This window comes from Oerskovia enterophila (genome assembly GCF_001692445.1).
Classification (GTDB): Bacteria; Actinomycetota; Actinomycetes; order Actinomycetales; family Cellulomonadaceae; genus Oerskovia; species Oerskovia enterophila.
This window is the reverse complement of the sequence record NZ_MAQA01000034.1, coordinates 1-55,275: the sequence shown is the minus strand read 5'-3', so window position 1 is coordinate 55,275 and position 55,275 is coordinate 1. Positions and strand designations below refer to the sequence as shown.

The 55,275-nt window shown below is 72.7% G+C and carries 48 protein-coding genes; 20 read left to right on the top strand and 28 right to left on the bottom strand.

Features of this window, described 5'->3' with window-relative positions; genetic code table 11:
* A partial coding sequence (locus OERS_RS13855) for a lysylphosphatidylglycerol synthase transmembrane domain-containing protein (protein WP_139107849.1) occupies nt 1–1,023 on the top strand: 1,023 nt, incomplete at its 5' end.
* A 74-nt stretch (nt 1,024–1,097) separates the two neighbouring features.
* Here the strand turns inward: OERS_RS13855 and OERS_RS13850 are convergent.
* Nucleotides 1,098–3,221, bottom strand: coding sequence for an MMPL family transporter (locus tag OERS_RS13850; RefSeq protein ID WP_068626294.1), 2,124 nt, complete (start codon nt 3,219–3,221; stop codon nt 1,098–1,100).
* Between the two features lie 77 nt (nt 3,222–3,298).
* Complete coding sequence (locus tag OERS_RS13845) at nt 3,299–4,783, bottom strand: amino acid permease (protein ID WP_083201467.1); 1,485 nt, start codon at nt 4,781–4,783, stop codon at nt 3,299–3,301.
* Nucleotides 4,784–4,960: 177 nt separating this feature from the next.
* Here OERS_RS13845 and OERS_RS13840 point away from each other — a divergent pair, with 177 nt between their 5' ends.
* The 5 genes from OERS_RS13840 (at nt 4,961) to OERS_RS13820 (ending at nt 9,985) form a co-directional block, all read left to right on the top strand.
* A complete protein-coding gene (locus OERS_RS13840; protein ID WP_056652969.1) occupies nt 4,961–5,383 on the top strand; it encodes an organic hydroperoxide resistance protein in 423 nt (140 codons plus the stop codon).
* An 83-nt stretch (nt 5,384–5,466) separates the two neighbouring features.
* Nucleotides 5,467–6,105, top strand: coding sequence for an SDR family oxidoreductase (locus tag OERS_RS13835; RefSeq protein ID WP_068626292.1), 639 nt, complete (start codon nt 5,467–5,469; stop codon nt 6,103–6,105).
* Between the two features lie 127 nt (nt 6,106–6,232).
* Nucleotides 6,233–8,284, top strand: a complete 2,052-nt coding sequence (locus OERS_RS13830; RefSeq protein ID WP_139107848.1) for a hypothetical protein — start codon at nt 6,233–6,235, stop codon at nt 8,282–8,284.
* Nucleotides 8,285–8,798: 514 nt separating this feature from the next.
* A complete protein-coding gene (locus OERS_RS13825) occupies nt 8,799–9,374 on the top strand; it encodes a class I SAM-dependent methyltransferase (protein WP_068626301.1) in 576 nt (191 codons plus the stop codon).
* 191 nt (nt 9,375–9,565) lie between these two features.
* Entirely contained in the window at nt 9,566–9,985 is a 420-nt protein-coding gene (locus tag OERS_RS13820) for an Hsp20/alpha crystallin family protein (RefSeq protein WP_068626290.1), read from the top strand.
* Nucleotides 9,986–10,239: 254 nt separating this feature from the next.
* On the opposite strand, the gene OERS_RS13815 is transcribed toward OERS_RS13820, so the two are convergent.
* Together OERS_RS13815 and OERS_RS13810 are read right to left on the bottom strand one after the other, a co-directional pair.
* On the bottom strand, nt 10,240–11,085 hold the full coding sequence (locus OERS_RS13815) for an SDR family NAD(P)-dependent oxidoreductase (protein WP_068626288.1): 846 nt from the start codon (nt 11,083–11,085) through the stop codon (nt 10,240–10,242).
* A 205-nt stretch (nt 11,086–11,290) separates the two neighbouring features.
* The gene (locus OERS_RS13810; RefSeq protein WP_068626286.1) at nt 11,291–12,223 is read right to left on the bottom strand and encodes a hypothetical protein; all 933 of its coding nucleotides are present in this window, start codon (nt 12,221–12,223) and stop codon (nt 11,291–11,293) included.
* 191 nt (nt 12,224–12,414) lie between these two features.
* Between OERS_RS13810 and OERS_RS13805 the strand changes: the two genes are divergently transcribed.
* The 4 genes from OERS_RS13805 (at nt 12,415) to OERS_RS13790 (ending at nt 17,567) form a co-directional block, all read left to right on the top strand.
* The gene (locus OERS_RS13805; protein ID WP_068626283.1) at nt 12,415–13,401 is read left to right on the top strand and encodes a hypothetical protein; all 987 of its coding nucleotides are present in this window, start codon (nt 12,415–12,417) and stop codon (nt 13,399–13,401) included.
* An 89-nt stretch (nt 13,402–13,490) separates the two neighbouring features.
* On the top strand, nt 13,491–14,630 hold the full coding sequence (locus tag OERS_RS13800) for a Fic family protein (RefSeq protein WP_068626281.1): 1,140 nt from the start codon (nt 13,491–13,493) through the stop codon (nt 14,628–14,630).
* A gap of 198 nt (nt 14,631–14,828) precedes the next feature.
* A complete protein-coding gene (locus tag OERS_RS13795) occupies nt 14,829–16,637 on the top strand; it encodes an amidase family protein (protein ID WP_068626279.1) in 1,809 nt (602 codons plus the stop codon).
* Nucleotides 16,638–16,685: 48 nt separating this feature from the next.
* Nucleotides 16,686–17,567: a cohesin domain-containing protein gene (locus OERS_RS13790; protein ID WP_083201466.1), complete on the top strand. Its 882-nt coding sequence runs from the start codon at nt 16,686–16,688 to the stop codon at nt 17,565–17,567.
* 127 nt (nt 17,568–17,694) lie between these two features.
* On the opposite strand, the gene OERS_RS13785 is transcribed toward OERS_RS13790, so the two are convergent.
* Nucleotides 17,695–17,985: a hypothetical protein gene (locus tag OERS_RS13785; RefSeq protein WP_056652996.1), complete on the bottom strand. Its 291-nt coding sequence runs from the start codon at nt 17,983–17,985 to the stop codon at nt 17,695–17,697.
* 136 nt (nt 17,986–18,121) lie between these two features.
* Between OERS_RS13785 and OERS_RS13780 the strand changes: the two genes are divergently transcribed.
* On the top strand, nt 18,122–19,498 hold the full coding sequence (locus OERS_RS13780) for an exonuclease domain-containing protein (RefSeq protein WP_068626276.1): 1,377 nt from the start codon (nt 18,122–18,124) through the stop codon (nt 19,496–19,498).
* Here the strand turns inward: OERS_RS13780 and OERS_RS13775 are convergent.
* The 4 genes from OERS_RS13775 to OERS_RS22270 form a co-directional block, all read right to left on the bottom strand.
* A complete protein-coding gene (locus tag OERS_RS13775) occupies nt 19,482–20,153 on the bottom strand; it encodes a hypothetical protein (protein WP_068626274.1) in 672 nt (223 codons plus the stop codon). The two genes, OERS_RS13780 and OERS_RS13775, sit on opposite strands and share 17 nt — an antisense overlap.
* Nucleotides 20,154–20,269: 116 nt before the next feature.
* A complete protein-coding gene (locus tag OERS_RS13770) occupies nt 20,270–20,680 on the bottom strand; it encodes a type II toxin-antitoxin system VapC family toxin (protein WP_068626272.1) in 411 nt (136 codons plus the stop codon).
* On the bottom strand, nt 20,677–20,907 hold the full coding sequence (locus tag OERS_RS13765; protein ID WP_068626270.1) for a FitA-like ribbon-helix-helix domain-containing protein: 231 nt from the start codon (nt 20,905–20,907) through the stop codon (nt 20,677–20,679). Before OERS_RS13765 ends, OERS_RS13770 begins: the two co-directional genes overlap by 4 nt.
* 80 nt (nt 20,908–20,987) lie before the next feature.
* Nucleotides 20,988–22,310, bottom strand: a complete 1,323-nt coding sequence (locus OERS_RS22270) for a carbohydrate-binding protein (protein WP_068626268.1) — start codon at nt 22,308–22,310, stop codon at nt 20,988–20,990.
* A 222-nt stretch (nt 22,311–22,532) separates the two neighbouring features.
* On the opposite strand from OERS_RS22270, the gene OERS_RS13755 reads away from it, so the two are divergent.
* The 5 genes from OERS_RS13755 to OERS_RS13735 all read left to right on the top strand — a co-directional run bounded on the left by OERS_RS13755 (nt 22,533) and on the right by OERS_RS13735 (nt 30,340).
* A complete protein-coding gene (locus OERS_RS13755) occupies nt 22,533–23,429 on the top strand; it encodes an HNH endonuclease (protein WP_068626266.1) in 897 nt (298 codons plus the stop codon).
* A gap of 62 nt (nt 23,430–23,491) precedes the next feature.
* Nucleotides 23,492–23,785, top strand: coding sequence for a hypothetical protein (locus tag OERS_RS13750; RefSeq protein WP_068626264.1), 294 nt, complete (start codon nt 23,492–23,494; stop codon nt 23,783–23,785).
* A gap of 99 nt (nt 23,786–23,884) precedes the next feature.
* Entirely contained in the window at nt 23,885–25,225 is a 1,341-nt protein-coding gene (locus OERS_RS13745; RefSeq protein WP_139107846.1) for a DUF6361 family protein, read from the top strand.
* Nucleotides 25,225–27,105, top strand: coding sequence for a phospholipase D family protein (locus tag OERS_RS13740; protein ID WP_068626260.1), 1,881 nt, complete (start codon nt 25,225–25,227; stop codon nt 27,103–27,105). Before OERS_RS13745 ends, OERS_RS13740 begins: the two co-directional genes overlap by 1 nt.
* Nucleotides 27,095–30,340, top strand: a complete 3,246-nt coding sequence (locus OERS_RS13735; RefSeq protein ID WP_068626258.1) for a helicase-related protein — start codon at nt 27,095–27,097, stop codon at nt 30,338–30,340. Before OERS_RS13740 ends, OERS_RS13735 begins: the two co-directional genes overlap by 11 nt.
* 52 nt (nt 30,341–30,392) lie before the next feature.
* On the opposite strand, the gene OERS_RS13730 is transcribed toward OERS_RS13735, so the two are convergent.
* From OERS_RS13730 to OERS_RS13720, 3 genes are all read right to left on the bottom strand, one after another.
* Nucleotides 30,393–31,232: a VOC family protein gene (locus OERS_RS13730; protein ID WP_068626256.1), complete on the bottom strand. Its 840-nt coding sequence runs from the start codon at nt 31,230–31,232 to the stop codon at nt 30,393–30,395.
* A gap of 91 nt (nt 31,233–31,323) precedes the next feature.
* On the bottom strand, nt 31,324–31,596 hold the full coding sequence (locus OERS_RS13725) for a hypothetical protein (protein WP_139107844.1): 273 nt from the start codon (nt 31,594–31,596) through the stop codon (nt 31,324–31,326).
* Nucleotides 31,597–31,605: 9 nt separating this feature from the next.
* Nucleotides 31,606–32,688, bottom strand: coding sequence for a C2 family cysteine protease (locus OERS_RS13720; RefSeq protein ID WP_068626254.1), 1,083 nt, complete (start codon nt 32,686–32,688; stop codon nt 31,606–31,608).
* Nucleotides 32,689–32,873: 185 nt separating this feature from the next.
* Between OERS_RS13720 and OERS_RS13715 the strand changes: the two genes are divergently transcribed.
* On the top strand, nt 32,874–33,419 hold the full coding sequence (locus tag OERS_RS13715) for a hypothetical protein (RefSeq protein ID WP_139107843.1): 546 nt from the start codon (nt 32,874–32,876) through the stop codon (nt 33,417–33,419).
* 40 nt (nt 33,420–33,459) lie between these two features.
* On the opposite strand, the gene OERS_RS13710 is transcribed toward OERS_RS13715, so the two are convergent.
* From OERS_RS13710 to OERS_RS13700, 3 genes are read right to left on the bottom strand one after another with little or no spacing between them, the layout of a single operon-like run.
* Complete coding sequence (locus OERS_RS13710; protein WP_068626250.1) at nt 33,460–33,855, bottom strand: hypothetical protein; 396 nt, start codon at nt 33,853–33,855, stop codon at nt 33,460–33,462.
* Nucleotides 33,852–34,919, bottom strand: coding sequence for a VWA domain-containing protein (locus OERS_RS21780; protein ID WP_068626248.1), 1,068 nt, complete (start codon nt 34,917–34,919; stop codon nt 33,852–33,854). The genes OERS_RS13710 and OERS_RS21780 overlap by 4 nt, the downstream gene beginning before the upstream one ends.
* Nucleotides 34,920–34,975: 56 nt before the next feature.
* On the bottom strand, nt 34,976–35,374 hold the full coding sequence (locus tag OERS_RS13700) for a hypothetical protein (protein WP_068626246.1): 399 nt from the start codon (nt 35,372–35,374) through the stop codon (nt 34,976–34,978).
* A gap of 384 nt (nt 35,375–35,758) precedes the next feature.
* Between OERS_RS13700 and OERS_RS13695 the strand changes: the two genes are divergently transcribed.
* Nucleotides 35,759–36,733 (top strand): glycoside hydrolase family 19 protein, encoded by a 975-nt coding sequence (locus OERS_RS13695; protein WP_068626245.1) that lies wholly within the window; start codon nt 35,759–35,761, stop codon nt 36,731–36,733.
* 83 nt (nt 36,734–36,816) lie between these two features.
* On the opposite strand, the gene OERS_RS13690 is transcribed toward OERS_RS13695, so the two are convergent.
* The 12 genes from OERS_RS13690 to OERS_RS13635 form a co-directional block, all read right to left on the bottom strand.
* Nucleotides 36,817–39,336, bottom strand: coding sequence for an alpha/beta hydrolase-fold protein (locus OERS_RS13690; RefSeq protein ID WP_068626243.1), 2,520 nt, complete (start codon nt 39,334–39,336; stop codon nt 36,817–36,819).
* An 87-nt stretch (nt 39,337–39,423) separates the two neighbouring features.
* On the bottom strand, nt 39,424–40,260 hold the full coding sequence (locus OERS_RS13685; RefSeq protein ID WP_068626241.1) for an HpcH/HpaI aldolase/citrate lyase family protein: 837 nt from the start codon (nt 40,258–40,260) through the stop codon (nt 39,424–39,426).
* Entirely contained in the window at nt 40,257–41,465 is a 1,209-nt protein-coding gene (locus OERS_RS13680) for a CaiB/BaiF CoA transferase family protein (protein ID WP_068626239.1), read from the bottom strand. The genes OERS_RS13685 and OERS_RS13680 overlap by 4 nt, the downstream gene beginning before the upstream one ends.
* A complete protein-coding gene (locus OERS_RS13675) occupies nt 41,462–43,558 on the bottom strand; it encodes an SUMF1/EgtB/PvdO family nonheme iron enzyme (protein WP_068626237.1) in 2,097 nt (698 codons plus the stop codon). The genes OERS_RS13680 and OERS_RS13675 overlap by 4 nt, the downstream gene beginning before the upstream one ends.
* Complete coding sequence (locus OERS_RS13670; protein WP_068626235.1) at nt 43,555–44,514, bottom strand: ribokinase; 960 nt, start codon at nt 44,512–44,514, stop codon at nt 43,555–43,557. Before OERS_RS13670 ends, OERS_RS13675 begins: the two co-directional genes overlap by 4 nt.
* Entirely contained in the window at nt 44,511–45,896 is a 1,386-nt protein-coding gene (locus OERS_RS13665; RefSeq protein WP_068626233.1) for an ADP-ribosylglycohydrolase family protein, read from the bottom strand. Before OERS_RS13665 ends, OERS_RS13670 begins: the two co-directional genes overlap by 4 nt.
* On the bottom strand, nt 45,893–47,071 hold the full coding sequence (locus OERS_RS13660) for an ADP-ribosylglycohydrolase family protein (RefSeq protein ID WP_056653595.1): 1,179 nt from the start codon (nt 47,069–47,071) through the stop codon (nt 45,893–45,895). The genes OERS_RS13665 and OERS_RS13660 overlap by 4 nt, the downstream gene beginning before the upstream one ends.
* 106 nt (nt 47,072–47,177) lie before the next feature.
* Entirely contained in the window at nt 47,178–48,464 is a 1,287-nt protein-coding gene (locus OERS_RS13655; RefSeq protein ID WP_068626231.1) for an ABC transporter substrate-binding protein, read from the bottom strand.
* Nucleotides 48,465–48,553: 89 nt separating this feature from the next.
* A complete protein-coding gene (locus OERS_RS13650) occupies nt 48,554–49,381 on the bottom strand; it encodes a carbohydrate ABC transporter permease (RefSeq protein ID WP_056653063.1) in 828 nt (275 codons plus the stop codon).
* Nucleotides 49,382–49,385: 4 nt separating this feature from the next.
* Complete coding sequence (locus OERS_RS13645; protein WP_231907857.1) at nt 49,386–50,273, bottom strand: carbohydrate ABC transporter permease; 888 nt, start codon at nt 50,271–50,273, stop codon at nt 49,386–49,388.
* Between the two features lie 80 nt (nt 50,274–50,353).
* Complete coding sequence (locus OERS_RS13640) at nt 50,354–51,394, bottom strand: LacI family DNA-binding transcriptional regulator (RefSeq protein WP_056653069.1); 1,041 nt, start codon at nt 51,392–51,394, stop codon at nt 50,354–50,356.
* A 289-nt stretch (nt 51,395–51,683) separates the two neighbouring features.
* Nucleotides 51,684–52,145 (bottom strand): hypothetical protein, encoded by a 462-nt coding sequence (locus tag OERS_RS13635; RefSeq protein WP_068626299.1) that lies wholly within the window; start codon nt 52,143–52,145, stop codon nt 51,684–51,686.
* A 141-nt stretch (nt 52,146–52,286) separates the two neighbouring features.
* Between OERS_RS13635 and OERS_RS13630 the strand changes: the two genes are divergently transcribed.
* Together OERS_RS13630 and OERS_RS13625 are read left to right on the top strand one after the other, a co-directional pair.
* Nucleotides 52,287–53,402 (top strand): hypothetical protein, encoded by a 1,116-nt coding sequence (locus OERS_RS13630; protein WP_139107842.1) that lies wholly within the window; start codon nt 52,287–52,289, stop codon nt 53,400–53,402.
* A 90-nt stretch (nt 53,403–53,492) separates the two neighbouring features.
* Nucleotides 53,493–54,146 carry a chitinase gene (locus OERS_RS13625; protein WP_056653080.1) on the top strand — a complete coding sequence of 218 codons (654 nt, stop codon included), beginning with the start codon at nt 53,493–53,495 and terminating at the stop codon, nt 54,144–54,146.
* A gap of 169 nt (nt 54,147–54,315) precedes the next feature.
* Here the strand turns inward: OERS_RS13625 and OERS_RS13620 are convergent, their stop codons facing one another.
* Complete coding sequence (locus tag OERS_RS13620; protein WP_068626227.1) at nt 54,316–54,735, bottom strand: nucleotidyltransferase domain-containing protein; 420 nt, start codon at nt 54,733–54,735, stop codon at nt 54,316–54,318.
* Nucleotides 54,736–55,275 lie beyond the last annotated feature (540 nt).

Here is a 55,275-nt window from a genome sequence, read left to right as displayed (position 1 = left end):
TCGCAGGACCCCGCCCCCGAGCCCCAGGCCGCGGCGCCCACGTCGCCGCAGGCGCCCGGGGACAGTGCCCCGAAGGTGGTCCGGTCGCCCCGGAGCCACGCCCTGCGCGTGCTCGTGTGGTTCGTGCTCATCGGTGGGCTCACCTACGTGGTCATCCCGGAGATCAGCGAGATCCCCCGCATGGGCAAGGCGCTGCGCGACGCGCAGCCCGCCTGGGCGATCCTGGCCGTGCTCTTCGCCGCGACGGGTTTCTTCGCGGCCGCGGCCTCGCTCGCCGCGTGCTCCCCGATGCACCTGCCGTTCCTGCGGACCACCCGGGTCCAGCTCGCGAACGCGTTCGCGGGCACCGCGACCCCGGCGAGCGTCGGGTCGCTCGCGCTCAACGTCCGCTACCTGTCGAAGTCGGGCATGAGCACCGCGCTCGCGACCGGCACGGTCGCGCTCCAGAGCATCGTGCAGGTCCTCACGCACCTGGTGCTCCTGAGCATCCTGGCGCTCGTCGCGGGGCGCAGCATCGACCACCACATGCCGAGCTGGGCCAGGTGGGCGCTGCTCGCGGCGGTCGTCGCGGTCGTCGTCACGGTCGTCACGGTGCTCGTGGTGCCGCGGTTCCGGCACGCGGTCCGCACGTACGCCCGCGACGACGTGCTGCCCGCGTTCCGTCAGCTCGGCGGGCTCGCGAAGGACCCGCGGCGGCTCGGCCTCTCGATCCTGGGTGCGATGGGCACCACGCTGTCCTCGGCCGCGACCCTGTGGGCCTGCCTCCTCGCGCTCGGCGGCGGCAACGACCCGATCGCCGCGGCCTTCTCGACCATGGTCGGGCAGACGCTCGCGTCGGCGGCCCCGACGCCGGGCGGCGTGGGCGTGGTCGAGGCCGCGCTCACGGGCGGGCTCGTGAGCTTCGGGATCGCGTCCGCGATCGCCCTGCCGGCGGTCCTGCTCTACCGTCTGATCTCGTGCTGGATCCCGGTCCTGATCGGCTGGATCACGCTGCGCCTGCTGCAGCGGGAGGACGTGGTCTGACGCGACCTGCCCGACGGCGCCGCGCCCCCGGGAGGTGCGCTCCGCCGTCGGGCGTGGGTCTTCCGGGCGGGCCGCTACTCGCGGACCGGCGCGCCCGACGGGAGCGCGGGCGCTTCCTCGACCGGCACGTCCTCCTTGCGGCCCAGGGCGCTCGGCCACCACATGTGCCGCCCCACGTCGAGGTTCAGCGCCGTGACGAGCACCGAGCGGACCACGAGCGTGTCGAGCAGGACGCCGAACGCGACCGCGAACCCGATCTCCGCGAACGCGACCACGGGCAGCGTGCCCAGCACCGCGAACGTCCCCGCGAGCACCAGCCCGGCCGACGTGATGACCGCGCCCGTCGCGGCCAGCCCGATCAGCGCGCCGCGCCGCGTCCCGACGCGCAGCGACTCCTCGCGCACCCGGGTCATGAGGAAGATGTTGTAGTCGATCCCGAGCGCGACGAGGAACACGAACACGAACAGCGGGAGCGAGGTGTCGGCGCCCTCGAACCCGAACACGTACGTGAACACGAGCGCGCTCACGCCCAGGGCCGCGGTGAACGACAGCACGACCGTCGCGACGAGGATGAGCGGCGCCGTGATCGCGCGCAGGAGCAGCGCGAGGATCACCAGGACCGTCAGCAGGATGATCGGGATGATGAGCTGGTTGTCCGCGGCCGAGGCGCGCTGGACGTCGAGCGTGATCGCGCTCGCCCCGCCCACCAGGGCGTCGGCGTCCGGGACCGCATGGACCGCGTCCCGGACCCGGTCGACCGTGTCGTAGGCCGCCTGCGAGTCCGGCTCGGACGTGAGCGTGCCCTCCATGTACGCGTAGCCGCCCGCGGACACGGGCTCGGTCACGGTCGACGCGTCGATCCCCTCGGTGCTCGCGAACGCGTCGTGCACCGCGGCCACCGCGTCGGGCGACGAGTCGTCCGCGACGACGACCACGGGCGAGCCCGAGCCGGCCGGGAAGTGCTCGGAGAGGACCTGCTCGCCCACGATCGAGGGCTGCTCGCCCCGGAACGACTCGGCGCTCGACAGCCCGTTGGCATCGAGCTGCGTGATGCCCAGTCCCAGCACGGCCAGGACGATCGACGTCACGACCCACACGCGCCGGGGCCGGTGGGAGATGCGTGTCCCGAGCCGCGCCCAGACGCCGTGCTCGGTGGGCTCGTCGTCACCCAGGTGCGGCACGCGCGGCCAGAACACCCACCGGCCCGTCGCGACCAGCAGCGCAGGCAGCAGCGTCAGCATGACCAGCAGCGCGACCACGATCCCGACCGCCGCGACGGGCCCCAGCCCGGCCGTCGAGCTCATCTGCGCGAACAGCAGGCACAGCATGCCGATCGCGACCGTCGCACCGCTCGCGACGATCGCCGGGCCCGCGCGGTGCAGCGCGAGCGCCATGGCCTCGTGCCGGTCCTCGTGGCGACGGAGCTCTTCCCGGTAGCGCGCGACGAGCAGCAGGGCGTAGTCCGTCCCCGCCCCGAAGACCAGGACCGTGAGGATGCCCGCGCTCTGGGCGTTCACGGTCAGGCCCGTCGTGTCCGCCAGCACGTAGATCACGGCCTGCGACACTGTCAGCGCGACGCCTGCGGAGACCACGGGCAGGAGCCACAGCGTGGGGCTGCGGTAGGTCAGCAGCAGGATCACGATCACGACCCCGGCGGCCGCGTAGAGCAGCGTCGAGTCGATGCCCTCGAACGCCACGGACGAGTCCGCGGCCGCGCCCGCCGGACCGGTCACGTAGACGTCCATGCCGTTCGCGCCGTCCTCGGCGGTCGCGCGCAGGTCCGCGACCGCGTCGGCCGCGAGGTTCCAGCCCTCGCTGCCCAGGTCGAGGGGGACGACCACCTGGGCGGCCTGCCCGTCCTCGGACGGGATCGGCCCGACGACGTCCCCGTCCAACGTGTCGAGCTCACCGAAGGTCGCGACGTCCTGGGAGACCGCCGCGAGGTCCTCGGGGGTCAGGCCCGACTCGCGCACGTAGACCAGGACGGCCGGGATCGTGTTGGGCGAGGTGAAGCTGCTCGCGACGTCGAGCACCTGGGTCGACTCGGCGTCGGCCGGGAGCCAGGACTTGGCGTCGTTGTCCTGCGCGCCCGTGAGCTTGCCGGCCAGCGGCGCGGTCAGGGCCAGGACGACCGCCCAGAAGGCGATGACGACCCACTTGGCGTAGCGGTGCGTGATCCAGCCGGCGATGCGAGACATGGGTTCTCCCCGAGACTCCCGGTGCTCCCTGGCGCGAGATTCCAGCGCACACCCACGAGGGGGTGGGTGTCAACGGGTCAGGACCCGACGGAGGCCCGCTCGGTCCGCTTCCGGAGCCACGACCGCACCCCGTACACCGCGACGATCACGCCCACGAGCACCACGGTCGACACGAGCTGGACACGCGCGGCGTCGTCGAACAGCATGAGCACGATCAGCCCCGCGAGCCCGGCCAGGGTCGCCCACGTGAGCCACGGGTACGCCCACATGCGCAGCGTCATCCTGTCCGCGCCGCCCGCAGCGGCCTCGAGGCGACGTCGCAGCCGGAGCTGGGACACCGCGATGAAGACCCAGACGACGAGCAGCGCCGAGCCCACCGCGTTGAGCAGGATGCCCAGGACCTCGCCCGGCAGCAGCCAGTTGAGCCCCACGGACACGAGCCCGAAGAACACCGAGAGCAGCACCGCGACCCACGGGACGCCGGTCGGCGAGACCTTGGTCAGCGCCGGGTGGCCGTCTCCGCGGCCCGCGAGCGAGAACGCCATGCGCGACGTGCCGTAGACGTTGGCGTTGAACGCCGACAGCAGGGCCACGACGACCACGGCCTCCATGAGCCGCGCCGCGCTCGGCAGCCCCGCGAGGTCGAGCACCGCGACGAACGGGCCGCTCAGCAGCTCGGGCGCGTCCCACGGCAGCACGAGCGCCATGATCGCGACCGCGCCGACGTAGAAGAACAGGATGCGCCACACGATCGAGCGGGTCGCGGTCACGATCGCCTTCTGCGGGTCGCGCGCCTCGGCCGCCGCGATCGTCACGATCTCGATCCCGCCGAACGCGAACACCACGACCAGCAGCCCGGCCGCGATGCCCGGCAGCCCGTGGGGTGCGAAGCCCGCGAGCGAGGCGGGGTCGCCGAAGATGTTGGTCGTGCCCACCGGGTCGGTGCCCGGCAGCCAGCCCAGCACGAGCAGGACGCCGATCACCAGGAACGCGACGATCGCCGCGATCTTGATGAACGCGAACCAGAACTCGAACTCGCCGAAGTGCTTGACGCCCCACAGGTTCACGACCGCGAACACCGCGACGAACACGAGCGCGACGACCCACTGCGGCACGCCCGGGACCCACCCCGAGACGATCTGCGAGGCCCCCGTGATCTCCGCGCCGAGCACCATGATGAGCGTGAACCAGTACAGCCAGCCGAGCGTGAAGCCCGCCCAGCGGCCCAGCGCGGTCTCGGCGTAGACGGAGAACGACCCGCTCGACGGCACGGCCGCGGCCATCTCCGCGAGCATCCGCATCACGAGGATCACGAGCAGGCCCGCGACCGCGTACGAGACGAGGACGGCCGGTCCGGCCGTCGCGATCCCGACGCCGCTGCCGAGGAACAGCCCTGCTCCGATCGCCGAACCGAGGCCCATCATCGTCAGGTGCCGGGTGCGCAGGCCGTGCGCCAGCCGCTCGCCCTCGGGGGCGAGGGACGCGGGAGGGGGCGTGGCGCCGTCGGGCAGGGAGGAGGACGAGCCGTCAGGGGTGCCCGACGGCGAAGGTGCGTTGGTCATGGGGGTGCGGTCGTTCCGTGGTCGAGGAAGGACGCCGAGACGGCGACGTTCCACGGTACCTGGGGACGGGCCTCCGGTCGGACGTCGCTGCGCCCTGGGCGAACCGACCACGCACAGTTGCCCGGAGCGACATACGTTCGAGGGGTTCGTCCGTCAGCCGACCCTGGAGGTAGCACGATGAAGGTTCTCTACACCGCCGAAGCACTCGCCACCGGAGAGGGCCGCAACGGCCACGTCCGCTCGACCGACGGGCGGGTCGACCTCGACGTCGCCGTGCCCAAGGAGATGGGTGGCAGCGGCGACGGGTCCAACCCCGAGCAGCTCTTCGCCGCGGGCTACGCGGCCTGCTTCCACTCGGCCCTGCTGGGCGTCGCGCGCCAGCGCAAGGTCTCGGTCGCGGACTCGGCGATCGGTGCGAGCGTCTCGATCGGGCCGCTCGACGCCGGCGGCTACACGCTCGCGGTGCACCTCGAGGCGAGCCTGCCCGGCGTCGAGCGCGCCGTCGCCCAGGAGCTCGTCGAGGCAGCGCACCAGGTCTGCCCGTACTCGAACGCGACGCGAGGCAACATCGACGTGACCGTGGCGGTCGTCGAGGAGTAGCCCGCCCGATCCCCCAGCAGGCGGCCCGCGCCTCCTCGGTGCACCGTGGAGGGAGCACCGCACCCGATGAACCGAGGAGAACCATGAACGTCGCCCTGATCGGAGCCCACGGCAAGGTGGGCCGCCTGCTCGTCCCGATCCTCACGGATCACGACAACGCCGTGAGCGGGATCGTGCGCCTCGAGTCGCAGCTCCCGCTCGTCGAGGAGCTCGGCGGCACGCCGGTCCTGCTCGACATCGAGCAGGCCTCGACCGAGGAGATGACCGAGGCCCTGCGCGGGCACGACGCGGTCGTGTGGTCCGCGGGCGCCGGCGGCGGGGAGCCCGAACGGACCTACGCGATCGATCGGGACGCCGCGATCCGTTCGATGGACGCGGCCGCCGCCGCAGGGGTCTCGCGCTACGTCATGGTGTCGTGGATCGGCTCGGTGCCGGACCACGGCATCGCGAAGGACAACAGCTTCTTCCCGTACGCCGACGCCAAGCTCGCGGCCGACGACCACCTGCGCGGCACCGACCTCGACTGGACGATCCTGGGCCCCGGCACCCTGACGAACCACGCGGCGACCGGCACGATCGACGTCGACGCCGAGAACGGCGAGACGTCGCGCGGCAACGTCGCGCTGGTGGCCGCGCAGGTCCTGCGGTCCCCCTCGACCGTGGGTCAGTTCATCCGGTTCGTCGACGGCGCCACACCCGTCCTGGAGGTGTTCGGCCGCTAGCAGTCGCCCTGCCGATCCCTCCCTGCGCGCCTCGTCCGCTCCCGTCGCCCCCACACCCCAGCACCTGCGCCCCGACGTGGGCGCCAGCCGTTACGGTGTGCCCCACGGCATACGAGGAGGTGAGCACGTGGTCAGACGCAACAGGACGAAGGAACGGGCCAGGGCGGGCTCTTCCCCGGCGCCCGGGAGCGCTCCGGACGGCCCCGCGGGCGACGCTCCGGCCCCACGCCGCGGGGCTCCCCGCAGGCCGCCGTCCGGCGCGCGCTGGGTCACCGACGTCGAGGGCGCACGGGTCCTCGCCGCGCACCTCCTGACCCCGGGCCGTCCCTGGCCCGTGGTCGCGATCTCGGTCGCCGCAGGGCACGACGCCCCCTACGTGGACCTCGACGGCCTGCTCGAGGAGGTCTCGGGGCTGGCCGAGGTCGTCGTCCTGCCCACGGGCGACGCCTCGTGGGCGTTCTCGGCCGTGATGCCCCCCTCGACCCAGGTCTACGGCGGGGCCGCGCGCGTCTACCCGGTCGACCACGAGTGGGTCGGCCTGCCGCGGCGCAGCAAGCTGCGCTTCGCCTACTCGGACGCCGACGCACGGCGCCTGCACGACCACCTCACGCACGACACCCTGACCGCGGCCCTCAGCGCGGGACTGCTCGGGACGTCGCACGACCCCGACGCGCCCCGCGTCGAGGGCACGGTCCGGTCCATCCTCGGGCCGCGGGCGTTCGTGACCCTCGACGACGACTCGCTCGCGAGCATCGCCGAGGAGCTCACCGTCCCGGGGGTCTCGCTCGCGCGGCTGCTGGTCGTCGGGCAGCGGGTCGCGGGGACGCTGGACCGGGAGAGCCGCCGGCTGGACGTGCGCGGTGCGCTCCTCGTGCCCGACGGCGCCACGCCCCCGGGCGAGGACACGCACCTGGGCGGGTACGCCGTCGGGCAGGTGGTGCTCGCCGACGTGACCGCGGTCGCCCCCGCGACCGTGCACCTGCGGCTCGTCCCCGGGCTCGAGGTCGTCGTGCCGCGCGACGACGTGACCGGGAACCCCGCCGACGAGCTGACCGACCTCTTCACCGTGGGTGAGGTCGTGCTCGCGCGCGTCGTGTCGACCGCGCCGTGGCGGCTGCGGTTGGACGACGTCGACGACGACTCCGACAGCGACGACGCCCCGGTGCTCGCCCCGAGCCTGCTCGACGGCGGCCCGCCGTGGCTCGTGCTCCCCGACCTCAGCCGCCCGGCCCCGCCTCGGTCGCTGCCCGTGCTGCCGCCGCTGCGCCTGCCCGAGCTGCCCCCCGAGGCGGGATCGGTCGAGGGGCCGCCCACGGAGATGCTCACGGAGGCGCCCGCCGAGGTGCTCACCGATGCCGAGCCGGGCACCGCCGAGCCGGGGCCGAGCGCCGAGGGCGGGCTGCGCCGTCGGACCCCGCTGGACCTGATCGCCAACGCGCCGCGACGCGACGCCCCCGCTGCGCCCTCCCGGGGAGCGCTGCGCGACATGAGCCTCGCGCTCGAGGCGAGCCGCACCCGCGCCCGCACGCTCGAGGCGGACCTCGCCGCGGCGACCGCCGAGGTCGGGCTGCTGCGCGCGGCCGCGCAGGCGACCGCGGTCGAGCTCGGCGGGCTGCGGTTGCGTGCGGCCGAGCTCGACCGGGACCTGGCCGAGGCCCTGACCCGGGCCGAGAACTTCCGCACCCGGTACCGCAAGGCCGACCTCAGCCGCCAGCAGCTCAAGAAGGCCGAGAAGGCCGCGAGCCACGGCGGCCCGGCCCCCGACGACGGCGCGGTCTTCCTCGACCCTGTCGAGCAGTTCCGGTTCGAGGTCCAGCTCGCATGGGTCCGGCGCGTCCCGGCCGCCGAGAAGGCGAGCAAGCCGCTCGCGCCGTACGCGCTCGGGGACAGGTTCCTGCCGTCGCTCGCGACGATCGAAGGCGTCTCGCGGGCCAAGGTCGTCGACGTCGTGGTCGAGGTCCTGACCGGGGACGCCGAGCACATCGCAGGCCGCGAGCTGCACCCGCTGCGCGTCAACGAGGGCGGCAGCAGCCCCGCGGTCGTGCGCGAGGACGGCGCGACGTGCTGGCGGGCCTCGCTCCAGAGCAAGCGTGCGTCGGCCCGTCGGCTGCACTACTGGAAGCGCGGGGACCGGATCGAGCTGTCGCGCGTGGTGCTGCACGACGACGTGGAGCCGTAGGGGTTCCTTTCCTGGTCGGTGCGGGGGCTCGGTGGTGCCGGGTGGTGCGTGCCGAGAACGAGGTTGCGGTCGCTATGGAGCGGATTCCGCTCTCAACCTCGTGCTCGACCGCACGGAACCTCGTGGTCGGCGGGTCGTCGGTCCAGAGAGGCGGCAGCGGGGCCGGGCGGCGTGGGCAGCGGGTCGTTCCTGTCCGGCCGGCGCCGTCGGTCCCGGCCGCTGAGACCCCGTCGCCCCGGACCTGGACCGCTGCCGACAGCGGTCGCCGCAGAGGTACGGTCGAGGCTCGCGCCAGGTCAACCGGGCGCCTGGTCAGCCGGGCGCCAGGTCGGCCGGTCAGCTGATCCATCGGCCCTTGCCACAGCCCCCGGGACGCCCCGCCGACCCGACCGAACCCGCCAGACCCGCCCGACCTCTCCACCCGCACGGCCCGTCCGACCCATCACACCCCGTCCGACCCCGAGGAGCACCGGTGAGCAAGGCCAACCCCACGCGCTGGGAGCAGAAGACCGCCATGAATCCCGCGCACTCGACCTGGTACGTCGAGCGTTTCCGCGCGATGGCTGCGCAGGGCGCGGACCTCGCGGGCGAGGCGCGGCTCGTCGACGCCATGCTCCCGCGCGGGGCCCGGATCCTCGACGCCGGCTGCGGGCCGGGTCGCGTGGGCGCCGAGCTCGCGGCGCGCGGGCACACGGTCGTGGGGGTCGACGTCGATCCCGTCCTCATCGAGGCCGCCGAGACCGACCATCCCGGCTCGACGTGGCTCGTCGCGGACATCGCCGAGCTCGACCTGCCCACGATGGGGGTCGACGAACCGTTCGACCTGATCGTGTGCGCCGGGAACGTCGTGACGTTCCTCGCGCCGGGGACCGAGGTCGAGGTGCTGCGCCGTTTCCGGGCCCACCTGGCACCGGGCGGGCGGGCCGTCGTCGGGTTCGGCGCGGGGCGTGGCTACGCGTTCGACGCGTTCTTCGCCGACGCCGCCGAGGCCGGGCTCGAGGTCCAGCTCACGCTGTCGACGTGGGACCTGCGGCCGTTCACCGAGGGCGGCGACTTCCTGGTCGCGGTCCTCGGAGCGCCCCAGGCCTGAGCCGGCAAGGACCAGGGTTCGAGCCGAAGGTCGGCCGGGCGGCCGCTGGCAGTTGCCGGCTGCTGCCCGGCCGGCGTCCGGTTCGGCAGTCCGACACTGTCGTTCGTCCAGGGCGAACGCGGTTCTGGAATTGAGCGTGGGTGACTCAAGTTGTACCCGTCAGAGGTTCCATCACGACTGAAGGAGTCACCATGACGACCACCCTGACCACCCCCGCCCCCGCCTTCGACCGCGCCCTGCGCGACCTGCTCACCGCCCGTCCCGTGGCGGGCGTCCCGGCACACGCCGACGTCTTCCAGGACGGCGACGACCTCGTCGCCCGCTTCGACCTGCCGGGTATCGACCCCGCGCAGGACGTCACGGTCGAGGTCGAGGGCCGCAAGCTCGTCGTGCGCGGCGAGCGCAAGGACGAGCGGGCCGAGGAGACCGAGGGCCGCCGTGTCCGCGAGGTCCGCTACGGCGCGTTCCACCGCGTCGTGACGCTCCCCCAGGCCACCAGCGCGGACGCGATCAGCGCCCGGTACGAAGCAGGCGTCCTGACCGTCACCGTCGCCGGCGTCTACGCCGGCACGATGCCGCAGCGCATCGAGGTCACGACCTCGGCGTCCTGACGGTCCTCCCAGCCTCCCCGTCGCAGGTCACCCCCCTTCGGCCTGCGGCGCGGTGAGATCGACGGGCCCGGTTGCGAGAGCACCGGGCCCGTCGTGCTGTCCGGGGACGCGCGGCGCTCACGAGCATGCGGTCGGCGCCACTCGAGCATGCGGTGGGCGTTCATTACGCGGACGAAACCGACGACAACCGCATGGTCGGCACCAAAGGGGCGAGGCCCGATCCGCCGAGGTCCAGAGCCCAGAGGCCGCCTCCGTCAGGCCGCCGTCCCCGGCTCGTCGGCCCCGGCCACCATCGCCACGCTCCGGTCCCAGAGCTCGGCCGCGAGCCGCGCGTCGCCCACGAGCGGGTGGGTCGCCGCGATCTTGCGCTTGACGTAGTAGTTCCCCGGCTCCCAGTCGACGCCCGGGGTCGTCGTCGCGAGCCAGACCAGGGTGTCGGCCCCCTTGGCAGACGACGTGAGGAAGCGGCTCAGCACGGTCTGGTACATGACCCGCATGCCGCTCGTCGACGTGGCCGCGAAGTTCGTCGCGACCACGCCCGGGTGGAAGGCCGCGGCCGAGATCCCCGACGCGCGGTACCGGCGGTCGAGCTCGCGCGTGAACAGGTTGACCGCGAGCTTGGCGTTCCCGTACGCGGCGTTGGGTGCGTACGACCGCTCGGCCTCGAGGTCGTCGAGGTGGAAGTCGCTGAACAGGCGGTGCGCGGCACTGCTCGTGCTGATGACGCTCGCGTGGCTCTCCTCCAAGCGGTCGAGCAGCAGCGTGGTGAGGAGGAACGGCGCCAGGTAGTTCACCTGGAACGTCAGCTCGTGGCCGTCCTCGGAGACCTGGCGGTCGGCCATGATGCCGCCCGCGTTGTTCGCGAGGACGTCGATCCTCTCGTAGCGCTCGCGCAGGTCGGCGGCGAGCGCCCGCACCTCGGCCAGGCGTGCGAAGTCGGCCACGAAGAAGTCGGCCCCGACCTCCCCGGCCACCGCGGCGGTCTTCTCGGGCGAGCGCCCGACGACCACGACCCGGTGCCCGTCCGCCGCGAGCTGCCGGGCTGCGGCCGCGCCGATCCCGTCGCTCGCCCCGGTGATGACGATGGTCCTGCGTGCCATGTGCTGCCTCGCCTCGTGTCGTGCCGCCGGCGCTCGTCCTGGCGCGCCCTCGCCGTGCGGCCGGCCCTCGCCCACCACGCGGTCCCCTCGGAGCGTAGACCGCGCGGGGGAACCGGGCCGCGTGACGGCACGGACCGCCGCGTCGCCCCGTCGCCCCGTCGCCCCGGCGCCCCGTCGCCCCGTCGACGATCGCCGCCCGGGCGACCTACGCCGTCGGGCCCTCTGCGCGGGCGAAGCGTTCCCGCAGCCCCAGCGCGGCCGACCGCCACGACGCGGCCCGCTTGATCGTCGCGCCCATCTCGCCCTCGTCGACCGGGACGTGCATGACCCGTACCCCCCGCTCGGCCGCGAGCGCCAGCATGGCGTCGGTCGACTCGGGGAACGCGAGCTGCAGCAGGACCGACGTCGTGCACGCCTGCCGCTCGCCCTCGCCGAAGCGGCGCTTGTAGACGATCTCCGTCACGGTCCGCCGGGTGAACAGGTCGCGTTCCGCGACCTCCTCGGGCCCCTCCTCGGTGTCGTCGTCCGAGGTGTCGCCGACCTCGAGGAGGCGAGCGACGTCGTCGGGCAGGGGCACGACCGCCAGGTACAGCGACACGAGCAGCTCCGAGACCTTGCCCAGGACCCAGCCGCGCCCCGGCAGGCGCGGGATCACGCTCAGGTACTGCGCGAAGTTCGCCTCGAGCGCGTCGGCCGACAGGCTCGACCAGGCGGGGTGCGTGCGCAGCTCGATCACACGGTCCCAGTCGACCGCGTCGCCGTCGAACCCGACCTCCCGCGGGCCGACGTGCACGGCCCCGAACCGGTCGAGCAGCTCGAGGGGCTTGGTCGCGAAGCGCGGAACGTACGGGACCTGGCGCACGAGGCCCGCTGCCGAGGCGTCCCAGTGCGCGGTGAGCGGCAGGCCGGGGCGCGGATAGACGTCCAGGGCGCGGCCCACCCAGCCCGCGACCAGGTCGTCGAGCCCGGGCTTCGCGGGGGTGTCCTCGATGCCCGACGGCGAAGCACCGGTCGGGTGGTCGGGTGCGGCGTCGGCGGCGGCTGGGTCTGGCGAGGCGTCGGTGTCGGTGGGGGCCGGGTCGGCTGCGACGTCCGGTGCCGAGGCCGCGGTCGAGCCGAGCGATAGGTCCTTGTCCACGGGCTCCCCTGGGTCGGCGGCGATCCGCGCTCCCGGGCCGTGTGCCCGGTGCGCTCGACTCCGGAGACTATCGGAGGTGCCGAGCATGCGGTTGTCGTTCCACGAGCATGCGGTTGTCGTCCGATCCGGCCCGATCCTGGACGACAACCGCATGCTCGGCACGGCCTGAGGAACGGTGCGACGCTGGACCGATGAGCGAGGACCCCGCGGCGAGCGGCGAGCAGGCGGTCGACCACCTGTTCGCGCTGCCTCTCGACGAGTTCGTCGCGGCCCGGAACGTCGCTGCCAAGCAGGCCACCGCGGCGGGCGACTCCGTGGGCGCGGCCCGGCTGCGCGGGCTGGCCAAGCCGACCGTCGCGGCGTGGGTCGTCAACCAGGTCGCCCGCGCGCACGGGCAGGCGATCGACGACCTCGTGGCGCTCGGCGACGAGCTGCGCGCTGCGACCGAGGCCCGTGACCGCGCGCGGCTCACCGAGCTCGACCGCGAGCGCCGACGCCAGGTCGACGCCCTGGTCGCCGAGGTGTCGTCGGCGGGCGTGGGCGGCAGGTCGGTGTCGGGCGAGGCGGCGCGCCGGCTCGGCGAGACCCTCACCGCAGCGGTCATGGACCGCGACGCCGGGGCGCTCGTCCGAGCCGGGCGGCTCACGCAGGCGCTCCAGTACGTCGGGTTCGGGATCGTCGACGAGAGCGGTGAGACGGCCGACGTCGTGTCGTTGAGCGCCGAGCGCGAGGCACGGAGGGGGTCCGGTGCGCGGCGTCCTGCGGCTGCGGAGCCGCCGGGACGCGCCGGGGAGCCTCGGGTCGAGGCGCCCGCCGACGAGCCGTCCGACGGCGAGCACCCGGGATCGGACACCGCCCTCGAGTCAGCCGAGCGCGAGGTGGCGGAGGCTGCCGCGGACATCGACCGGCTCGAAGGTCGCCGCGACCAGGCCGCCGACGCCGTGCGTGAGGCGAGCGACGCCGTCGGGCCCCTGGATGCGCGCCTGGCCGCACTGGACGAGCAGATCGCCCGGCTGACCGCCGAGCGCGACGACGCGCACCTCGCGCTCGACGAGGCCCGCGCGGCGCTCGCCGCGGCCGAGGAAGAGCTGGCCGGCGTGGACGCCGACCTCGAGGCCGCGGAGGGTCGCGCCGAGGAGGCGAGGCGACGCCGTCGGGCGGCGCGCGCGCAGGGCTGAGCTGGTTGCCCCCCTGTCCTGATGTCTCAATTCTTGCGACACAGCACGTTGCGTGAGACTGTGTGTCTCTAGATTAAGGACATTGGGCCATGCTCTACACCCTCCCCGTGCTGACTGCCGACGACGAGCGCGTCCTCGGCGAGCTCTCGACGATGCGTAGTGCACTCGCCGATCAGATCCGCACGCCCCGACGGTGGGTAGGGAGGCTTCGTAAGACGGCCGTCGCGCGGGCGATCCAAGGGTCGAACAGCATCGAGGGGTACAACGTCGCCCTCGACGACGCCGACGCCGCGATCGAGGGCGACGAACCGATCAGCGCTGACGTCCAGACGTTCCGCGAGATCGCGGGCTATCGCCAGGCGCTCGGGTTCATCCTGGCGACCGCCGGCGACGAGAACTTCACGCTCGACGCATCGATCCTCCGTTCCATGCACTACATGCTCTTGTCCCACGCTCTCGACAAGAGCCCCGGTCAGTACCGCCGCGGGGAGATCTTTGTCTCGGACGAGGCGACCGGCCGTCACCTCTACGCCGGGCCTGACGCCGACCTCGTTGCAGAACTCGTCGACGAGCTCATGAGATGGACCGCCGACCATCCGGACCTCGATCCGTTCGTCAGCGGTGCGATGGCGCATCTCAACCTGGTCATGATCCATCCCTTCCGCGACGGCAACGGCCGCATGGCTCGCGCTCTGCAGACGCTGGTACTGACCCGAGCAGGCCTGAGTACTCCCGAGCTGTCGAGCATCGAGGAATGGCTCGGGGCGAACACCGAGGACTACTACCGTGTCCTGGCGCGATCCAGTGACGGCACCTGGAGCCCGGGCCACGATGCCTCCACCTGGGTGACGTTCTCGTTGCGCGCGCACCATCTCCAGGCACAGGCCGTCCTCGACCGCGTATCGCGCGCCTCGAGAGTCTGGAGCATGCTCGACGATCTCGGGGCGAGCCAGCGGCTCCCGGATCGATCGCTCGACGTCCTCTACTCGGCGGCACTCGGCATGCGGGTCCGGCGAGGGCCGTACGTGCGTCAAGCCCAGATCGACGAGCGCACGGCGAGCCGCGACCTCAAGCTGCTGACCGACGTCGCGCTGTTGCGCGCCGTCGGTAGCACCAAGGGTCGACACTACGTCGCCGGGCCTGCACTCGACGCCGTGGTCGCCGTCCGCAGGTCCGCTGCCGAGACCGTGGATCCCTACCCCGGCTTCCGCGCGAGCCTCTACTCGTAGGACGCCGACCACGGTCGGGCAGTAGACGAGACACGGTTCTGAGTGACCGCGCAGCGGTCGAAACTGCCGCGACACCACGCCGAAACACGCGGGTGGCAGCCTCGCTGTGGGCGCACGGGGGTGCGCGCCCTCCCCAGATCAACCGCCGCCGTCGGCGTGCTTCGCCCTGCCCTCGGCGCACTCGGAAGGGACAACTCCGTGAACACGCACGCACGACGACGGCGCCTCCTCGCCGCCGCTCCCGTCGCCCTGGTCGCGCTCGTCGCACCGATCACCGTGGGACTGACCGCGACCACCGCCGTCGGCGCTCCCTCTGACCCGACCTCACCGGGGCTCGCGTTCGGCGCGCCCTTCTACACCGAGGCCGACCTGACGGGCGACGGCGCGGTCGACACCGACGACCTGTCGCTGCTCGTCGCTGCGGTCGGGACCACGAGCACCGACGCCGGCTGGTCCGACGTCGCGGCCGCCGACCTCGACGGCAGCGGCACGATCGACGTGACCGACGTCGCGGCCCTGTCCCAGCGCATGCTCTACGACGACGGCGCCTTCACGCTGCTCGAGGCGAGCACGGTGGACATCCAGAAGGCCATGGCCTCGGGCGAGCTGACCGCGGTCGAGCTCACGCAGATGTACCTCGACCGGATCGAGGCGTACGACGACCAGATCAACTCGATCATCACGGTCAACCCGCACGCGCTCGAGATCGCGGCCGAGCTCGACAAGGAACGCGCCGCGGGCGGCCCGCGCAGCATGCTGCACGGCATCCCCGTGATCGCGAAGGACAACTACAACACCGTCGACATGCCGACCACGGCCGGGTGCACGTGCCTCCAGGCCAACCAGACGTCGTCGGACGCCCAGATGATCGAGAACCTGCGGGCCGACGGTGCCGTGATCCTCGCCAAGGCCAACCTCTACGAGTTCGCGGTCAACACCACGACCGACAGCTCGCTGGGCGGCACCACGACCAACCCGTACGCGCCCGGCAAGACGTCGGGCGGGTCGAGCGGCGGGTCCGGGGCGTCGATCGCCGCCAACTTCGCGGTGATCGGGCTCGGCACCGACACGGGCGGCTCGATCCGCATCCCGTCGTCGTGGAACGCGCTCGTGGGCGTGCGCTCGACCGTGGGGCTCACGAGCCGTGACGGGATCGTCCCGCTCGCGCTGTCCCAGGACACGGGCGGCCCCATGACCCGCACCGTGACCGACGCGGCCATCGCGCTCGACGCCGTCGCGGGCTCCGACCCCGAGGACGCCGCGACCGCGCTGACCGACTCCCGTCGGCCCGCCTCCTACACCTCGTTCCTCGACGCCGACAGCCTCGACGGCGCCCGCATCGGCTACGACCCGACGACGATCGGCACCAACGCGACCGCCCAGCGCCTGTTCGCCGACGCCGTCGCCGACCTCGAGGCCCACGGGGCCGAGGTCGTGCCGCTGGCCATCACGGACATGGCGACGATCCAGACGTGGTCCTCGGGCAGCACCAACGAGTTCGGCCACGACCTCAACGCGTACCTGACGAAGTTCGCCGCCCCGGCCGTGCCGTACCGGTCGCTCCAGGACATCGTGGCGTCGGGCGGCGACTACCTCCCCGCGCTGGCGGGCACGCTGCGCACCCGCTCGCTCGTGACCCAGGAGACGTACGACGCCTGGAGGACCCAGCACGACGGCGAGATCGCGTTCGGCCGCCGGGCCATCGAGGGAACCATGGACGCGCACGACGTCGACGCGATCATCTACCCGTCGACCTCGGGGCCGACCGGCTACTCGAGCGGCTCCAACAACCGCCTCAGCCCGTTCTCGGCCCTGCCCGCCGTGACCGTGCCCATGGGCTTCGCGTCGGCCGCTCTCGACGGCTCGACGAGCGACGGCGCACCGATCGGCCTCGAGTTCATCGGCCGTGCTTACGACGAGGGGACGCTGCTCGGCCTGGCCTACGGGTACGAGCAGGGCTCGCTCAACCGCCACGCACCCGCGCTGTTCCCCGAGCTGGAGGGCTGAGCCGTGCGGATCACGACACCTGCTTCACTGTTCGAGAGGACGACCACCATGGACCGAGCCGTTGGATCACGGGCACCGCAGCGGGGTGCTGCAGGACGGCTCGCCGCGCGGCGGGTCGTGGCACGGCGGCTCGTCGCACAGCGGGTCGCCGCGCGGCGGGTCGTCGCCGGTGCGGCGACGCTGACGCTCGCGGGGGCGACGCTCCTCGGCGGCGCCGGAGCGGCGAGCGCCGCGACGACCGTCGGCTCGTACACGGTCACGGCCTCGGCCCCCGCGGTCGAGGTTGGTGACACCGTCTCGGTGACCGTGGCCGCCACCGGGGTCAGCGACCTGTTCGCGTACGAGCTCACTGTGGGCTTCGACCCCGAGGTGCTCGAGTACGTCGACGGCAGCGGGACCACCGACATCTCCGGGTTCCACGAGGCGGCGCTCGGTCCCGACGGGTCCTCGGTCGTGCTCATGCAGACCAAGCTCGGCACCTCGCCGGCCGCCGAGGGAGACCTGACGCTCGCGACCCTCGACTTCGTGGCCGTGGGCGCGGGGGACGGTGCCGTGACCGCAGAGCGGGCCACGCTCGTCGACGCCGCGACCCAGGCGACCGAGGTCACGGACCTCGGGACGGCGCCGATCACCGTGACGGCCGTGGCCGTCGAGCCGACCGACCCTCCCACGGACGAGCCGGGGACGGGCGGTCCTGGAACCGACGGGCCGGGCACCGGTGAGCCCACCGACGACGCGACGCTCGTCGACTCCGACGGCGGGTCGGACCCCTGGTCGACCGGAGGCACGGGCTCGGGCTCGCTCGCCTCGACCGGTGCGACCGTCGGCCTCGCGGCCGGCGCGGCGTTCCTCGCGCTGCTGGTCGGCGTCGGGCTCGTCGTCGCGGCCCGCCGCCACCGCGCCCGCCAGGCGGAGGGCGGCGTGGAGTAGCGCCGCTCCTGCCCCCGGCACAGGGGTAGGAGCGCGGAGCGCGCCCGTGGGGGGCGTGCTCGACGGAGCGACGGGCCGGGCCTCGGAGACGAGGTCCGGCCCGTCGTGCGTCGTGCTGCTCCGGGGCTCAGTCGCTCGACGGCGGGGCCGTGCGCTCCGGGATGTACACCTCGATCGAGACGTCACCGGGGTCCGGAGACTCGGACGGTGCCGTCGTGGCCGTGTCGGTCGGTTCGGGCGACGGCCCGTCGGTCGGGTCGACCGGCGGCGGGCTCGTGGGCTCGGTGGACGGGTCGGTCGGCGACGGGTCGGTCGCGGTCGGCGAGGGTGACGCGGGACCCGAGCCCGTGCCTCCCTTGCACCCCGCGAGCAGTCCGACGGACACCAGGACGCTGGCCGTGATGGCAGCAGTACGCACAGCAGATCTCCCCTGAGTTGGTATGCCTGTCCAGGTTAGAAACGATTCGACGGACTCGCGCGTCGAACGCCCTCCGCACCCACGAACCCTGTGGACGACTTCGTCGTCTCGCGCCCCACCTGGCACCCTGGTCCCCGTGCCCGGATTCGCCGTGATCGACCTCGAGACCACTGGGTTCTCGCCCCGCCAGCACGACCGCATCGCCGAGGTCGCCGTCGTCCTCACCGACACCGCCGGCCGCGTCCAGGACGAGTGGTGCACGCTCGTCAACCCCGAGCGCGACCTGGGCCCGCAGCACGTGCACGGCATCAGCGCGGCCGACGTGAGCCTCGCGCCCACGTTCGCGGTCGTCGCGCCGCACCTCGCGCGGCTCCTCGAGGGGCGCGTGATCGTCGCCCACAACGCGAGCTTCGACACGCGCTTCCTGCGCGCCGAGTTCGGGCGCGTGGGCCTGCCCGTGGGGATCGACCCGCTCGCGTGCCTGTGCACCATGCGCCTGGCAGGGACCTTCCTGCCGTCCGCGCCGCGCGGTCTCGCGATCTGCTGCGAGCTCGCGGGCGTGGTGCACGACGGCGCCCACTCGGCTCTCGGCGACGCCCGCGCCACCGCGGGTCTCCTCGAGCACTACCTGGGGCTCGACGACGCCGACCCGCTCTGGGCCCAGGCCCACGAGGCGTCGGCCACGCACTCGTGGCCCGGCCTCGCGGTCCCCGACGGCTTCTCCCCCGTGCTGCGTGGCGCGAGCCGCCCCACGGGCCACTGGCTCTCGGGCCTGTCCGACCGCCTCGACCGTGTGCCCTTCCCCGTCGAGGCCGACGACTACCTCGCGCTCCTCGACCTGGCCCTGCTCGACCGGTACGTGTCCTTCACCGAGCGCGGCGCGCTCCTCACCGCCGCCGAGGAGGCCGGGCTCGGCCGTGCGCAGGTCGAGTCGCTGCACCGCGGGTACCTCGACGCGCTCGCGCGGGTCGCGCTCGAGGACGGCATGCTCTCGGACGCCGAGGTCGCAGACCTCCACGAGGTCGCCGGCCAGCTCGGCATGGACGCCGACGACGTCGCGGCAGCGGTCGAGCGGGCAGCGTCCGGTCCGGTGCTCGCCACCCTGCCCGACGCCGGAGCGCACCCGCGCTCGGAGGCGAGCGGCGCCGTCGGGACGGGTGGGGACGACGGGGTTGGTGAGGCCGACGCGCTGGGTCGGGCTGCCCGGGGCGCCGCGCTGGGTGGGGCCGTCGCGACCGTGGCGGCGCGGCCGCGGTTCGCGCTGGCTCGGGGCGACGAGATCGTGCTGACCGGGGCCATGACGCGGCCCCGCGACGAGTGGGAGCGCGAGGCGCGCACGGCCGGGCTGGCACCCTGGCCGAACGTCACCAAGCGCACGCGCGTCGTGATCGCGGCCGACCCGGACTCGCTGTCCGGGAAGGCCCGGACCGCGCGGCGGTACGGGATCCCCGTGGTGAGCGAGGGCGTGCTCGAGGAGCTGCTGAGGCGGGTCGAGGTCACGAGGGTGCGGTGATGCCGTGCGTCGTCGGGCGGATCCGGACGCGTGGCGCGCCGAACCCCCGGACGATCGCGGCGGTGTGATCCAGGACGGCGAGCGAGCCGTCGACCACGCACACGTCGCCTCGGCTGAAGTGCCCCCACAGAGGCGTCTGCTCCCGCTCACCGGTCCGGACGTCGACGAGGCGGACCGCGGTGCACTGCCCGTGGTGGACGGACTCGACGACCTCGACGACCCGACCGCCCTGGACCGTCGCGGCCAGCGCGACCATGCGTGCCCACCGGCGGCGGCACCGTGCGACGAACCACACCGGTCCGGCGATCGTGGCGGCGACCATGGTGCCGAACGCAATCGTCCGCAGGTGCTCCGTGATCCCGTGCGTCTCCATCGTGAACAACAACAGGAGCACGAGGAGGTACGGAGCGAGCAGCACACCGACGAACGGCAGCAGCAGACAGAGGAGGGTCGGTCGCACCCAGTAGTGCGTGAAGAACCACGGCAGGTAGACCGCGAGCGCCATCGCGTTGACCGCCCCGTGATACGCGAGGTCCTCGTCACCGCGCCCCACACCCACGATCCACGACACCAGGACCGTGCAAGCGCCTGCGACGACCAGTCCCGTGAGGACCGCGCCCGCGACGCCCCACAGCCATGTGACGCCCCTGCCCATGCCGACTCCCCCCTGCTCGGCCGCATCGTGCCTGGCTGCGCGCTGCATCGACCGGGACCATCGTGGCGGCGTCGAGGGGCGGAGCCAGGGTTGTCCACAGGGGCCGATGGCCCGTCCTACGCGACGAGCTCGCAGCGGGGGCCGGGCGCGCGCGCGAGCCGCGCATCCGTCGTGACGAGGGTGGCGTCGAGATGTTCCGCGAGCGCGACGTAGGCGGCGTCGTACGTGCTCAGGTTGGGGCCGAGCTCCCAGGCTCGGGCGGCCAGCACCTCGAAGGGCCAGAGCTCGACGGGCAGGCGACGCAGAGCGTCGAAGGCGATGCGCGCCTCGCCGTCCGACAGCAGTCCTGCTGCGCGACGACGGCGCAGCACGTTCGCGACCTCGTACGGAAGGAGCGACGGAGCGAACAACGTGGCGCCACGGAGCAGCTGGGCAACCGTATCGCCCCGCGTCGACGGGTCGATGAGCAGTACGACGACCGCCGACGCATCCGGGACGACGAGACCGCCCTGACGGTGGTGCCTCACCGGCGGTCGGCGGCGAGGTCCGCGGTCAACGAGTCCATCTCGAGCGACGGGAAGCCCCGGGCGTTGCGACGGATGTCGACGAGGACGCCCTCGAGCGACGGCTTGGCTGCCAGGTCGTCGAGGGCCTGGGCGAGGTACTCCTGCAGCGATCGCCCTGAGGCGGCCGCACGCGAGGCGAGCTCGTCGCGCACCTCCTGCGGGACGTCGCGGATCGTGATCGAGACCATGCCTGCACTCTACTGCTGATGCTGCTGATCTAGCAGCACGTGGGACGTCCGGGTGAAAACCACCAGATGCTGGAAGCCGATCAGCAGGTCCCGACCACCGCCCACGCTCCCCACTGCGACGTCCCGGGCGTCTCGCCCTGGGTCCACCAGCGGGCCGTGTAGGTGCTGCCGGCGTGCGAGACCGTGGCTCCGCCCGTGTAGACGGCGCTCGCGCTCCAGGCCGGAGCGGTGCACGCGGGCGTGGTGGGACTCGGCGAGGGTGAGGGCGTCGGGCTCGGGGTGGGCTCCGGCGTCGGGCTCGGTTCCGGACCCGGGCCGCCGCCCAGCGGCGAGACGGGGATGCCCGGGTTGACCAGGCCGTCTCCCCCGACGACCGTGTTGTCGCTCGTCACCGTCACCGGACAGGTCGCCGCGTCGTACACGGTCACCTCGATCGCGTACCGCCCGGGCCCGACGGCGCCGCTCAGGTCCGAGGAGTTGTTCCGGAACGTCGTGCCACAGCCCCAGCCGGGCGACTGCTGGTGCGTCTGGAAGCCGGACCTGGTGGTCCCGATGCCGACGTTGTCCTCGACGACGTAGCCGTTGCCCTTGATGTCGACCCACGAGTCGTCGTAGTTGGCGCCCGTCAGGCCGTCGCCGTAGAACCTGTTGCCCGCGATGCGGCCGCCGCGCGTGCCCTCCTTGATGTCGACGTTCTCGCCGCGGACCAGCGGGCCGATGGTGTTGTCGAGGATCTGGACGTGGTCGGACGTGTCGCTGTAGGTGTTGGCGGAACCGACGTAGACGCCCTCGCCCATGCCGCGCCCGTCCTGCCCGGTGTCGAAGATGCGCGAGTTCTTCAGGACGCCGTAGCTGCTCGACGTGCGGAAGTGCACGCCCTCCATGGTGAGGTCGTGGACCGTGACGCCGTCGATCGTGACGTGGTCGGACGAGTCGACCATGATGCCCTTCTGGGCGTTCTGGACCGTGATGCCGCGGACCGTCCAGTGGTCGGCGTCGGTGAGCTGGAGGACGTTGCCGCCGCCGCTCGAGGTGCGCAGGACGGCGTTCGGGGAGCCTTCGAGGGTGATCGGGGCCGATGCCGAGGCCGGGCGCCCCGTGACCTTGAAGTTGCCCGTGTAGACGCCGTCGGCGAGGTGGATGGTCTGGCCCGGGGTGGCCGCCGCGAGGGCGGACTTGAGCTGGGCCGCGGTCGAGACGGAGACGGTCTCGGCGGCGGCCGCCGGTTCGGGTGAGGTGGTGGCGACCGCGAGGAGGGCGAGAGCCGCCGCGGTGACGGCTGCGGCGAGGGGGCGCATGCGGTGGGCGGCCGTGTTGGTGGTGGGCGTGGTGAGCGCGGTGAGTGGAGCGCGGCGAGTCGCGAGCGGAGCGCGGCGCCGTTGCCACGCGGTCGGTGTGGTCATGCGTGGAGAATGCTCGCGCCGCGGGCGGGTGGTCAACGGGTTGCCCGGAAGAGTGTGGGAACTACGTAGTGCGCCGGTGCGGTCCGGCGGTGCCTCCCGTTCGCGGGTCAGCCTCCGACTCGCACCGCCCATGCATCGTGGTCACCGATGATCTGGACGTTCCGCCCATACTTCACCCTTCTGAAGCTTGAAAGTGCGTCGCGGGGCTGATGAGCTTCCGCCATGGACTCAGCCGTCGAAGCCGCCCTCCGAGCGCGAATCATCCAGTGGGTCCACCAGCGAGCAGACATGAACGGTGGCTTCCTTCATCGTGACGAGCTGCTCGACTTCCACATCGACGGCGGCAAGCTCCCCGTCATCGACTATTCACGCGGGATCCGCAACCCAAGGACCTTCTCTTCAACGCTGTCGATCGTGAGCGTCGCAGACGGCCCGTACGACGATGCCGAGTCCGACGATGGGCTGCTCCACTATGCCTATCGCGCTGGCGATCCATGGACGGGAGACAACCGAAAGCTCCGACACGCGATGGAGACTGGCATGCCGATGATCCTCTTCCGCAAGGAAGTCCCGAACATCTACACGCCCGTTGCCCCGGTCTACGTCGTCGACGACGAGCCCGAGAATCGCCAGTTCCTCATCGCCCTCGATGAGGCATTCAAGTTCATCCCCGATCCGGGCCACTTGACGGCACCCCAACGTGCGTATGCACTTCGGCTTGCGAAACAGCGACTGCACCAGCCGGCATTCCGCACGCGCGTGCTCGTCGCCTACGAGACCCAGTGCGCCGTCTGCAATCTCAAGCACGGCGCACTCCTCGATGCCGCTCACATCATCCCGGACAGCGACGAACGTGGCCTTCCCACTGTGAGCAACGGTCTCGCTCTGTGCAAGATCCACCACGCCGCGTACGACCACAACATGCTCGGCGTCACGCCGGACTACGAAGTCCGCATTGCCGTCGATCTCCTCGAAGAGATCGACGGCCCCATGCTCAAACATGGCCTTCAGGAGATGCACGGACGCCAGATCACCGTTCCGCGACGACGCGGCGAACGCCCAGATCCCGAGTTCCTCGCCTCACGCTTCGAACGCTTCGGACAGCACCCGAGCGTCTGACGCTCATCCGTCTTACGAACATATTCGACCCGCAGCGAGACGTGTGCGTCAGCCACCCACTCATGATGACCAAGCACCTCCTCGTCGTGGGCGCCTCGATGACCGACGACAACCTGCTCCGCTTCGCCTACGAGGTCGCCGGGCTCCGTGAGGAGCTCGTCGCGGCGGGTGCGCCCGGCGGGCCGGGGAGCGAGATCGGGACGGAGATCCACCTGGCCGACGACGGCGCTCCCGCCCACGAGACCACCTCACGTTTGGAGGAGGAGGCCGAGGCTGCGCGCCGGCGTCGGGGCGACCGGAGCGCAGGATGGCGCGAGCTCGCGGAGGCGCTGGAGCGGTTCGGGACGCACCCGTAGTGGTCGGCGGGAGGTTGTCGAACTGAATTCACCCGCTCGCCCCACCTACCTCGGCTCCAAGAGCCGTAAGTTCAGGCTCGCACGTTCAACCAGCGACCGATGGAGGCCTTCCGTGTCCGTACCCGAGGAACAGTCGACGGCCACGTTCCGGGCGCGGCGCAGATGACGTCGTCGTTCGGATGGCTCGACACCGACAACGCTGAGCGGCGGCGGATGCTCGAGGTCATCGATCTCTTCAAGGAACAGGGCACGGTCGACGAGCTGGGTATCGGGCCCATCCGCGACACGTTCTCCGACGCGCTCTTCCCTGGGACGTCGACGCTGCTCACGCGTCTGCGCTACGCACTGTTCGTTCCCTGGCTCGTCGAGCGTGCGATGACGGGCGCGTCCTCAGCCGACGAAGCGGCACGACGACTGCGGGTCGAGGAGGTCCGACTCATCGAGGCACTCGTCGACGGTTACCGCGACCAGCAGGACGGTCGCGGCCAAGGCGTTCTCGGGCAGACGGCACGGGCCAAGCTCAAGCGGATGCCCAGCGAGGTCTACTGGGGGCCCCTCGGGCGCTGGCAGCTGCGCACCTGGGACACGAGCGTCTCCGGGCACCTGCGGCGCGGGTCCGCGCTCCGGGGCGCGAGCCGCGGCAGGACCGAGACGGACGACCCGGGGGCTCGTGACGGGCGTCTTGACACGGGCTTCGACCTCGGTGGCCTCGAACCTCCTCATGACCTGCTGAGGTCGACGACGTTCGACCTGCGCCCCGAGGAAGCCACGATCCTCCTCGAACGGCTGCGCACGACGACCGCCGGTTCACTTCTCGGCTGGCTCCTCGAGCACGGGGACACCATCGACCTCGATGCAGGCTCGGCCGGGGAGTTCTCGCTCGCGAGCGCGCCCGCCGACCTGCGCCGGGTCGTCGACCACGCGACGCGCTTCAGCCTGACCATCCACGGCGCGTCGCTCCTCTACAACCTCCTCGTCGCCGAGGCCGCTTCCCTCCCCGACCTGGTCGATCACTACCGCGAACGTCTCGACGAGTGGCGCGGGGAGGTCATCAGCACGCGCACCCTCGAGGGCTGGGACCGGGGCGAGCTGTGGCACGTGCTCGCCGAGCGCAACGGGAAGATCCCCTCACCGACACGTACTTTCGTCGATGCGTGGCTCGACGCCGTGCTCGACTCGGACCAGGTCGAGGACTCGTCGCGAGCGCGTGAGCTCGTCGCCCATCGCGAACGCCGTCTCAAGGGCGGACGCTCGCGCCTCGTCAACCGGTCGGCCAGAGAGTCCTGGAAGGGCGAGTCGGGGACCGGCCTGCTCGACTACCGGTGGGGTGTGACACGCCGTCTCCTCGACGACCTGTTCTCCGCCCTGCCGGACTCCGCGAGATCTGTCCGCACGGAACAGCGCGCCGACATGCTCCTCACGGCAGGGACCACCGCCTGATGCTCACTCCAGACACCCGCGTTCTGCTCACCGACGCGCTCCGCCCTCCCGCCGGCCGACGCGTCGACAGCGCGATCGCCACGACGTTCTCGCTCGACCTCACCGCACTGCTCCTGGGACCCGTGACGTTCGCGACGCTCGACGGGAATGCACAGGTCGACGGTGACGACCTCGCCGCGACGGATCCGATCGGCCTGCTCGAGGCCGTCCAGCGGTACAGCGACCGCACCACGGTCTTCTGCCAGGCCGGCGGCATCAGCGTCCCGGCGTCGTACCGCTCGGTCCTCACCCTTGCCGAGGGGGCCGTGCACCAGGTCATGGCTCCGGCTCGGGGCCGGTTGTTCCACCCCAAGTCGTGGACCCTGCGGTTCGTCGATGACGACGGCACCTACCACCACCGGTTCGTGGTCCTCAGCCGCAACCTCACGTTCGACCTGTCGTGGGACACCGTGCTCGTCCTCGACGAGGACGAGACGACGGCCGAGCCGGTCGACCCCGCCCCGATCAGTGCCTTCCTGCGCGCGCTCCCCACGCTCGCCACGTCTCCGCTCCCCAGGGCCCGTGCCGCACTGGTCGAGTCCGTCGCCGCCTCGATCGCGGAATCACGGCTCGCGCCCCCCGAACCCTTCCGCAGCGCCGAAGTCCTGCCGTTGGGTCTCGCGGGCACGACGCCGCCTTGGCCCTTCCCCGACGTCGCCGACCGAGTCCTCGCCGTCAGCCCGTTCCTCGACGCCGGTCTGCTGCACAGGCTCCCCGCCGCGGGCGAGCGCACCCTCGTCTCCCGCGCGGAGACCTTCGACCGGCTGGGAGCTGCGCCGCTCGACGGCTGGACGACCATGACGCTCTCGTCCGCGGCCGAGCGTGACCCGTCCGCAGACACCGGCACCGCTCCCGCCCACGGCGCCCCCCTGCCTGCCTCACCTGCCCACGAGACCGATCGCGTCCGGGACGGGCTGCACGCCAAGACCGTCGTCGTGGACTCCGGCCGCGACAGCACGACCGTGACCGGCAGCGCCAACCTCACCACTGCCGGGTGGGGTGGGAACGTCGAGATGGCAGTCGCCCTGCACGGGCTGACCGCCGACGTGGGCGTCCGCGCAACCCTCGACGGTTCGACAGACGTCCCCGGCCTCACGCAAGTACTCGACCCGTGCGGGCCGCGCACGCTCGACCCTGTCGTCGACCCTGCCGAGGCCACTGCCCTCGACATCGACGACTTCCACCGCCGCCTCGCGGCGTCCGGTCTACGAGCCACCATCACCACCGACGTCGGCGACGACGACCGCGACTCCCTGGCGAGCCTCGCCGTCGGGACGCAGGGTGTGCCTGATCCCGTTCCCGGTGCCACCACGGTCGCGTGGCCCGTCACCTTGCCGACCGAGCTGCATGCGCGGGTCCTTCACGAGGGAGCCGACGTCACGTGGGAGAACCTCAGCCTTCGTGCCGTCACGCCGTTCCTCGCCGTGGAGACCACTGCCGGGGCGGGGGCCGAGCGTGCGACCCGACGCTGCGTCGTCGTGCTCGGCCTGGATGGCGACGTCGCCGAGCGCCGGCATGCGGCCGTCCGTGACGCGCTGCGCAGCCGGGACGACGTCGCACGCTACCTCGCACTGCTCCTCGCCGACCCCGCGGCAGTGTCTCCGTTCGCCACCGTTGCTGCCGACGACCCGACCGGGAGCTCGTGGAGCTCCGCCTCGGGAGGCAACACGCCGGAGCTGTTCGAGCCGCTGGTCCGTGCGGTCGCCCACGGCGACGAGGCGCTCGACCGCGTCGCGCACCTCGTCGACCGGCTGGCAGAGATGCCCGACGGCGACGACCTCGCCCCCGAGGGGTTCGCCCAGCTCTGGTCCGTCGTCCAGGAGGCCCGCCGTGCCCGCTGATCGCCACTCACAGGAGCGCCCCGACGTCGACGACGCTCTGCACCTCCTCAAGGACTTCCAACGCCGCACGGTCGACCACGTGCACGCTCGTCTGTGGGACGACGCCGACCCGAGCCACCGCTTCCTCGTCGCAGACGAGGTGGGGCTCGGAAAGACCCTCGTGGCGCGTGGCGTCATCGCCAAGACCGTCGATGCTCTGTGGGAATCCGTGGACCGGATCGACGTCGTCTACATCTGCTCCAACCAGCAGATCGCACGTCAGAACCTCGCCCGACTCACGCTTCCCGGGCACGAGCCGCTCCATGCCGAACGTCTGACGCTCTTGCCACTGGTCACGGGCGACCTCGCGGGCAAGAAGCTCAACTTCGTCTCCTTCACTCCCGGGACGTCGCTCCAGGTGTCGAGCGGCGGCGGGCGCGCGCTCGAGCGCGTCGTCATGTACTGGATGCTGGCACGCGGGTCACGGGACCTCGACGTGCGGCCACGACGCTGGCTCCAGTTCTTCCGCGATTCCGCGAGTCTCAAGAACTTCCAGGGGGACGTCGAGCGTTTCCGGCGCAACCGGATGCACGAGCTCGACCTCGACTTCGCCGCCCAGTTCGTCGAGCAGCTCTCGCGCGGTGCCGGACCGCAAGGCGGCAAGCTCCTCGACGAGCTGGTCGAGTGCGTCCAGGAATTCAACTACCTGCGCGGCAAGCCCGCGCAAGAGCTCTCACGGCGGCGGTCACGGATCATCGGCGCCATGCGCGCCACCGTTGCACGGCTCGCGATCGACCGGCTCGAGCCGGACCTCGTCATCATGGACGAGTTCCAGCGCTTCAGCGAGCTCATGCGCTCCGACGCCGAGAGCGAGGCGGCCGAGCTCCTGCAGACCCTCGTCGGGTACGCCGGCCCAGGTGACACCAGGGTGCGCACCCTCCTGCTCTCCGCGACGCCCTACAAGATGTACACGCTGCCCGACGAGCCCGACGGTGAGGACCACTACCGCGACTTCGTGAGCACGGTCGAGTTCCTCGCCGGTCCCGAGCGCGCGGGAACAGTCAGGGCGAGTCTCGCGACGATGCGTGAAGGCATGCTCGCCCCGACCGACGCCGCAACCGTCGCCCGCGCCATCGGGGCACGCGACGTGGTCGAGCAGGAGCTGCGACGCGTGATCTCCCGAACGGAGCGCCTCGCGGCGACGCGCGAGAAGGACGGCATGCTCCGTGAGACCCCGCTCCCCGGGGTCGACGTCACGGCGGGCGACCTCCTCGACTACGCGTCGCTCGACGACGTCGCGCAGGCCGTGCAAACGACCTCGGGCACCCAGCGGCAGGACATGCTCGAGTTCTGGCGCTCCAGCCCGTACGCACTGAACCTCATGGACCGACGCACCTACAAGGTCAAGACCTTGCTCGACGACGCCATCGCCGCCGGAGCGCCCGCGGTCAGCTCCGCGCTCGGGAGCGCGCACGGGCTCCTCCCGTACGACGTGATCGACGCGTACGAGCCCCTTGACCCGGGCAACGCGAAGATGCGTGGCCTCGTCACCGACGTCCTCGACCGCGGCGCGTGGAGGCTCGCCTGGTTGCCTCCGGCGCTTCCGTACTACGACCTGGCTGGACCGTTCGCAGACCCCCGGCTCGCGCGCTTCACGAAGCGGCTCGCATTCTCCGCGTGGAACGTCGCTCCCAAGGCCATCTCGGTGGTCATGAGCTACGAGGCAGAGCGTCGAGCGGTCACCGCGGCTCACGGCGGGCGTCGCCGATACGGCGACACCGCCCCGTCGCCTCGCCTGCAGTACCGGACGGACGGCGAACGGCTGGACGGCATGCCGACCTTCCTGCTCTCGTACCCGTCCGTGACGCTCGCTCGAGCTGGAGACTCGCTGCGCCACGCACGCGCTGCCGGGCGACGGCTGACTCGCGTCGAGGTCGAGAACGCTGTCCGGGACGAGATCGAGACAGCACTCGAAGTGCTCCCATCGGGTATCCCGGGGCTCCGCGCCGGTGCAGACCAACGGTGGTACTGGGCCGCCCCACTGCTGCTCGACTCTCTCGCAGTCGCGAGTCAGGGCGAGTTCTTCGATCTGCTCGGCCGAGGCGAAGCAGCAGCAGACGCAGACCGCTCCGACGAGACCGTTCACGCCGGGGCGTTCGGGCGGCACGTTGCCGCCGCGCGCACGATCCGCCCAGACGATCTGGGCACGCGCCCCGACGACCTCGCCGAGGTGTTGACCTTGGTGGCCATCGCCGGACCCGGCACGTGCGCGCTCCGGGCGCTCGATCGTGTCGCAGCGGCAGTGGACGACACCTCGCTGAGGCGGGGCAGCAGTGCAGACCCGGCAGTCCGTGAGATCGCCTTCGGCATCGGCGGCGGATTCCGGGCACTCTTCAACCGAGCTGAGACACAGGCCGTCGTCGACGCCGAGCGACCCGACTCCGCGTACTGGCGCTCGGTGCTCGACTACTGCGCCGACGGCGGGCTCCAGGCTGTGCTCGACGAGTATGCGCACACCCTCGTCGAGTCCGAAGGACTGGTGGGCAGGTCGGCTCCCGAACGTGCCACCCGTATCGCCCAGGTCCTTCGAGAGGCCCTACAGCTGCGTACCCCGACGTCGGCCATCGAGGACATCCGCGTGGTCGACGGGGAAGTGCGTGTCCAGGACCGCCGCATGCGGACGCACTTCGCTGCGCGGTTCGGCCGCGGGACGACGGACGAGGGCGCCGAGGTCCGCGAGGAACATGTCCGCGCCGCGTTCAACTCCCCCTTCTGGCCGTTCGTCCTCGCGTCGACATCCGTCGGGCAGGAAGGGCTCGACTTCCACACCTACTCGCACGCGGTGGTGCACTGGAACCTGCCAGGAAACCCCGTCGACCTCGAGCAACGGGAAGGACGCGTCCACCGGTACAAAGGACACGCGGTGCGCAAGAACGTGGCGCAGCAGTATGGCACCGCCGCGTTCGCCTCGACTTCTCCTGACCCTTGGGGGGCTGTCTTCGATGCGGCCGACAAGGACCGCCCGGACGCGGTGTCAGAGATCTTTCCGTCCTGGGTGTGCACACCCCCGGGGGGAGCCGCGATCGAGCGCTACGTCCCGGCCATGCCGCTGTCCAAGGAGGAGTCCCGGTATCGGCGGCTGCGTCGGACGGTCGGCGCCTACCGCAGCGTGATCGGACAGGCGCGGCAAGAGGACCTGCTGCGTCTCGCCGGGGACGCGGACCTGGGCTGGGCGCACATCGATCTGGTGCCCTGAACAGCGGATGAACTGGAGCCCTTCGCGTCGGGCGGAGCGCTTCGGACCTGACCTACCCCCACTCCTGCGGCGCGAACTGCGACAGCGTGAGCTGCGCTCCCTGCGGGTCGCGCACCACGGCCTCGCGCGTCCACTCGTTCTCGCTCGTCGACAGCACGACCCCACCGGCCCGCTCTGCCGCTGCCGCGCTCTCGTCGCGGTCCGCGACGGAGAACGCCACGTCCCACCGAGCCGGCCCCTCTACGCGCGCCAGCCCGGCAGCGACGTCGGCGAACCCTGGCGGCGCGAACTCCTGCCGTTCGAAGATCCCGGGGTCGATCGTGTGGGCGAGGTGGTCGCCGTACCCCGGGACGCGGAACATCCCGGCGCCGAGCGCGGGGTCGAGCTCCCAGCCGAGCAGCGGCCCATAGAAGTCGAGGGCCCGGTCCGGGTCCGGCGTGAGGAGGTTGCTGAAGTTCCAGGTGCCCGGCTCGTTGACGCGCTGCGCCCCGAGGCGCGTGCCCGCCTGCCACAGCCGGAACCGCGCACCCTGCGGGTCCTGGACAGAGGCCATGCGTCCGGGCGGGCCGACGGTCTCGGGGCCGGAGAGCAGCACGCCACCATCGGCAGCGACCGCCCCGGCCGTCGCCCCGACGTCGTCGACCGCGACGTAGGTGATCCACTCGGGCTTCGCGTCGCTGTCATCGGGCAGGGAGGCGATCGCCGCGACGTCCTGCCCGTCGAGCGAGGCGACGACGTAGCGCCCGGGCGCGTCGGGCGGCATCTTGTCGGTGAACGTCCACCCGAACAGGGCGCCGTAGAACGCGGTGGCGGCGTCGACGTCGGGCTGCTCGGTGTCCACCCAGCACGGCACCCCGTGCGGGTACGTGCGCGGCTGCGTCGGTGAGCTCATCTCTGCCTTCCCGGCCTCGTCCGGTGCGAGGCCTCCCGCGTTCCACCTTCCCAGCCGCCGCTGACACCGGCCTCCGGGGAGGATCGCCCGGTCAGTCGGCGTCGTCGATCTCCTCGAACCGCAGCGTGACCTCGCCGCGGACCGTTCCTTCGCTCGCCCGGATCTCGTCGAGGTGCAGCGTCCCGACGCCGTCGAGCTCGAACGCGTCTCCCTCGTCGAGCACGACGACGGCCTCGTCCGAGGGGGTGCGCAGCGCGAGCTGCGCGAGGGGCGTGCCGTCGACGAGGCCGACGCGCATGATCCCGACCCGCAGCACCCCGAAGGTGGGTTGCGAGCCCTGCCGTACATTCCTGACCGTTGTCACAGGTGGGTCCTATCGGGTGGAGGGGACGGCGTAGACGGTGTCGAAGTTCTCCTTGTACTGCTTCTCCGTGAGCCACATGTCGCCGACCTTGTCGGACCCGTCGTTCTGGAGGTGGGCGCCGGGTCCCCACGGGTTGATCACGTGGACCTTGAGCTCGCCGTCCCGCTCCTCGACCTTGTCCACGATGTACGCGTGGTTGGGTACGACCCGGGAGTCGTCGACCTCGTCGCCGAACGGCCACCACGACGGCTCGTCCTCGGTCCCGAGCGCGACCGGGCCGTCGGCGAGACGGTCCTTGAGGTCGGAGAGGTTCCCCTCGCCGGTCTTGGAGGGCGTCGCGCCGGTGATGGCCGCGAACGCGTCGCTCGAGTAGCCGCCGTCGATGTCGTCGTAGCTGCCGCCCCAGTACTCGGCGGCCGCCTTCTCGTAGATCGACGCCCAGCTCGGGTTCCCGCTCGGGTCCATGACGCCGTCCTGCGCGACCTCGGGCTCGACCGTGATCTCGACGGGGTCGCCGTCCTTGTACATCGTCACGGTCCAGGTCCCGTCGGCGTTGAGCTGCATGTGGTCGCGGATGAACTGGGGGTCGTCGCGGGCGACCGCGCCCAGGCCCGCGAGAAGCCAGCAGTCGCCGAGGCCCTGCTGGTTGATCATGTTCGGGTCGAGCGCCGCGTCGTCGAGCGGGATCGTGGGCGGGACGTCGACCCACGGTCCGTGTCCCGAGAGGTCAGGGTTGCCCGGCCGGTCCTTCCCACCGTCGCCGGAGCGGTCGCCGCCACCCCCGGTCCCCGGCGCACCGCCCCGGTCGAGGCCCGACCCGCCGTCGGCCGCGCTGGTGCGGGCCTGGTCCTCGGCGTTCCGGCGGAGCACCTCGGCGTTGTCGCGGAGCGCACCGAGGCAGGAGGCGAGCGCTGGGGCCAGCCGCCGGGACCAGTCCTGCCGGAACTCCTCGGCGTCGGGCCCCACCCAGCCCGCGGCGGCGACGATCCCGTCGACCTGCCGCCGGGCCGTCTCGAGCGTCTCGGCGCTCTCCACGAAGCTGCTGCCGAGCCCTGTGAGCGCCTCGACGTCGGCGCCGAACATGGTGCGCATGTCCCCCCTCGTGGCTGCGGGACCGCCTTGGTCCCGGTGCGTCGCCGACCCACGCTATCGACCACGCGGCGGGCAGGCCATGGGCAGCGGTCCCCATGCGACGTCACCCGGTGGGCGCCTCGTCGCTGCTAGGTTCGACGACGCCGCGCACCTGCGCGTCGACCGACCCAGCGAGGGGGCACCGCGTGAGAGACGCCGGATCGTCGAGGAAGCGGCTGCGTGCCGGCGGGGTGCTGCTGCTGGTGGTGGCCGCCGTCGGGCAGCTCGTCGCAGGGTGCAGCAGTTCTCCCGCCGCAGCTCCGACCGCGAGCACGCCGGGTGCGAGCCCTGCCGAGGCGCTCGACACGTACACCGTGGTGCGCGACGACGTCCTCGCGGCACTGTCGTCGCTCGACCCGGCGACGCCGTGGGAGTCGAGCGGGACCGCCGGCCTCTCCGAGGAGGGCTCGACGTGCACCCTGGTCCTGCCTGCCGCCGGCTCGGCGCAGTACCTGTACGTCGAGGGCGACGACTTCGCGGCGGTCCGCGCAGCCCTGGACCCCGTCCTCGCGCAGCACGGGTTCGCCGCCCTGGGGCAGACCGTGTTCGCGGACGGCGGGGCGGTCGAGGTGTCGTCGACCGACGACGCAGGGGCCGAGCTCGTCGTCTCGTCCGAGCAGACGTCCGTCGTCCGCCTGAACGCGCCGGTGCTGTCGGAGACGTGCGACGACGCGGAGCTCGGGCAGCCCTAGGGTGCGGGACGGCAGTGGCCCCGCACCCTTCGGTCCTGGCTCAGTCGCAGTCGTCGCACGTCCCGGCCGCGGGCAGCTGCATCGAGCACGACGGGCACATCGCGGCCTCCCTCTCGGGCGCACGCCGGGCCCCGGCGCCACCCCCACCTCCGCCGAAGTTCGGCATCTCCGTGCGGTCGTAGTCGTTCGGCCCCCGGTAGACGTCGACGAACCCCCGGTTGAAGTACGCGGCGGCCGGTCGGCCGTCGTCGAACCCGACGCCGACGTACGACCGGCTCGCCGGCGCCCACACCACGTCGAAGTCGACGTGCGCTGCGATCTCACGCATCCGCGCCCGGTTGGCGACGGGCAGGTTGAGCGCCTCGAACGCCGCGTCGAGGGAGGCGAACGCCGTGCGTCCCCGCCCGTGGATCTCGTCGTCGACGACGCCGCTCACAGCCGCCCCTCCCCCGCCTGCGCGGTGGTGAGGTAGCAGTACCAGCCGGGGGTGCGGGCGCCGTCGGGCTGGAACGTGATCTTGTTGACGACCCCGTTGCGGTTCCTGATGGCCGACCACACGAGCGGGCCTCGCGCCGCGTGCGCGAGGAGCTGCTCGACCGCGCCGCGCGACGTGTCGGCGTTGAGGAACACGTCGTGGCCCGCGACCTGGGCGTCGATGAGCTTGCGGCCCCCGTAGGTCGCGCGGTCGCCGATGCTCGTGGCCGACGTGGTGTCGCGCCACTGCGTGAGCCACAGGAGCAGCTCGCGCTCCGTGAGCCGTGCGGTCGGCACCGCGGGCGGTGCGGCCGGGCGCGCGACCGCGGGCACGGGCCGGGTGGTGCGCACACGCCCCGCGGGCGAGCCGTTCCCGGCGGCCAGGTCGCGCTCCGCGGCCGTGAACCCCGCGAACGTGTCGCGGGCCGCGGCCGGCGCGACACCGTCGGCGACCCCGGTGCGCAGGCGGGCCATGCTCGCCGACGCGGCCCCGTACGCGGCCCCTGCCGAGACGCCCTCGTAGGTCAGCGACCGCTCGCGGGCGACGCCGATCGACTCTCCGACCTCGATCGCGTCCTGGTTGGCTCCCATGTAGAGGAACGTCCACCCGAACACGGTCTCGCGCTCGGTCACGAGCGCCTTGATCGCGGCGTGCGTGTACTCCTTCGAGGCGTTCTCGTGGCCGTCGGTCATGATCCCGACGATCACGGTCGCGGGCCGCTGGTCCTCGGGCAGCTGCGCGATCCGCACGCTCGTCGAGTGGACGAGGCGCGCGATCGAGTCGAGCAGAGCAGTCATCCCACGAGGCTGGAGGTCGAGCGACGGGACGGTGGCGACGTCCCGGTCGGCGTAGACCTCCTCGTACTCGCTGTCGAACTGTGCGAGCGTCACGGTGCAGCGCCCCGTGACGCCACGCTGCTCGAGCATGAACTCGTCGAAGCCCGCGATCGTCGCGGCCTTGATCGACTGCATGGAGCCCGACCGGTCGAGGAGCATCGACAGGTGGGTGGCGGTGGCGTCGGCCATGGGGTACTCCTCGGGTCGTGGGGCGGTGCGGCTGATGGTGCGCGGGAGGGAGCGGGTCAGGTGCGGCGGCGGAAGCGGAGCGGCGTGGTCGCCTCGGGAGCAGCACTCACGTGCTTGCCCTGCTCGACGTCGTAGCGCGCCCTGGTCACTCCTTCTGCGGTCACGCGGTCGTCGGGTCCGCGGTAGGAGCCGAGCGCCGCGGTGCGAGCGACGCGCGGCGGGACGGTGTTGGGCGCGACACCCGCGTCCGCCGCGACCGAGCGGAGCGAGTGCCCGGCGAGCAGGGCCTGAGCCATCGCCTCGTCGAGCGCGGCGTCGAGCTGGACGCGCGCCTCGGCGAGAGCTGGGACGGCCTCCTCGGGAGCGAGTCCGGCCGCGGCCTCGAGGGCAGCGCGGGCCGAGGCCAGGCTCGGCAGCCCGTCGGTGCGGTGCGGTGCGTTCTTGTCGGAGGACATGCCACGAACGTAGTGCACCAAGTGCACATGTGCAATAGATGCACACTGGCAGTTGATGCACGCCGGGGACGTCGCCGCGCCTGCAGGGCGCGACTACCCAAGGGAGTGTTTTCTGCGTAGCCACCACAATGGTGGTGGCTACGCAGAAAACACTCCCGCCCCCGGTCACACGGAACGTGTCCGGTCCACGCCGCGCCCTCCGACATCCCTGACGGACGGACCTGCTGCTCGATCGCTCCCCTGCTCGCGGACCGGCACGCTCAGCCCGGCCACACCACCACCGACCTCCCCTCACCTACGTAGTACCCCCTACGTGCGTTGACCATCGGACAAATCCCCCGTCAGGCTCGCAGTCGTCCCCTGTCATCGACGAGAGGTACGAACATGCGCACCGCGCACACGATCCGACGGCCAGCGACGACGCTGGCCCTGCTCGCCCTGCTCCTCACGACCGCCCTCGCGGCGCTGTCGGTCACCGCCACGGTCCTCGCCCCCCGCGCCTCTGCGGCTGAGCCCTGCGCCGCACCGTGGAGCGCGTCCGCGGTCTACACGGGCGGCGCGGTCGTCTCGACCGCCGGCCACAACTGGAAGGCCGGCTGGTGGACGCAGGGCGAGACGCCCGGCACCACGGGCCAGTGGGGCGTCTGGCGCGACCAGGGCACGTGCGGCGGCTCGACCGGCGGCACCACGGGCGAGACCGGCGGCACCACGGGTGGTGACAACGGGGGCGGCAACCAGACCGGCTTCGTCGTGACCGAGGCCCAGTTCAACCAGATGTTCCCCAACCGGAACCCGTTCTACACGTACCAGGGCCTGGTCAACGCCCTGAGCGCGTACCCGCAGTTCGCCACGTCGGGCGGCACCGAGGTCGCCAAGCGCGAGGCCGCGGCCTTCCTCGCCAACGTGAACCACGAGACGGGCGCGCTGGTCTACGTCAAGGAGAGCAACACCGCGAACTACTCGCACTACTGCGACCCGAGCCAGTCCTACGGCTGCCCCGCGGGCCAGTCCGCGTACTACGGCAAGGGCCCCATCCAGCTCTCGTGGAACTACAACTACAAGGCTGCCGGTGACGCCCTGGGCATCGACCTGCTGAACAACCCGTACCTGGTCGAGACCGACCCGGCCGTGGCCTGGAAGACGGGCCTCTGGTACTGGAACACGCAGTCGGGCCCCGGCACCATGTCGGGCCACCAGGCCATCGTCAACGGCGCAGGCTTCGGCGAGACGATCCGCTCGATCAACGGCACGCTCGAGTGCAACGGCGGCAACCCCGCGCAGGTGCAGAGCCGCATCGCGGCGTTCCAGCGCTTCGCGCAGATCCTCGGCACGACCACGGGGTCCAACCTCACCTGCTGAGCCCGCCCTGCTGCCCGACGGCGGAGCCCACCTTCCGCAGGGAAGGTGGGCTCCGCCGTCGGGCGGGCAGGGGGCGCGACCCGTCAGGCCGCGCAGTCCGTCGCCGCGTACCGCGCGACGACCTCGACCGGCCCCGCCGGTTCCTGCACCGTGACCGTGACCTCGCCGGCCTCGATCGCGGCCACCCGCGTCGAGAACGTCTGCTGCGCGCTCTTGCCGGCGGCCACCCCCGCGAACGACTTGGTCCCGAACGGCGTCGACACCTCGAGGCTCACCGCCTGGTCACCACCGTTGAGCGCCCGCACCGAGACCTGCGCCCGGCCCGCGACGCAGCGCGCCGTGGCCTCGACGCTCACCGCGGTCGAGGGTGCACCCGGCCCCGTCGCGAGCTCGACCCGGGTCACGAACACGTCCCCGGCACCGGCGTTCACCGCCCCGAAGGGTGCCCCGAACGTCAGACCGCTCAGCCACGCGCCGTCGAGCCCGGGCGCGGCGAACAGGTTCGCGTCGTCCCACTCGTCGGCCCCGTCCCGCTCGCGCGTCCCGAGCTGGTTCACTGCCCCGGGCGTGCCGTCGGCCGCGAGCGCGAGCGTGAACACGTCCACGCCGCCGACCGGGGTGCCGAGCGCCCCGTACGTCGTGCCCACGACGAGCACCGTGCCGTCGGCACCCGCGACACCCGTCACGCCGCGGTCGTCGGTCGCCGTGCCGGTCTGCGTCGTCCACAGGACCTCGCCGCGGGCGTCGAACGCCCGCGCGAACACGTCGTTGTCCCCCGCGGACGCCCCGCCGAGCGCCCCGCGCGTGTGCCCCACGGCGACGACCGACCCGTCGGCCCGCGCCACGAGCCCGCTCACCTGGTCGTTGGCCGACGTCGCGACACCGCGCAGCCACACGAGCTCTCCCGCGCCGTCGTACCGCGCGACCCACCCGTCGTTGGCCCCGGCCGCCTGCGCGCCCGGCATGCCCTGCCCCGCGACCCCGCCCACGTACACGGACCCGTCGGGCCCGGGAGCGACCGCGAGCGCCTTGTCCTCGCCCGGCCCGCCGACCTGGCGGAGCCACAGGAGCTCGCCGGTCGCCGACACGCGCCCGACGATCGCGTCCTTGTCGCCCGCGCTCGTCCCGCCAGGGATGGTCCCGCTCGTGTACCCGGCGACGTACGCGCCGCCGGCCCCGTCGGACGAGAGGGCGTAGAAGCGGTCAGCCGCGGCGGGGTCGCCCGTCTGGAGCGTCCAGGCGCGCTCTCCCGCGGCGGTCACGGCCGCCACGAACCCGTCGTCGCGCGTCGAGCCCGCGTGCTTCCCGTCGAGGTCTCCCTTGGTGTACCCGGCGACGAGGGTCGTCCCGGTCCGTCCGGCGACCACGCCGTACGCGCGCTCGTCGGCGGGCGTCGCGATCGGGTGCTGCCACAGCGTGGCTCCGTCCGCGTCGCGGCGTGCCAGCACGACGTCGAGTCCGCCCGCGGGCTGCGACCCGGCCCAGGACCCAGCGAGGTTGAGGGCGACGGTCGTGCCGCCGTCGGGCGTGGCGAGGATGCCGCCCGCGCGGTCGTCGCCCGCGGAGCCGAGCAGCTCGGCGTCCCACGGCACCGTGGGCTCGGTGCGCAGGCGCGAGGACACGTCGACGATCGCCTCGCGGAACGCAGGCTGCCAGACGTCCCAGTCGTGGCCCCCGTTCATGACCCGCAGCTCGGCCGTGACTCCCGGCACGCGGCGCGCGGTGTTGTAGAGCCGCGCCGACTCGAAGTCGATGTCGTGACTCGCCTCGGCGGGGTCGGGGTTGGCCCACTCGTCGTCGCCGACCGCGACGAACAGGTGCACGGGCAGGGCCGGGTCGAGCGCGGCGAGCGCCGCCGGGTAGGAGAGCTCGGTGTACCGCTCGGGCGAGAACAGCTCGTGCCCGACGCCGTAGCCCCCGTGGTCACGGACGGACGAGTCCGCGGGTGGCTGGGGGACGTACACCGCGGGGCTCAGCACGATGCCCGCCGAGAACTCGTCCTGGTGCGCGAGGGTCAGGCGCAGCGCGCCCGCCCCGCCCATCGAATAGCCGCCCACGGCGCGCGCCTCGCGGTCGGCCACGGTCCGGTAGGTCGCGTCGACGTGCCCGACCAGGTCGCGCGTGAGCGCGGTCTCGACCTGGAAGCCTGCACCGGTGCCGGAGTCCGCGGAACCCTCGTAGGCCGAGTCGGTGTACCAGCTCCCCCGGTCGTTCCAGGGCGCGTCGGGCATGACCACGACCAGGGGCTGGATCGCCTCGGTCCCGATCAGCTCGTCGAGGTCGGTCGCGACGCGCTGCCACGCGGCCTGCGTGTCGCCGCGCCCGTGCAGCAGGTAGACGGTCGGGTAGCGCTGCTCGGCGTCCTCGTCGTAGCCCGGCGGGAGGTACACCGTGTAGTCGACGGCCCCGCCCGCGCCGAGCGCCTCGGACGGTGCGCTGCCGGGCACGAGCGTGCCCTGCTCGACGGCCGCGACCGGCCCGGCCACGACGAGCGGGAGCCCGACGACGGCGCCGCCCGCTCCCACCACCCCGGCCAGGAGGGCGGCGATCCGCCGCCGCGAACGAGGGACGCGTGGGGGCGTCGCCGGGAGGGCTGAGGTCATGGTTCTCTCCTTTGAGAAGTGCTGCAAAGCCGTTGAGTGCGGAGTTCTTGTGCGACACGCCCGGCGTGTCGCACAAGAACTCCGCACTCAGCGATGGGGCTGGGGGTCGCCCGCGACCGCGAGGACCGAGCGCGCGCGCTCGACCATCGCGACGTCGAGGAACGTGCCGTCGGCGAGCGCGATCGCTCCGACCCCGCGCGCGGCCGCGGCCCCGACGCGGTCGAGCACCTCGCGCGCACGGTCGACCTCCTCGGCGCTCGGGAGGAACGCCTCGCGGATGGGGTCGAGCTGCACGGGGTGGATCGCGGTGCGTCCCAGGAAGCCGAGCGCGCGGCCCGCGCGGCACGAGGCCACGAGCCCGTCGACGTCCTTGACGTGCGTGTACGCCGACATGGACGGCGACGGCAGGCCCGCGGCCCGCGCCGCGACCACGAGGCGGCTGCGCACCCAGGCCAGCGCGCCGTCGTCGTCCACGCGCAGGTCCGAGCGCAGGTCGGCCTCGCCGAGGCCGACCGACGCGACCTGGGGCGACGCCGACGCGATCTCGAACGCGCGCTCGACCCCGAGCGCCGACTCGATCAGCAGGTGCAGGTCGCGCCCGGGCAGCGCGGCCGCGAGCCCGCGGACCTCGTCGGCCGACTCGACCTTGGGCACGCGCGCCCCCACGGCGAGAGGCAGCCGCGCGACCGCCGCGACGTCGTCGGCGTGCCAGGGCGTGCCGCGCTGGTTGACCCGGACCTGGACCCGGCGCGAGATCCCGGCGAGCAGGGCGACGGCCTCGCGGCGCGCAGCCTCCTTGCCCGCGGGGGCGACCGCGTCCTCGAGGTCGACGATCACGACGTCGGCGGAGGTCGCGAGGGCCTTGGCGACCCGGTCGGGGCGGTCGGCCGGGGCGTAGAGCAGCGTGAGCGGCGGGGTGCTCATACGGCCCCCGCCTCCCGCAGGGCAGCGACCCGGGCCGCGTCGAAGCCCAGCTCGCCCAGCACCTCGTCGGTGTCCGCCCCGTGGTGGCGGCCCGTGAACCCGATCACGCCGTCGTGGTCCGAGAGCCGGAACAGCGGGCCCTGCATGAGCATCGGGCCGAGCTCGGGGTCCTCGATCTCGTGGAGCGTGCCGAGGGCCTGGAACTGCGGGTCGCCCACGATGTCCTGCGCGTCGTAGATGGGCGCGACCGCGGCCTGGGCCTCCTCGAACGCGGCCACGACCTCGTCGCGCGTGCGCTCGGCGATCCACCCGCCCACGGCCGCGTCGAGCTCGTCGGCGTGCTGGGCGCGCTCGGCCCCCACCGCGAACCACGGCTCATCGATGACCTCGGGGTGCCCGACGAGCCGCATGACGCGCTCCGCGATCGACTGCGCCGACGTCGAGACCGCGACCCACTGGCCGTCACGCGTCCGGTACGTGTTGCGCGGCGCGTTGTTGGCCGAGCGGTTGCCCGTGCGCGGCTGCACGGTCCCCAGCTGGTCCCACCGTGTGATCTGCGGGCCGAGCATCGCGAGGATGGGCTCGATGATCGCGGTGTCGACGACCTGGCCGCGCCCTGAGTTCTCGCGGCTCTGGAGCGCGACCATGACCGCGAACGCGGTCGCGAGCGACGCGACACCGTCGGCGAGTCCGAACGGCGGCAGGGTCGGCGGGCCGTCGGGCTCGCCCGTCATGGCCGCGAAGCCGCTCATGGCCTCGGCGAGCGTGCCGAACCCGGGACGCGAGCGGTACGGCCCCACCTGCCCGAACCCGCTGATGCGCGCGAGCACGAGGCGCGGGTTGCGGGCCGAGAGCTCGTCGTAGCCCAGGCCCCAGCGTTCGAGCGTCCCGGGGCGGAAGTTCTCGATCACGACGTCGGCCTCGGCCGCGAGCGCCAGGAAGACCTCGCGCCCGCCGTCGCTCGACAGGTTCACGGTCACGGCGCGCTTGTTGCGCCCGAGCGTCTTCCACCAGAGGTTGACGCCGTCCTTCGAGGCGCCGTGCCCGCGCGAGGGGTCGGGCTTGGTGGGGTGCTCGACCTTGATCACGTCGGCTCCCATGTCGCCCAGGTGCATGGCCGCCATGGGTCCCGCGAAGAGCGTCGAGGCGTCGACGACCTTGAGGCCCGCGAGCGCGCCGTCCGCAGGGTTGCGCGAGACGGTCATGCCGTCACCTCGTCCGTGGTCCACGCGCAGCGGAAGCCGATGCTCGAGCTGCGCGCGAGGCCCAGGCCCGGCAGGAGCAGCTTGGCGCTGAACTCGGGGCGCTGGACGCCACCGTCGAAGTACCACTCGGAACCGGTCGACTCGTGGTCGGAGCCGCCCTTGAGCATCGCGTAGCGCGTGCGGCCGTCGCTGTGCTCGCTCTCGGTCCAGTTCCACACGACGGGGGTCCCGCGCAGCAGGCCGCCCGTCTCCCCCGCGAGCTGCCACTCGTCCTCGCTCGGGAGGCGGCCTCCGCGCCACGCGCTGTAGGCGCGCGCGTCGTCGAGGTCGACGAACGTCACCGGCTCGTCCTCGCGCCCCGCGGGCGGTCGGCCGTCCACCCAGTGCGCGAGGAACCGGTGCGGGGTCGCGGGCCGGTAGCCCGTGGCGTCGACGAACGCCGCGAACTCGGCGTTGGTGACCTCGGTGGCCGCGACCGCGACGGGAGCGGCGAGCTCGCCGTCGCGCTGGAGCGTACGCGGGTCGTGCAGGCGCGGCGAGAGCGGCTTCCACTCCTCGACGTAGGGCGCACCCTGGTACATCCCGGTCTCCCGGGCGCGGTAGCGCACGGTCAGGACGTAGGACCCCGCAGGCACGACGACGGCGCTCGCGTCGGGTGCGCGCGTCGCGCCCGCCCCGGGCTCGGCCGCGGGAGCGACGCGGCGCGCGAGCCGGTGCGGGAACCGGGCGTCCGGGCTCGCCGCGTGCTCGCGCATGTCCTCGACCAGGCCGGGGAGCCAGTCGGGCTCGACGGCGCCGGGGGCGACGTGCAGGAGCGCGGCGATGCCGCGCCCCGGGACCGTGACCACGGGAGGGGTGGTGGCGCCGTCGACGCTGACGAGGCCACCGGTCGGGTCGGCGGCCGTCGCGAGGCCCGTCAGGTCGACCACGCGACCGGTCGGCGCGGCGGTGAGGACCGGGCCCGTCCAGTCCTGCTCGCCGCGGTTGACGAGGGTCCACAGCGAGACGCCGTCGTGCGAGAAGAGCGACGCGTGCACGCCGGCCTCGCGCGCCTCGGGTCCGAGGTCGGCGAGCGGGGTCCACTCGCCGTCGAGCAGCAGGTCCTTCGCGGCGCGCTGGACAGTGACCATGCGGCGCAGGGTCGCGGCGTCTCGCTCGCTCCACCCGACCCACACCCCGAACACGACCTCCCAGACCATGACGCCCACGCCGTTGATCCAGGCGGACTGCAGCTCGTCGGTGTGGTCGCGGTTCCAGCGGCGCACGTGGTGCTGCATGTGTCGACGCTCGTACCAGTGCGCGCGCAGCACGCCCGGCACGGACGAGTCGGCGAAGAACTGCGCCCACGACGACGAGTGGTCCTCGATGCGCTCGACCGCGAGCTTGGACTCGCCCTCCAGGACGATGCCGGGCCGGGCGGCCTCGAGCCGCTCGACGAGCTCGGGCTCGGCCTTCTTCAGGGTGTCGAGGAAGACGCCGTCGGCCGGGAGGTCCGCGACCACGGCGGCGAGCTCGGTCAGGTCGTCCTCGCCCCGGCGCGTGCCCGTGTCCCAGGGGTTGTAGTCGACGAACACGTGCAGGCCCGCGGCGTGCAGGGTCGCGACCAGGCCGTCGGGGCCGGTCAGGCCCGGCACGTCGCGGTAGAAGTCCCACTGGTTGCGGTCGTCGATCCCGATCACCGGGTACGCGTGCCACAGCACCACGGCGTCGAGGCCTGCGAAGCGTTCGCGGGCGTCGGCGAGGAAGCGCTCGGGCGTGAAGCGGTTCTCCTCGAACGAGTAGAGCAGCTCGTCCCACAGCCAGACCTGCGCGATCGTGAAGCAGCTCGCGGCCCAGGCGGCCCGCGGCCGCTCGTAGACCGCGCCCGTGAAGCCGTGGCGCTCGCGCGCGTCCGTGCGCCACGCCTCGAGGCGCTCGCGCCAGGCGGCCCACTCGGCGGGGTCGTCGGGGGCCGCGAAGATCTTCGCCTCGTCGAGCGCGGCAAGACCGTGCGGGGAGCCGGGCACGGCACCGGCACCGGTGGCGCCGTCGAGCGGGACGACCGTCGGCAGGTCGATGGGGCGGGGGACGAGCGGGTCGAACGTGTAGCTCATGGCAGCTGCTCCGGGTGCGCGAAGGTGGTGACCTCGTCGGCCGTGGGGACGGCGTCCTGGGCGCCCGGCCGGGTCACGGCCAGGGCGCCTGCGAACGAGGCCGTCCGGGCGGCGTCCACGAGGGTGGACCCGCCCGCGAGGGCGGCGGCGAGCACGCCGCAGAAGGTGTCGCCCGCGCCCGTCGTGTCGACCGCGTCGACCCGCGGGGCGGGGACACGGACGGGCGCGGCGCCGCGCTGCGCGACCAGGCAGCCCGCGCCGCCGAGCGTCACGACGACCGCAGGGACGCGTTCGAGGAGGACCGCGGCGAGGCGCTCGACGGGGTCGGGGCTCGCGGTCCCGGCCGGGTCGGCCGGGCCGCCCGCCAGGTCGAGGGCCTCGTGCTCGTTGACGACCAGCAGGTCGAGCGCGGCCCACATCTCGTCGGGCAGGTCGCGCGACGGCGCCGCGTTGAGCGCGAGCACAGCGCCGGGACGGCGGGCCGCAGCGGCCGCGAGCACCACGTCGAGAGGGATCTCGAGCTGAGCGAGCACCACGTCGGCCGCCGCGAGGCGGTCGGCCTGCGCGGCCCCGATGCGCACGTGCGAGTTGGCACCCGGCGCGACCACGATCGCGTTCTCGCCGTCGGGCGAGACCGTGATGAGCGCGGTCCCCGTGGGGGCCTCGACGCGCTCGACGAGGTCGGTGCGCACGCCCGCCCGGTCGAGCGAGGCGAGCAGCAGCTCGCCCGACTCGTCCCGGCCGAGCGCCCCGACGAACGACGTGTCGGCGCCTCCCGCACGGGCCGCGGCGACGGCCTGGTTCGCGCCCTTGCCGCCGGGGCTGCGGCGCAGGTCGCCGCCGAGGATCGTCTCGCCGCCACCGGGGTGGCGCGGGACGTCGACGACGAGGTCGACGTTGGCCGAGCCGACGACGACGACGCGTCCCCGGCGGGCCGCCTGCGAGGAACCGGTCATGCGTCGGCCCTCGCGAGGGGCTCGGCGACCGCCGGTGCCGTGAGTCGCAGGGCGAGCGTGCGGGCGACGAGGTCGTCGATGCGCTGCTCCCCGCCGGGGAGCGAGGTCGCGATGCGACCGTCGACCGGCCCGGTCCAGGCCTGGCCGATCCCGTCGGTCCCGCGCAGCGCGCCGACGACCCCGCCCACGGTCGCGGCGGCCGAGTCGGTGTCCCAGCCCGCGGTCACCGCGATCGAGACGCTCGCACCGAAGTCCCCCGCGCCCTTCGCCAGCGCGTAGGCGATCACGGCCGCGTTGTTGAGCACGTGGACCCAGTGCAGGTCGCCGTACGCGGCGTGGATCCGGTCGAGGCCGGCGCTCACGTCGCCGTCCTGGGCTGCCGCCTCGCGGCCGAGCCGCACCGCGTGGGCGATCCGGCTGTCCGGGGGCAGCACGGTCTGGGCGGCGTCGAGCACCTCGTCGACCGTCGCGCAGACCATCGACGCGGAGGCGAGCGCCGCGGCCCACATGGCGCCGTAGACGCCGTTGCGCGTGTGGCTCAGGCGCGCGTCGGTCCAGGCGAGGCGCGCTGCGGTCCGCACGTCGCCGGGGGCCACCCAGCCCAGGACGTCGGTGCGGATGAGCGCGCCGATCCACTCCCGGAACGGGTTCTGGTGGGTCGCGGTCTCGGGCACCGGACGGGCGTCGAGGATGTTGCGGTACGCCGCGCGCTCCGCGGTGAAGACGCGCCCCGCAGGCAGGTTGTCGAGCCAGAGCTGGGCGACGTCGTCGGTCGTGAACCCCGGACCGTGCTTCTCGAGCAGCGCGAGGGCGAGGATCGGGTAGTTGAGGTCGTCGTCCTCGGGCATCCCGTCGATGTTCTCCTCGAGCGACGTCGGCGCGCTGCGCCGGTTCCACGGCCACCGCGCCGCGACGTCCTCGGGCAGCCCGACGGCCGTGAACCAGGTCGTGAGCGGCCAGCGGCCCGTGGCCCGCAGGATCTCCTCGATGCCCGCGCGCGGGATCTTCTCGACCGGCTTGCCGAGCAGGCATCCCGCGGCGCGCCCCGACCAGGCGCCGTGCACGCGGCGGGCGAGCTCGTCGTCGGGCACCGTGGCGAGGACCGGGGGCGCCGGGAGGAGCGCGACGATCTGCTCCCACCCGTCCGGCTCGTGCGGGGCCGGGGCCGCGGGCAGGGCGTCGAGCTCGTCGAGCAGCTCGCGCGCCAGGGCGCGCAGCGCCGGCGGCGCGGGCACGGGGCCCGCTCCGCTCACCGCCGGGACCACCTCGCCGCCCGCGGCGGTCCACCGCTCGACGACGCCCGCGACGTCCTTGCCCTCGGTCGCCGACTGGACGAGCTCGTGCGCGAGCAGGTCCTCGGGCTGGGCCCAGGTGAGTCTCACGCCGACGCTCCCACCGTCGCGGCCTCGATCTCGTCGAGGGCACGGAGCCTGGCCTGCGCCGTCTCGCGGTCCGCACGCAGGATGTCGGACGCGACCTCGCCCATGAGGCGCCCGGTCGCGCGGACGTCGGTCCGGCTCGCGCGCTCGATCTCGTCGAGCCACTCGGTCGGCACGACCTCGGTGCCGCCGAGCCCGGCCGCGATCGCCCCGGCCATGACCGCGATCGAGTCCGCGTCGCGCCCGTAGTTGACCGCGCCGAGCACGGCACCGCGGAAGTCACCGCGATGCCCCAGGACGAACCCGAGGGCCGCGGGCAGCTCCTCGATCGCCTTGGTGCGCGAGGGGCGGCGGGCGTCCATCGACATCTGCCGGTACTCGGGGCCCACCGAGTCGAAGGGTGCGACGACCGCACGGATCCTGCGCGCCAGGGCACGCTCCTCCTCGTCGGTCGTCGGGACCGTGGTCCAGCCGTCGAACGCGTCGACGACCGCACGCAGCGCGGCGAGCGTCCCGTCGTGCGCGACGTCGAGCGCCGCCGCGACGACGTCGTCGAGCGTCGCGCCGGGAGCGACCGCTGCCGCGACCATCGCGGCGAACACGCCCGCGGCCTCGCGACCGTAGCTCGCCTGGTGCGCGCCCGTCAGGTCGATCGCCTCGGCGTAGGCGCCGCGCGGGTCGCCCGCGTTGGCCAACCCGACGGGGGCCACGTACATAGCCGCGCCGCAGTTGATGATGTTCCCGACGCCGGCCTCACGGGGGTCGACGTGCCCGTAGTGCAGGCGCGCGACGATCCACTTCTCGGCGAGGAACACGCGCTGGAGGAGCAGGACCGTCGACTCGAGCTCGGGGACCCAGCGCGGCTCGCCGATCATGAGCGGGACCAGGTCCTCGGCCATCGCGTACGCGTCGAGGTGCGCGCGGCGCTTGGCGTAGACCTCGACGAGCGCCTGCGTCATGAGGGTGTCGTCCGTGATGTGCCCGTCGCCCTTGTGGTACGGCGCGATGGGGCGGGCGTCCTGCCAGTTGGGGTAGTACGGCCCGACGATGCCCGTGACCCGCCCGCCGTGCCGCTCCTCGATCTGCTCCGGCGTCCAACCTTCCGTCGCCCCGCCCAGCGCGTCGCCGACGGCTGCGCCGGTGATCACCGCCACTGCCTTCTCGTCCAGCCAGCTCACCAGGTCACTCCCTGTTCGTCGTTCGTTGATCGGGGTGACGCGGGGCCACCCGTGGTCGTCGTCCGTGCGGACGGGCGGGCTCCCGCCCGTCCGCACGGGTCGTGCACTACTTCGTGATCTCTTCCCAGCCGGTCGTCAGCTCGGTGGCCACGCCGTCGGCGTCGATCTCCTGCGCCAGGAAGCGCTGGTAGGCCGGCGTCGCGACGGTGTCCTTCCACTGCGCGTACGCGTCGACGAAGAGGTACGGCGCGGAGACGAGGTGCTGCCCCGAGGAGAGGATCACGTCCCAGCCGTTCTCGGTGCCGAGCTTGGCCGCGAGGGCCTCCTGCGCGGAGGTCGTCGCGGGGATGAGCGCGTCGGCCTCGTTGAGGGCGGCCAGGTTCTCGGTCTGCGTGAAGAACTCGATGAACTCCGCGGACTCCTCGACGTGCTCGGAGTCGATGTTCACGGACAGGGTCTGCGGGTTGGCGGCCTGCTCGGCGCCCTCCGAGCCCTCGAGCGGCGGGAGCACGATCCAGTCGAAGCCCTCGGGCGCGTCGGTCGCGATGTTCGCGGCCTGGAACGAGCCCTGGATCGTCATCGCGACCTGACCGGCGTAGAAGGTCGCGAGCGTCTCGGACCCCGTCTGGCTCAGCGTCACGGGCAGGATCGACTTGTCCTGGTACGCCATGGCGTCCACGAGCTCGGGGACCGCCATCTCGCCCTCGCCGACCCTGAGCGTCGCGTCGGCCCCGCTGCCCTCGAAGAAGGTGCCGCCGAAGCCCGGCGCGAGCGCCATGTAGGCCGCGGTGGGGCTCTTGAGCCCCCAGCCCAGGCCGTACGTGCCGTCCTTGGTCGTGGCCTGCGCGATGGCGCGCATCTCGTCCCACGTCATGGTCTCGCCCGTGGGGATCGTGACGCCCGCGGCGTCGAGCAGCGTCTTGTTCGCGAACACCATGTAGGACTGGAGCTCGGTCGGGTACGCGATGATCTTGCCGTCGACCGTGACCGCGTCGAGGATCCCCTCGGGGACGTCCGAGCGGAACTCGTCGGACATGTGCTCGGTGAGGTCGGCGAGGTAGCCGTCCGCCGCGAAGGGCACGATGCTCGCGGCCTCGTAGTGGATGATGTCCGGCGCGGCACCACCGTTGAACTGCGTGATGAGCTTGTCGTAGATGCCGTCCCAGCCCGCAGGGACGATCTCGACCTGGACGTCCGGGTTGGCCTCGTTCCAGTCCGAGACGATGCTCTCGGTCGCGGCGATGGCCGCGGGCTGGTCGGACAGCGACTGGAACTTCAGCGTGACCGGACCGGAGTCTCCACCGGCGTCGCTGTCCCCGCCGCTTCCGCAAGCGGTGAGGAACAGGGTGCCGATCGTGAGGCATGCGGCGATGGACGCACCACGAGTCTTCATGTGTCTGCCTTTCTGAGGCGTGGGGGTCGTGCGGGTGAGGTGGGTACTGCGGGTGAGGTGGGTTCCGCGAGGGGCTGCGCGCACTGCGCTCACCCCTTGACGGCACCGGACAGGAGTCCGCCGGTGAGCCTTTTCTGCATGATGGAGAAGAAGACGATGCTGGGGATCGCCGCGAGCACGGCGCCTGCCGCGAGCGGGCCCAGCGCGACCTTGCCCTCCCCGCCGATGAACATCTTGAGCGTGATCGGCAGGGTGTAGTTCTCGGGCGACTGGAGCAGCACGAGCGCGAAGAAGAACTCGTTCCACGAGGAGACGAAGCTGAACATCGCGGTCGCGACGACGCCCGGCATGAGGAGCGGGAAGACGATCGTGCGCAGGACCGTGAGCCGGCTGGCCCCGTCCATCGAGCCGGCTTCCTCGAGCTCGATCGGGATCGAGCTCACGTAGCCCTGGAGCATCCACAGCGCGAAGGGCAGCGTGTAGGTCGTGTGGACCAGGGTCAGGCCGACCAGGCTGTCGGTCAGGCCGATGGTCCGCAGGATGAGGAACAGCGGCAGGATGATGAGGATGACGGGGAACACCTGGCTGACCAGGATCCACCCGACCCCCATGCCGCGGACCAGGCCCTTGAGCCGGGCCAGGACGTACGCGCCGGGCAGCGCGATGAGGAGCACGAGCGCGGTCGAGACGAGCGCGACGACCGTGGAGTTCCACGCCGAGCGCACGAGCCCCTGACGCTCGAGCGCGGCCGAGTAGTTGCCCCACTCGATGTCCTGCGGGACGAGACTCACGCTGAGCGAGTTGAGCTCTCCCGACGACTTGAGCGACGCCGAGATGAGCCACAGCAGCGGGAAGCCGAGGAAGACGATGTAGAAGCACAGCGCCACGTACTGGGCGGGCCGGACGAGATGACGCATCAGATCACTTCCCCGTGCTGTCGCGGTCTTGGCGGAACTGGGACCACAGGTAGATCGCGAGCAGGAGGACGACGACGACCACGAGCACCACGCCCATGGCGGCCGCGTAGCCGATGTTCCTGTTCTTGAACGCCTCGAGGTACGTGTAGAGCATCGGCAGCATGGTGCGGCCGCCCGGTCCGCCCTCGGTCAGCACGTAGACCAGGGAGAACGAGTTGAAGTTCCAGATGAAGTTGAGCGAGGTGATCGACGTGATGATCGGGCGCAGGCTGGGCAGCGTGACCGCGGTGAAGCGGCGCCAGGCGTTCGCGCCGTCGATCGACGCGGCCTCGTGGAGCTCGTCGGGGATCTGCTGGAGGCCCGCGAGCAGCGTCACGGTCGTCTGCGGCATGCCGACCCAGATGCCCACGACGATCACGGCGGGCAGCGCGGTCGAGAAGTCCGCGAGCCAGTTGATGTCGTCCGGCAGCCCGATGCTCCCCAGGAACGCGTTGAGCGGCCCCGCGTTGGGCGAGTAGATCATCCGCCACATGATCGCGACGACCACGGGCGGCATGGCCCACGGGATGAGCGCGAGGACGCGGGTCAGGCCCTGGAGCTTGAGGTCGGAGTTGAGCAGGAGCGCGAGCCCCATGGCCGCGACGAGCTGGAGCACCGTCACGGAGACGGCCCAGATCATGCCGATCCGGAACGAGTCCCAGAAGAACGAGTTGTCGGCCAGGCGGACGAAGTTGTCCATCCCGACGAACGTGTACTCGGGGTTGCGGACCAGGCGGGCGTCGGTGAACGCGAGCCCCACGCCGACCAGGAGGGGTGCGACGCTCAGGACGAGGATCGGGAGCAGCGACGGGATGACGAGGGCGATGGCCTCGCGCCGCTTCGCGCGCGCCATCCCTCCGGTCCTGCGCGGGCTGCGCCGCGGCGGGGTTGTCGGGGTGGACGGCCGGGGGCCGGCCTCCACGGTGGTCGCTGTCATGACTTCTCTCCGTCGAGTGCGTCGGTCGGGCGGGTGGACTCGCGGACGAGGAGCGTCGGCCCCACGTCCACGTGCCGGGTCTCCTGGGCGGTGCCCTCGACCAGGCCGAGCATGATCTGCGCGGCGCGCCGACCACGTTCGGCCGAGCCCAGGGAGACGCTCGTGAGGCTCGGGTAGAACACGCGGCCGATCTCGGTGTCGTCCATGCCGGTCACGGCGAGGTCGGTCGGGACGTCGAGGCCGCTCTGCCGGGCTGCGTGCATGGCGCCGATCGCGAGCAGGTCGTTGGCCGCGACGATCGCGTCGAGGCCGCCTCCGCCCGCGCCGCGCTCGATGAGCCTGGTCGCCGCCGCGAGGCCGGCCGCGACCGTGAAGTCCTCCGCGATCTCGACGTCGACGCGCTCGGCCGAGAAGCCCGGGGCGGCGACCGCGGCGTCGAAGCCTCGCTGGCGGGCCTCGCCGGGGGTCGTGTCGAGGGGGCCGTTGAGGAAGGCGATCCGGCGCCGGCCGATGTCGAGCAGGTGGGTCACGGCCTGGCCGATCCCGCCGGCCGAGTCGGTCGAGACCGAGTCGATGCCGCGGGCACCGAGAGAGCGTCCGATGACCACGACGGGCACCGCCGACTGCCGGATCTCCTCGACCAGCTCCTCGCTCATGCGCAGGGGGCTGAGGATGATCCCGTCGACCATGCCGCTCGCGAGGCTCCGCACGAGGTCGGTGGTCGAGTGCGCGGTGTCGCCGGTCGTCGTGACGACGACGCGGTAGCCGTAGGGCGCGACGACCGCGTGGATCGCCGACATCATCTCGACGTAGACCTGGTTGCCGATGTCGGCGACCGCGAAGGCGATCTGGAACGTGCGCCGCATGCGCAGCGAGCGCCCGACGGCGTCGGGGCTGTACCCGAGCTCGTCGGCGGCTGCGCGCACCCGCTCGACCATGGCCTTGCTGGCTCCGGACCCGTGCAGCGCTCGGGAGGTCGAGGCGAGCGACACCCCGGCGCGCTCGGCGACCTCGTTCAACGTTGCACGTGACGCCATCGGTTTCTTCCCTCTCCGTCGAAGGTGGTGCTGGGCTCTCGTTCTGGAAACGTTTCCAAGTTCACGGTGCGAAACCTGCTGGAAACGTTTCCGGATTGAGAGGCACTCTTGCACGCGGCCTCGGAGAGTGTCAACCGGCTCGGTGCGCTCTCACCCGCGACGCGTCAGCGCCGGGCGACCGCCGACCCGACGGCGGGGCTCACCTTCTGCGGAGCCGTGCCCGACGGCGGAGCGCACCTTCCCTGCGGAAGGTGCGCTCCGGCGTCGGGCGAGCAGGGGGTCGAACGGCTCAGCGCTGGACCGCGAACGCCGCGAGCGAGAGCGCGACGGCGTCCTCTGCGACGGCCGCAGGCCAGTCCGGGCCCTTCCCGACCCACGCGGCCCGCCACGCCGCCCCGCCCCAGGTCCCGGCCGCACCACCCGCCGCGCCGAGCAGCACGGGCAGGAGCACGCCGACCTCGGCCCGGCGGGCGAGCACGAGGGCCCCGATCGCGCCGGACGCCATGCGGGTCGCGGGGCCGGGCGGTTCGAGGCGCGACCCCGCTCCCGGCAGCTTGTCGCCCAGGAGCTCACCGACGATCCCGAGCCCCGCGACCACCTTGGCCACGATGGCCCCCCGCCCCGTCGCCGAGGAGGTGAGCAGGGGCGGCGCGACTCCCAGCGAGGCACGGCTCCCCGCAGCGGTGCCGATCGCCAGGGACCGCACGAGGACGTCGACCGGGAAGCGGGAGGTGCCGCGCTCAGGATGCATGCCTCCCACGATCCGGGCGGGCGGCCCGACCGGCAACCGCACGAGCAGCCGCGCACCCGGCCGCGCGCGCCCGCGCACGGGCCTCCGCACCGTTCCCGGGGTCCGGGCGGGCGCCTCATCTGCGTCCGCTACCCTCGCGGGATGCCGATGACGTCTCGCCGAGAACCTGCCGTCCTCGTCGCCGGGCTCCTCACGTCGGTCCTGTGGGTCGGGAGCGCGGTGCTGAGCGACCGGGTGGACGTGACCGTGACGGGGCGGACGATCCTCGCGGCCCTGCTCGCGGGAGCGGTGGTCGTCGCGCTGACGTATCTCGCGACGCGACGCCTCCCCCCTCGCACGGGAACACCGGCGGTGTTCCTCGGCTCCTGGTTCGCGGTCGTCGTGGGCGGTGCCGCGGGCGCGGTCGCCGACGTCGTCGCCGACGTCACGTTCCCCTCCCCCGAGAACCCGGCGTTCCTCCTGCTCACGGCGTCGTTCGACGGCGGCTCGTGGGGGCTGGCCGCGGGGTGGCTCGTCGGGCTCGTCGTGGTCGGCACACTGGGCCTCACGAGCCGCCGCGACCCGGCCTCGCTCCCGGCCACGCGTCGCGCGCGCAAGCCGTTGCGGGCCAGCGCGTACCCGACGGTGCTCGTCGCGGGCGGCGTGGGGGCGCTCGTCTGGGCGAGCGTCGGCGCCGCGGGGTCGTGGCTCGTGTGGCACCGCAGCGCGCGCGGTCCGGTCGACCTGCTGGGCGAGGTCACCTCGGGCGCGATGGCCTGGCGCTTCACGGCCGGCCGGACCGTGGTCGAGCCGCTCGAGATCGGTCTGGCGGTGCTCGTGGGGCTCGTCGTCGCGGGGGGCACGTGGCTCGCGACCCGGCGTCTGCCGCCGCGTGCGAGCCGCTGGAGCCTGGTGCTCGCGGTCTGGTTCGTCACGATCGCGGCGTCGTCGGTGGCTGCGGCGTCGCGTTCGGTCACGGCCTTCGTGGTGGGCGAGCTGCGTTCGACGACGCTCAACCTGGCGTTGTCCTCGGTCCAGGCGAGCCTCTTCTGGCCCCTCGTCCTCGGCTGGTCGGCAGGGCTCGCCGCGGCCCTCGTCTACCGCGCGACGGGTGGCGAGCCGGGCGGGGTGCCGGCTGCCGATCCGGCCGGCAGCACCCCGGTCGACGGTGACGTGGAGCCGGTGGGCACAGCCGGCACGATCGGCGCGACGCCCGGTGATGACCTCCCCCGGAGCGCCCTGCACACCGATGCCGAGGAGCCCGCACCCGTCCCCTAGGGTGACCGCGGAGACGCCGTCCGGCCGTCGCGGCTCGTCGTCGAGCCGCGACCCCGCGGCCGGCCGGGATCAGTGACGAGAGGGTGGCTCATGGCTGAGACAGGTTCGACGAGCGGCATCACGACGTGCTTCGTGGTGACGGAGGCGCAGTTCGAGGAGATGTTCCCGGACCGCAACCCGTTCTACACGTACGAGGGCCTGGTCGCGGCGACCGCGGCGTACCCGGAGTTCGCGACGTCGGGCGGGCCGGTGGTCGCGGCCCGCGAGGCTGCGGCGTTCCTCGCGAACGTGAGCCACGAGAGCACGGGGCTGCTGCACGTGAGCGAGCTCAACACGGCCGTGTACTCGCACTATTGCGACCCGTCGCAGCCGTACGGGTGCCCCGCGGGCCAGGACGCGTACTACGGCAAAGGGCCCATCCAGCTCTCGTGGAACTTCAACTACAAGGCCGCGGGTGACGCCCTGGGCATCGACCTGCTGAACGACCCGTACCTGGTCGAGACCGACGCGACCGTGGCCTGGAAGACCGCGCTCTGGTACTGGAACACGCAGCCGGGGGAGGGCACCATGACGTGCCACGAGGCGATCGTCGGGGACCACGGCTTCCGCGAGACGATCCGCGCGATCAACGGCCCGCTCGAGTGCGAGGGCGGCAACCCGCGCCAGGTCGCGAACCGGGTCGCACTGTTCCGCCGCTACGCCGAGCTCCTGGGCACCACGACGGGCGAGAACCTGACCTGCTGAGATCCGTTGCCCGACGGCGGAGCGCGCCCCCCGCCGTCGGGTGCAGGGCGGCGCGGCGTGGGCGGGCATCGCGCGGGGCGCTGTGGGTGCAGGGCGGCGCGGCATGGACGAGTGCAGGGCGGCGGGCGCGGCCGCGGGGCGCGGGGCAGATGCGCCTGCCCGCCAGCAGTCAGTCGGGGAGGACGACGAGGGGCAGGTGCTCGTGCACGGGTGGCCCGAGCACCTGTTCGGCGTCGTGCGCCCACCGCTCGAGGGCGCCGGGGCGCTCGCGCTCGGCGTCGAGCCACGCGATCGTGCGGAGGTGGACGTCCACGTCGTTGCCGGTCCAGGCTCCCGCGTCGCGGCCCAGCTGGTCGGTGAGCTCGTGGGCGATCCAGGCCGGAAGGTCGTCGGGGACGACGACGAGGAGGTCCAGGTCGTCGGCCGCGGTGCCGTCGCCGCGAGCGGCTGAGCCGACGACAGCGACGCCGATCGACCGTCGACGGCCGTCGTCCCGCACGACCTCGTGGAGCAGCTCGTCGAGGCGTCGGCGCAGCTCGCACCAGGGGTGCAGCGCGTCGAAGAGCGCCTCGATCGCGGGCCAGCACATGGTGGTCGCGGTTGACCCGGAAGTAGTTCGTCGACCCGATGGTCCGCCGCTGGACGATCCCTTGCCGTTCGAGCCGCCCGAGAGCGCGACGGACCCCTTCCGACGATCCGGAGTGCGCGACGCGATGCACCTGCCCACCCGTGAGCTCGCCCTGACGGTTCCAGAGCGCACGCAGGACGGGCCCCTCGAGCCCGGGCACGACCGCCGAGACCGGGCTGCTCCAGTCCATCCGCTCCCCCTCGTGTGTCGACCCGACCCTGACCTGCGGGCCGGTGATCACCTCGCGTCAGGCCCTGCCCGCAACGCAGCGGAACGTCAGTCGCATGTCGCTGATCCATGGTGTCCGGCCACCCTCAAGGGCCTCCGGGGGGAGGGTGTGTTTTCTCTGTAGCCACCACAATTGTGGTGGCTACAGAGAAAACACACCCTCCCCTCCCCCGGTTCGGCTTCGCCGCCCACCATCCGTCGACCGTTCCCACGCGCAGGCGCAACGTCTCCAGGCGGTGCCCCTGTCTCGACGGCCGACCGGATGTCCGCGAG

Bases quoted from the DNA above. Each gene is read 5' to 3' on its own strand.
- OERS_RS13740 (WP_068626260.1), top strand. From the start codon at position 25,225: ATGCTCACTCCAGACACCCGCGTTCTGCTCACCGACGCGCTCCGCCCT.
- OERS_RS13850 (WP_068626294.1), bottom strand. From the start codon at position 3,221: ATGTCTCGCATCGCCGGCTGGATCACGCACCGCTACGCCAAGTGGGTC.
- OERS_RS13645 (WP_231907857.1), bottom strand. From the start codon at position 50,273: ATGGCGCGCGCGAAGCGGCGCGAGGCCATCGCCCTCGTCATCCCGTCG.
- OERS_RS13635 (WP_068626299.1), bottom strand. From the start codon at position 52,145: ATGCATCCTGAGCGCGGCACCTCCCGCTTCCCGGTCGACGTCCTCGTG.
- OERS_RS13655 (WP_068626231.1), bottom strand. From the start codon at position 48,464: ATGAAGACTCGTGGTGCGTCCATCGCCGCATGCCTCACGATCGGCACC.
- OERS_RS13775 (WP_068626274.1), bottom strand. From the start codon at position 20,153: ATGGGCAGGGGCGTCACATGGCTGTGGGGCGTCGCGGGCGCGGTCCTC.
- OERS_RS22270 (WP_068626268.1), bottom strand. From the start codon at position 22,310: ATGACCACACCGACCGCGTGGCAACGGCGCCGCGCTCCGCTCGCGACT.
- OERS_RS13745 (WP_139107846.1), top strand. From the start codon at position 23,885: ATGGAGGCCTTCCGTGTCCGTACCCGAGGAACAGTCGACGGCCACGTT.
- OERS_RS13685 (WP_068626241.1), bottom strand. From the start codon at position 40,260: ATGAGCACCCCGCCGCTCACGCTGCTCTACGCCCCGGCCGACCGCCCC.
- OERS_RS13840 (WP_056652969.1), top strand. From the start codon at position 4,961: ATGAAGGTTCTCTACACCGCCGAAGCACTCGCCACCGGAGAGGGCCGC.
- OERS_RS13640 (WP_056653069.1), bottom strand. From the start codon at position 51,394: ATGGCGTCACGTGCAACGTTGAACGAGGTCGCCGAGCGCGCCGGGGTG.
- OERS_RS13720 (WP_068626254.1), bottom strand. From the start codon at position 32,688: ATGCGCACCATGTTCGGCGCCGACGTCGAGGCGCTCACAGGGCTCGGC.
- OERS_RS13750 (WP_068626264.1), top strand. From the start codon at position 23,492: ATGATGACCAAGCACCTCCTCGTCGTGGGCGCCTCGATGACCGACGAC.
- OERS_RS13765 (WP_068626270.1), bottom strand. From the start codon at position 20,907: ATGGTCTCGATCACGATCCGCGACGTCCCGCAGGAGGTGCGCGACGAG.
- OERS_RS13755 (WP_068626266.1), top strand. From the start codon at position 22,533: ATGGACTCAGCCGTCGAAGCCGCCCTCCGAGCGCGAATCATCCAGTGG.
- OERS_RS13690 (WP_068626243.1), bottom strand. From the start codon at position 39,336: ATGACCTCAGCCCTCCCGGCGACGCCCCCACGCGTCCCTCGTTCGCGG.
- OERS_RS13825 (WP_068626301.1), top strand. From the start codon at position 8,799: ATGAATCCCGCGCACTCGACCTGGTACGTCGAGCGTTTCCGCGCGATG.
- OERS_RS13695 (WP_068626245.1), top strand. From the start codon at position 35,759: ATGCGCACCGCGCACACGATCCGACGGCCAGCGACGACGCTGGCCCTG.
- OERS_RS13675 (WP_068626237.1), bottom strand. From the start codon at position 43,558: ATGAGCTACACGTTCGACCCGCTCGTCCCCCGCCCCATCGACCTGCCG.
- OERS_RS13680 (WP_068626239.1), bottom strand. From the start codon at position 41,465: ATGACCGTCTCGCGCAACCCTGCGGACGGCGCGCTCGCGGGCCTCAAG.
- OERS_RS13650 (WP_056653063.1), bottom strand. From the start codon at position 49,381: ATGCGTCATCTCGTCCGGCCCGCCCAGTACGTGGCGCTGTGCTTCTAC.
- OERS_RS21780 (WP_068626248.1), bottom strand. From the start codon at position 34,919: ATGGCCGACGCCACCGCCACCCACCTGTCGATGCTCCTCGACCGGTCG.
- OERS_RS13820 (WP_068626290.1), top strand. From the start codon at position 9,566: ATGACGACCACCCTGACCACCCCCGCCCCCGCCTTCGACCGCGCCCTG.
- OERS_RS13815 (WP_068626288.1), bottom strand. From the start codon at position 11,085: ATGGCACGCAGGACCATCGTCATCACCGGGGCGAGCGACGGGATCGGC.
- OERS_RS13800 (WP_068626281.1), top strand. From the start codon at position 13,491: ATGCTCTACACCCTCCCCGTGCTGACTGCCGACGACGAGCGCGTCCTC.
- OERS_RS13700 (WP_068626246.1), bottom strand. From the start codon at position 35,374: ATGTCCTCCGACAAGAACGCACCGCACCGCACCGACGGGCTGCCGAGC.
- OERS_RS13630 (WP_139107842.1), top strand. From the start codon at position 52,287: ATGCCGATGACGTCTCGCCGAGAACCTGCCGTCCTCGTCGCCGGGCTC.
- OERS_RS13730 (WP_068626256.1), bottom strand. From the start codon at position 31,232: ATGAGCTCACCGACGCAGCCGCGCACGTACCCGCACGGGGTGCCGTGC.
- OERS_RS13670 (WP_068626235.1), bottom strand. From the start codon at position 44,514: ATGACCGGTTCCTCGCAGGCGGCCCGCCGGGGACGCGTCGTCGTCGTC.
- OERS_RS13625 (WP_056653080.1), top strand. From the start codon at position 53,493: ATGGCTGAGACAGGTTCGACGAGCGGCATCACGACGTGCTTCGTGGTG.
- OERS_RS13845 (WP_083201467.1), bottom strand. From the start codon at position 4,783: ATGACCAACGCACCTTCGCCGTCGGGCACCCCTGACGGCTCGTCCTCC.
- OERS_RS13805 (WP_068626283.1), top strand. From the start codon at position 12,415: ATGAGCGAGGACCCCGCGGCGAGCGGCGAGCAGGCGGTCGACCACCTG.
- OERS_RS13620 (WP_068626227.1), bottom strand. From the start codon at position 54,735: ATGTGCTGGCCCGCGATCGAGGCGCTCTTCGACGCGCTGCACCCCTGG.
- OERS_RS13790 (WP_083201466.1), top strand. From the start codon at position 16,686: ATGGACCGAGCCGTTGGATCACGGGCACCGCAGCGGGGTGCTGCAGGA.
- OERS_RS13835 (WP_068626292.1), top strand. From the start codon at position 5,467: ATGAACGTCGCCCTGATCGGAGCCCACGGCAAGGTGGGCCGCCTGCTC.